54 protein-coding genes (2 of these 54 cut by a window edge) are annotated in these 57,671 nt (G+C 72.4%); 1 reads left to right on the top strand and 53 read right to left on the bottom strand.

Going from position 1 to position 57,671, the window contains the following annotated elements:
• The 40 genes from ACERUN_RS02220 to ACERUN_RS02025 all read right to left on the bottom strand — a co-directional run.
• Positions 1–1,321: the 5' portion of a primosomal protein N' gene (locus ACERUN_RS02220; protein WP_370288014.1), read on the bottom strand. Its footprint begins 728 nt before the window's first position; 1,321 of the gene's 2,049 nt are visible here — the first part of the coding sequence; its start codon is at positions 1,319–1,321; its stop codon lies beyond the left edge, outside the window.
• Between the two features lie 117 nt (positions 1,322–1,438).
• Complete coding sequence (metK, locus tag ACERUN_RS02215) at positions 1,439–2,638, bottom strand: methionine adenosyltransferase (protein WP_370288012.1); 1,200 nt, start codon at positions 2,636–2,638, stop codon at positions 1,439–1,441.
• A 229-nt stretch (positions 2,639–2,867) separates the two neighbouring features.
• Positions 2,868–4,160: a bifunctional phosphopantothenoylcysteine decarboxylase/phosphopantothenate--cysteine ligase CoaBC gene (coaBC, locus tag ACERUN_RS02210; protein WP_370288010.1), complete on the bottom strand. Its 1,293-nt coding sequence runs from the start codon at positions 4,158–4,160 to the stop codon at positions 2,868–2,870.
• Positions 4,157–4,471, bottom strand: coding sequence for a DNA-directed RNA polymerase subunit omega (rpoZ, locus tag ACERUN_RS02205; RefSeq protein WP_370288009.1), 315 nt, complete (start codon positions 4,469–4,471; stop codon positions 4,157–4,159). The genes coaBC and rpoZ overlap by 4 nt, the downstream gene beginning before the upstream one ends.
• Positions 4,472–4,474: 3 nt before the next feature.
• Positions 4,475–5,080 (bottom strand): guanylate kinase, encoded by a 606-nt coding sequence (gene gmk / locus ACERUN_RS02200; protein WP_370288008.1) that lies wholly within the window; start codon positions 5,078–5,080, stop codon positions 4,475–4,477.
• The gene (gene mihF, locus ACERUN_RS02195) at positions 5,080–5,403 is read right to left on the bottom strand and encodes an integration host factor, actinobacterial type (RefSeq protein WP_370288006.1); all 324 of its coding nucleotides are present in this window, start codon (positions 5,401–5,403) and stop codon (positions 5,080–5,082) included. Before mihF ends, gmk begins: the two co-directional genes overlap by 1 nt.
• A gap of 95 nt (positions 5,404–5,498) precedes the next feature.
• Positions 5,499–5,978, bottom strand: coding sequence for a hypothetical protein (locus ACERUN_RS02190; RefSeq protein ID WP_370288005.1), 480 nt, complete (start codon positions 5,976–5,978; stop codon positions 5,499–5,501).
• Complete coding sequence (gene pyrF, locus ACERUN_RS02185) at positions 5,975–6,853, bottom strand: orotidine-5'-phosphate decarboxylase (RefSeq protein WP_370288004.1); 879 nt, start codon at positions 6,851–6,853, stop codon at positions 5,975–5,977. Before pyrF ends, ACERUN_RS02190 begins: the two co-directional genes overlap by 4 nt.
• A gap of 35 nt (positions 6,854–6,888) precedes the next feature.
• On the bottom strand, positions 6,889–8,049 hold the full coding sequence (locus ACERUN_RS02180) for an alpha-hydroxy-acid oxidizing protein (protein WP_370288003.1): 1,161 nt from the start codon (positions 8,047–8,049) through the stop codon (positions 6,889–6,891).
• A gap of 32 nt (positions 8,050–8,081) precedes the next feature.
• Positions 8,082–9,128 carry a quinone-dependent dihydroorotate dehydrogenase gene (locus ACERUN_RS02175; protein WP_370288000.1) on the bottom strand — a complete coding sequence of 349 codons (1,047 nt, stop codon included), beginning with the start codon at positions 9,126–9,128 and terminating at the stop codon, positions 8,082–8,084.
• Positions 9,125–12,436: a carbamoyl-phosphate synthase large subunit gene (gene carB, locus ACERUN_RS02170; protein WP_370287999.1), complete on the bottom strand. Its 3,312-nt coding sequence runs from the start codon at positions 12,434–12,436 to the stop codon at positions 9,125–9,127. The genes ACERUN_RS02175 and carB overlap by 4 nt, the downstream gene beginning before the upstream one ends.
• Positions 12,436–13,566: a glutamine-hydrolyzing carbamoyl-phosphate synthase small subunit gene (gene carA, locus ACERUN_RS02165; RefSeq protein ID WP_370287998.1), complete on the bottom strand. Its 1,131-nt coding sequence runs from the start codon at positions 13,564–13,566 to the stop codon at positions 12,436–12,438. The genes carB and carA overlap by 1 nt, the downstream gene beginning before the upstream one ends.
• Positions 13,563–14,867 (bottom strand): dihydroorotase, encoded by a 1,305-nt coding sequence (locus ACERUN_RS02160; protein WP_370287996.1) that lies wholly within the window; start codon positions 14,865–14,867, stop codon positions 13,563–13,565. Before ACERUN_RS02160 ends, carA begins: the two co-directional genes overlap by 4 nt.
• Entirely contained in the window at positions 14,864–15,820 is a 957-nt protein-coding gene (locus ACERUN_RS02155; protein WP_370287994.1) for an aspartate carbamoyltransferase catalytic subunit, read from the bottom strand. The genes ACERUN_RS02160 and ACERUN_RS02155 overlap by 4 nt, the downstream gene beginning before the upstream one ends.
• Positions 15,820–16,407, bottom strand: a complete 588-nt coding sequence (gene pyrR / locus ACERUN_RS02150) for a bifunctional pyr operon transcriptional regulator/uracil phosphoribosyltransferase PyrR (protein WP_370287993.1) — start codon at positions 16,405–16,407, stop codon at positions 15,820–15,822. The genes ACERUN_RS02155 and pyrR overlap by 1 nt, the downstream gene beginning before the upstream one ends.
• Before the next feature lie 174 nt (positions 16,408–16,581).
• Positions 16,582–17,049, bottom strand: coding sequence for a ribosomal protein L7/L12 (locus tag ACERUN_RS02145; protein ID WP_370287992.1), 468 nt, complete (start codon positions 17,047–17,049; stop codon positions 16,582–16,584).
• Positions 17,050–17,136: 87 nt separating this feature from the next.
• Positions 17,137–18,366, bottom strand: a complete 1,230-nt coding sequence (locus tag ACERUN_RS02140) for a MinD/ParA family protein (RefSeq protein WP_370287991.1) — start codon at positions 18,364–18,366, stop codon at positions 17,137–17,139.
• A 108-nt stretch (positions 18,367–18,474) separates the two neighbouring features.
• A complete protein-coding gene (locus ACERUN_RS02135) occupies positions 18,475–19,902 on the bottom strand; it encodes an NAD(P)/FAD-dependent oxidoreductase (RefSeq protein ID WP_370287990.1) in 1,428 nt (475 codons plus the stop codon).
• 39 nt (positions 19,903–19,941) lie between these two features.
• Positions 19,942–20,379, bottom strand: a complete 438-nt coding sequence (gene nusB, locus ACERUN_RS02130) for a transcription antitermination factor NusB (RefSeq protein ID WP_370287989.1) — start codon at positions 20,377–20,379, stop codon at positions 19,942–19,944.
• A gap of 8 nt (positions 20,380–20,387) precedes the next feature.
• A complete protein-coding gene (gene efp, locus ACERUN_RS02125; protein ID WP_370287988.1) occupies positions 20,388–20,957 on the bottom strand; it encodes an elongation factor P in 570 nt (189 codons plus the stop codon).
• A gap of 131 nt (positions 20,958–21,088) precedes the next feature.
• Positions 21,089–21,553: a type II 3-dehydroquinate dehydratase gene (locus ACERUN_RS02120; protein ID WP_370287987.1), complete on the bottom strand. Its 465-nt coding sequence runs from the start codon at positions 21,551–21,553 to the stop codon at positions 21,089–21,091.
• Positions 21,550–22,668 carry a 3-dehydroquinate synthase gene (gene aroB / locus ACERUN_RS02115; protein WP_370287986.1) on the bottom strand — a complete coding sequence of 373 codons (1,119 nt, stop codon included), beginning with the start codon at positions 22,666–22,668 and terminating at the stop codon, positions 21,550–21,552. Before aroB ends, ACERUN_RS02120 begins: the two co-directional genes overlap by 4 nt.
• Entirely contained in the window at positions 22,665–23,195 is a 531-nt protein-coding gene (locus tag ACERUN_RS02110; protein ID WP_370287983.1) for a shikimate kinase, read from the bottom strand. Before ACERUN_RS02110 ends, aroB begins: the two co-directional genes overlap by 4 nt.
• A gap of 7 nt (positions 23,196–23,202) precedes the next feature.
• Complete coding sequence (aroC, locus tag ACERUN_RS02105) at positions 23,203–24,381, bottom strand: chorismate synthase (RefSeq protein WP_370287982.1); 1,179 nt, start codon at positions 24,379–24,381, stop codon at positions 23,203–23,205.
• 47 nt (positions 24,382–24,428) lie between these two features.
• The gene (locus tag ACERUN_RS02100; RefSeq protein WP_370287981.1) at positions 24,429–25,160 is read right to left on the bottom strand and encodes a hypothetical protein; all 732 of its coding nucleotides are present in this window, start codon (positions 25,158–25,160) and stop codon (positions 24,429–24,431) included.
• 2 nt (positions 25,161–25,162) lie between these two features.
• Positions 25,163–26,011, bottom strand: a complete 849-nt coding sequence (locus tag ACERUN_RS02095; RefSeq protein ID WP_370287980.1) for a shikimate dehydrogenase — start codon at positions 26,009–26,011, stop codon at positions 25,163–25,165.
• Complete coding sequence (gene mltG, locus ACERUN_RS02090) at positions 26,001–27,209, bottom strand: endolytic transglycosylase MltG (RefSeq protein ID WP_370287979.1); 1,209 nt, start codon at positions 27,207–27,209, stop codon at positions 26,001–26,003. Before mltG ends, ACERUN_RS02095 begins: the two co-directional genes overlap by 11 nt.
• On the bottom strand, positions 27,202–27,756 hold the full coding sequence (gene ruvX, locus ACERUN_RS02085; RefSeq protein ID WP_370287978.1) for a Holliday junction resolvase RuvX: 555 nt from the start codon (positions 27,754–27,756) through the stop codon (positions 27,202–27,204). The genes mltG and ruvX overlap by 8 nt, the downstream gene beginning before the upstream one ends.
• 3 nt (positions 27,757–27,759) lie before the next feature.
• Complete coding sequence (gene alaS / locus ACERUN_RS02080; RefSeq protein WP_370287977.1) at positions 27,760–30,456, bottom strand: alanine--tRNA ligase; 2,697 nt, start codon at positions 30,454–30,456, stop codon at positions 27,760–27,762.
• A gap of 2 nt (positions 30,457–30,458) precedes the next feature.
• On the bottom strand, positions 30,459–30,764 hold the full coding sequence (locus ACERUN_RS02075) for a DUF6167 family protein (RefSeq protein WP_370287976.1): 306 nt from the start codon (positions 30,762–30,764) through the stop codon (positions 30,459–30,461).
• Complete coding sequence (locus tag ACERUN_RS02070) at positions 30,761–31,300, bottom strand: hypothetical protein (protein ID WP_370287975.1); 540 nt, start codon at positions 31,298–31,300, stop codon at positions 30,761–30,763. Before ACERUN_RS02070 ends, ACERUN_RS02075 begins: the two co-directional genes overlap by 4 nt.
• An 11-nt stretch (positions 31,301–31,311) precedes the next feature.
• A complete protein-coding gene (locus ACERUN_RS02065; RefSeq protein WP_370287974.1) occupies positions 31,312–32,703 on the bottom strand; it encodes a replication-associated recombination protein A in 1,392 nt (463 codons plus the stop codon).
• Positions 32,704–32,738: 35 nt separating this feature from the next.
• Positions 32,739–33,935: an ABC transporter ATP-binding protein gene (locus tag ACERUN_RS02060; RefSeq protein ID WP_370287972.1), complete on the bottom strand. Its 1,197-nt coding sequence runs from the start codon at positions 33,933–33,935 to the stop codon at positions 32,739–32,741.
• Between the two features lie 50 nt (positions 33,936–33,985).
• Complete coding sequence (locus ACERUN_RS02055) at positions 33,986–35,086, bottom strand: ABC transporter ATP-binding protein (protein ID WP_370287971.1); 1,101 nt, start codon at positions 35,084–35,086, stop codon at positions 33,986–33,988.
• A 12-nt stretch (positions 35,087–35,098) separates the two neighbouring features.
• Complete coding sequence (locus tag ACERUN_RS02050) at positions 35,099–36,115, bottom strand: ABC transporter permease (RefSeq protein ID WP_370287970.1); 1,017 nt, start codon at positions 36,113–36,115, stop codon at positions 35,099–35,101.
• Positions 36,116–36,239: 124 nt separating this feature from the next.
• Positions 36,240–37,973, bottom strand: a complete 1,734-nt coding sequence (locus tag ACERUN_RS02045) for an ABC transporter substrate-binding protein (RefSeq protein WP_370287969.1) — start codon at positions 37,971–37,973, stop codon at positions 36,240–36,242.
• A 129-nt stretch (positions 37,974–38,102) separates the two neighbouring features.
• Positions 38,103–39,134: an ABC transporter permease gene (locus tag ACERUN_RS02040; protein WP_370287968.1), complete on the bottom strand. Its 1,032-nt coding sequence runs from the start codon at positions 39,132–39,134 to the stop codon at positions 38,103–38,105.
• Between the two features lie 295 nt (positions 39,135–39,429).
• A complete protein-coding gene (gene aspS / locus ACERUN_RS02035) occupies positions 39,430–41,214 on the bottom strand; it encodes an aspartate--tRNA ligase (RefSeq protein WP_370287967.1) in 1,785 nt (594 codons plus the stop codon).
• Complete coding sequence (gene hisS / locus ACERUN_RS02030) at positions 41,211–42,596, bottom strand: histidine--tRNA ligase (protein ID WP_370287966.1); 1,386 nt, start codon at positions 42,594–42,596, stop codon at positions 41,211–41,213. The genes aspS and hisS overlap by 4 nt, the downstream gene beginning before the upstream one ends.
• On the bottom strand, positions 42,596–43,321 hold the full coding sequence (locus ACERUN_RS02025; protein ID WP_370287965.1) for an MBL fold metallo-hydrolase: 726 nt from the start codon (positions 43,319–43,321) through the stop codon (positions 42,596–42,598). Before ACERUN_RS02025 ends, hisS begins: the two co-directional genes overlap by 1 nt.
• 133 nt (positions 43,322–43,454) lie before the next feature.
• On the opposite strand from ACERUN_RS02025, the gene ACERUN_RS02020 reads away from it, so the two are divergent.
• Positions 43,455–44,696 (top strand): DUF349 domain-containing protein, encoded by a 1,242-nt coding sequence (locus ACERUN_RS02020; RefSeq protein ID WP_370287964.1) that lies wholly within the window; start codon positions 43,455–43,457, stop codon positions 44,694–44,696.
• Between the two features lie 101 nt (positions 44,697–44,797).
• On the opposite strand, the gene ACERUN_RS02015 is transcribed toward ACERUN_RS02020, so the two are convergent.
• From ACERUN_RS02015 to ACERUN_RS01955, 13 genes are all read right to left on the bottom strand, one after another.
• Positions 44,798–45,760, bottom strand: a complete 963-nt coding sequence (locus tag ACERUN_RS02015) for a type IV toxin-antitoxin system AbiEi family antitoxin domain-containing protein (RefSeq protein ID WP_370287963.1) — start codon at positions 45,758–45,760, stop codon at positions 44,798–44,800.
• Positions 45,761–45,951: 191 nt separating this feature from the next.
• On the bottom strand, positions 45,952–48,186 hold the full coding sequence (locus ACERUN_RS02010; RefSeq protein WP_370288046.1) for a bifunctional (p)ppGpp synthetase/guanosine-3',5'-bis(diphosphate) 3'-pyrophosphohydrolase: 2,235 nt from the start codon (positions 48,184–48,186) through the stop codon (positions 45,952–45,954).
• 259 nt (positions 48,187–48,445) lie between these two features.
• On the bottom strand, positions 48,446–49,003 hold the full coding sequence (locus tag ACERUN_RS02005) for an adenine phosphoribosyltransferase (RefSeq protein WP_370287962.1): 558 nt from the start codon (positions 49,001–49,003) through the stop codon (positions 48,446–48,448).
• Positions 49,004–50,269, bottom strand: coding sequence for a protein translocase subunit SecF (gene secF, locus ACERUN_RS02000; RefSeq protein WP_370287961.1), 1,266 nt, complete (start codon positions 50,267–50,269; stop codon positions 49,004–49,006).
• Positions 50,269–52,077 carry a protein translocase subunit SecD gene (secD, locus tag ACERUN_RS01995; RefSeq protein ID WP_370287960.1) on the bottom strand — a complete coding sequence of 603 codons (1,809 nt, stop codon included), beginning with the start codon at positions 52,075–52,077 and terminating at the stop codon, positions 50,269–50,271. The genes secF and secD overlap by 1 nt, the downstream gene beginning before the upstream one ends.
• Position 52,078: 1 nt before the next feature.
• Positions 52,079–52,438, bottom strand: coding sequence for a preprotein translocase subunit YajC (gene yajC, locus ACERUN_RS01990; protein ID WP_370287959.1), 360 nt, complete (start codon positions 52,436–52,438; stop codon positions 52,079–52,081).
• A 140-nt stretch (positions 52,439–52,578) separates the two neighbouring features.
• Positions 52,579–53,679 (bottom strand): Holliday junction branch migration DNA helicase RuvB, encoded by a 1,101-nt coding sequence (ruvB, locus tag ACERUN_RS01985; RefSeq protein ID WP_370287958.1) that lies wholly within the window; start codon positions 53,677–53,679, stop codon positions 52,579–52,581.
• An 11-nt stretch (positions 53,680–53,690) separates the two neighbouring features.
• On the bottom strand, positions 53,691–54,287 hold the full coding sequence (gene ruvA / locus ACERUN_RS01980; RefSeq protein WP_370287957.1) for a Holliday junction branch migration protein RuvA: 597 nt from the start codon (positions 54,285–54,287) through the stop codon (positions 53,691–53,693).
• Entirely contained in the window at positions 54,284–54,871 is a 588-nt protein-coding gene (gene ruvC, locus ACERUN_RS01975; protein WP_370288045.1) for a crossover junction endodeoxyribonuclease RuvC, read from the bottom strand. The genes ruvA and ruvC overlap by 4 nt, the downstream gene beginning before the upstream one ends.
• A 100-nt stretch (positions 54,872–54,971) precedes the next feature.
• A complete protein-coding gene (locus tag ACERUN_RS01970) occupies positions 54,972–55,739 on the bottom strand; it encodes a YebC/PmpR family DNA-binding transcriptional regulator (protein WP_370287956.1) in 768 nt (255 codons plus the stop codon).
• 52 nt (positions 55,740–55,791) lie between these two features.
• A complete protein-coding gene (pdxT, locus tag ACERUN_RS01965; protein WP_370287954.1) occupies positions 55,792–56,367 on the bottom strand; it encodes a pyridoxal 5'-phosphate synthase glutaminase subunit PdxT in 576 nt (191 codons plus the stop codon).
• Between the two features lie 9 nt (positions 56,368–56,376).
• On the bottom strand, positions 56,377–57,354 hold the full coding sequence (locus tag ACERUN_RS01960; protein ID WP_370287952.1) for a S26 family signal peptidase: 978 nt from the start codon (positions 57,352–57,354) through the stop codon (positions 56,377–56,379).
• Positions 57,351–57,671, bottom strand: the end of a protein-coding gene (locus ACERUN_RS01955) for a hypothetical protein (RefSeq protein ID WP_370287951.1). 1,065 nt of this gene lie beyond the right edge of the window; only the last 321 of its 1,386 coding nucleotides appear in the window; the start codon falls outside the window, past its right edge — the gene reads right to left on this strand; it ends in the stop codon at positions 57,351–57,353. Before ACERUN_RS01955 ends, ACERUN_RS01960 begins: the two co-directional genes overlap by 4 nt.

The following is a 57,671-nucleotide window of genomic DNA, read 5'->3' as shown; positions in this document are numbered from 1 at the left end:
TGGGCGAGGTGAGCCGCAGCGGCCCGGAGCAGGCCGTGCAACGCGCCGGGGTACGGCACCGGTCGCAGGCCAGCCGCACGGCGTAGCCGGCGCGCGGGGTCTGCACGAGCACCGGGCCGCGCTCGAGGCCCCAGCGCACGGCATCGTGGGCCTCGCTCGGGATGCGTGCGGCGGCGCCGTGCGGGTCGCGCGCGATCGCGTGGTCGGACGCACCGGTGACACCGACGCGCACCCGCTCACGCAGCTGCTCGCGCGGCAGCACGATCTCGTGCGCCCAGCCCGTGCGCAGCAGCTGGTCGGCCTCCACCGATCGGGCGAAGCCGCCGACCAGCGCCGCCGCGCCCTCGAGCTCGGAGCGTAGGAGCAGCACGTCGCGCACGTGCGGGTAGGGCGCGCGCGGCTCGGCATGCAGGTCGTCGCCGTCGTCCCAGACGACGACGAGGCCGAGGTCGCGGACCGGCGCGAAGGCCGCCGACCGGGTGCCGACGACGATGCGCCGTGCCCCGCGGCTGACCGCCAGGAAGTCGCGGTAGCGGGCCGCGGGCCCGGGCTCGGCGCTGAGCGTGACGTGGTGGCCCGGGCCGAGCAGCGCGTCGAGGGCGGCATCGACCCGGGCGACGTCGCGGTGGTCGGGCAGGCAGATGACGCTGCCCCGCCCGGCAGCGAGCGCCGAGGCCGCGGCCTGCGCCAGCAGCAGCGGCCAGGGCTCGCCCGGCGCGGCGGACCACACGCCGCGCGGGCTGCCGCCGGCCCGCAGGTGCGCGAGGAAGGCCGCGGCCGCCGGGTAGGACGACCAGGCGGCGTCGGCGGCCGGATCGATCGACGAGGCTGCCGGCGCCGGAGCGGCGGGCGGTGTCGGCTCCTTCTCGACCCCGGCGTGCCGCGGTGGCACGGCGAGGCGACGCAGGTCGGCCGACGCACCGGCGTACCGCTGGGCCACACGCTGGCACAGCTCGGCCACGGCGGGGGTGAGGACGGGCTCGGCGCTGACGACGCGCCGCAGGGGCGTGAGGGCGCCCGGATGCGCGGAGGCCGCCGCCCGCGCGACGACGTAGCCGTCGACGTCCTGCCCGCCGAAGCGGACCTTGACCCGGGCCCCGGGCACCGCGCTCGCGGCCATGCCCGCGGGGACGGCGTAGTCGAACTCCCGGTCGAGGTGCACGAGGGGGACCTCGATCACGACGCGCGCCACGGGATCGACCTCGGCGACCTCGGCCTGCGCGGCCTTGCGCGCGCGGGTGGCCGCGGCTTTGGCGCGCCCCTCGGCCACCCGGTCGCGCACGAGCCCGGGCAGCTCCAGGGCGGGCTCGTCGGGACTCATGGCGGCATTCCTACCAGGGGCCTCCGATGCATCCCTCGCGCGGAGGGCGACGGCCGGGAAGCACGTCGTCCCGGCCCCCTCGCGGGGACCGGGACGACGGATGCGAACGGTGGCGGATCAGATGCCCGCAGCGGCCTTCAGCGCCTCGGCGCGGTCGGTCTTCTCCCAGGTGAACTCGGGCAGCTCGCGGCCGAAGTGACCGTAGGCGGCCGTCTTGGCGTAGATCGGACGACGCAGGTCGAGGTCGCGCAGGATCGCAGCCGGACGCAGGTCGAAGACCTCGAGCACGGCCTCCTGGATCTTCTCGTCCGGCACGACGCCGGTGCCGAAGGTCTCCACGAAGACGCCGACGGGCTTGGCCACGCCGATGGCGTAGGCGACCTGGACCTCGGCGCGACGGGCGAGGCCCGCGGCGACGATGTTCTTGGCGACCCAGCGCATGGCGTAGGCGGCCGAGCGGTCGACCTTCGACGGGTCCTTGCCCGAGAACGCGCCGCCACCGTGGCGGGCCATGCCGCCATAGGTGTCGACGATGATCTTGCGGCCGGTGAGGCCGGCGTCGCCCATCGGGCCACCGACGACGAAGCGGCCGGTGGGGTTGATGAAGAGGTTGTAGCCCTCGGAGGGCACCGAGCCCTTGAACTGCTCGAGCACGGGCTCGATCACCTGGGCGGTGATGTCCTTGGCCAGGGTGTCCTGGTCGACGTCCTCGGAGTGCTGGGTCGACAGCACGACGGTGTCGATGCGCAGCGGGCGGTCGTCCTCGTCGTACTCGATGGTGACCTGGGTCTTGCCGTCGGGACGCAGGTAGGGCAGCGTGCCGTCCTTGCGCACCGCGGTCAGCTTCTCGGCGAGCGTCTGCGCGATCTTGATCGGCAGCGGGAACAGCTCGGGGGTGTCGTCGCAGGCGTAGCCGAACATCAGGCCCTGGTCGCCGGCGCCCTGCTTGTCGAGCTCGTCGCCCGAGGACTCGACGCGGCCCTCGAAGGCGGTGTCGACGCCCTGGGCGATGTCGGCCGACTGCGCGCCGATGGCGACCTGCACGCCGCAGGAGTTGCCGTCGAAGCCCTTGTCGGAGGAGTCGTAGCCGATCTCGAGGATCTTCTTGCGCACCAGCTGGGCGACGGGGGCGTAGGCGTCGGTGGTGACCTCGCCGGCCACGACGACCAGGCCGGTGGTCAGCAGCGTCTCGACGGCGACGCGGCTCTTGGGGTCGTGCTCGAGGAGGTAGTCGAGCACGGTGTCGCTGATCTGGTCGGCGATCTTGTCCGGGTGACCCTCGGTCACCGACTCCGACGTGAACAGACGTCCGGTCATGGGCGTGGAGCTCCTGGTTCTCTCATCGGTGCGGCGCGAACGCCGCGCTGGGGGGCGGGAGGGCCCGATGAAGTATCGGCCCGGACGGCGTCGGCCCGGCGCGCGGGTCCCACCATACGGGTGACGACAGGGTCGTCGAGCCCATCTCATCGCACTCAACGCCGCCGGGGCTCCGGCGTCACGCGGTGCGAGCGATCACCTGCCGCAGCGCAAGGTGACCGGGGCCGGCTCAGGGAGCCGGGGAGGCGAGCAGGGCAGTCACCCGATCCCAGATGACGTGCGCCAGCGCGCCCTTGCTGCCGCGCGGGACCGGGCTGGTCGTGCCGTCGGCGCCGAGCAGCACCGCCTCGTTGTCGGCGCTGCCGAAGACCGCTCCCCCGCTCACGTCGTTGACGACGAGCAGGTCGCAGCCCTTGCGGGCCAGCTTGGCGCGCGCGAGGTCGAGCACGCTGCCCGTGGCGTCGCCCGTCTCGGCGGCGAAACCGACGATCACCTGGCCCGGCCGGGCGCGTTGCGCGCTGATCTCGGCGAGGATGTCGGGGTTCTGCTCGAGGGTGATCGTGGGCGCGGAGCCGTCGGCGGACTTCTTGATCTTGGTGTCCGACTCGGCGGTGGGCCGGAAGTCGGCGGGCGCCGCAGCCATCACCACGGCGTCCGCGGCACCGGCTGCGTCGACGATCGCCGCCCGCAGCTCGGCGGTGGTCTCCACGTGGACGACGCCCACGCCCGCCGGATCGGGCAGGTCGGTGTTGGCGGCCACGAGCGTGACCCGGGCGCCCCGGGCGGCCGCCGCGCGGGCCAGGGCGTAACCCTGGCGACCGGAGGAGCGGTTGCCCAGGAAGCGCACGGGGTCGAGGCGTTCGCGCGTGCCGCCCGCCGAGACCACGACGTGGCGCCCCGCGAGGTCGAGCAGCTCGCCCGCCGCGGCCCCGGCGCTGCTGCGCGCCAGGACGTCGCGCGCCAGCTCGAAGATCTCGACCGGGTCGGGCAGTCGGCCGCGCCCGGTGTCGGCGCCGGTGAGGCGACCCTCCGCCGGCTCGACCACGACGACGCCGCGCGAGCGGAGCGTCGCGACGTTGGCGGTGGTGGCGGCGTGCTCCCACATCTCGGTGTGCATCGCGGGAGCGAGCACCACCGGGCAGCGCGCGGTGAGCAGCGTGTTGGTCAGCAGGTCGTCGGCGAGCCCGTGGGCGGCCTTGGCCAGGAGGTCGGCGGTGGCCGGGGCCACCACCACGAGGTCGGCCTGCTGGCCGAGGCGCACGTGCGGCACCTCGTGCACAGCGTTCCACACGTCGGCGGCGACCGGCTTGCCCGACAGCGCCGCCCACGTGGGCGCGCCGACGAACTCCAGCGCGGCCGCGGTGGGGACGACCGTGACGTCGTGGCCGGACTCGGTGAAGCGCCGCAGGAGCTCGCACGCCTTGTAGGCGGCGATCCCGCCGGCCACCCCGACGACGACGCGAGGACGACGCTCGTCCACCCGATCGCCTGCTGCTGCGTCCGACCGGACCTCTGCGGTCACTCGGTCTCGGTGGCGGGAGCCTCGGCGGCGGCCTCGGCGGCGAGCTCGGCGGGGTCGATGTCCTCGCAGGTGAGGAGGTCGCCGTTGATCTCGCGCAGGGCGATCGAGAGCGGCTTCTCCTGCACGTGGGTGTCGACGAGCGGGCCGACGTACTCGAGCAGGCCCTCACCGAGCTGGGAGTAGTAGGCGTTGATCTGGCGGGCCCGCTTGGCGCTGTAGAGGACCAGCTTGTACTTGCTGTCGGTCTTCGTCAGCAGGTCGTCGATCGGGGGGTTGGTGACACCCTCGGCGGCGATGTTGGGGGCAGACACAGGTCAGGCCTCACTGTTCGTGGGATCGAAGTCGTGCGGGGAGGCCTCGCCGTCAGGCGGGCCAACCATCAAGGCTACCAACTCGGCCACCGCTTGAGGTACTTCGCGGTTGACGATGGTGACGTCGAACTCCGACTCGGCGGCCAGCTCGCGCCGGGCGGTGTCGAGGCGACGCTCGCGCTCCTCCTCGGTCTCGGTGCCGCGACCCACCAGGCGTCGGACGAGTTCCTCCCACGACGGCGGCTTGAGGAAGACGAACACCGCCTCGGGCATGGTCTCGCGCACCTGCCGAGCGCCCTGGAGGTCGATCTCGAGCAAGGCCGGGCGGTCGTCGTCCACCGCCTGCTGAACAGGCCCACGCGGCGTGCCGTAGCGGTGGACGCCGTGCACCACGGCCCACTCGAGCATCTGACCCTGCTCGACGAGACGGTCGAACTCCTCGACGGAGACGAAGTGGTAGTGCACGCCGTCGACCTCGCCGGGGCGCGGCGGCCGCGTCGTGGCCGAGACCGACAGGTAGACCTCGGGGTGCTGCTCGCGGATGCCCGCGGCGACGGTGCCCTTGCCGACGGCGGTCGGTCCGGCGAGAACGAAGAGCCGGCCGGGCACTACTCGGCGTCCGGCGCGAACTCGCGCTGGAGGGCGGCGACCTGCTTGGCGCCGAGCCCGCGGACGCGCCGCGACTCGGCGATGCCGAGGCGCTCCATGGTCTGACGTGCGCGCACCTTGCCGAAACCGGGCAGGGCCTGGAGGAGGTCGAGCACCTTCATCTTGCCGACGACCTCGTTGGTCTGCCCCTGGGCCAGGACGTCGCTGATGGAGGCTCCCGAGTTCTTCAGCCGGTTCTTCACCTCCGCCCGCTCGCGACGGGCGGCGGCCGCCTTCTCGAGCGCAGCCTGGCGCTGTTCGGGAGTGAGCGGGGGCAGAGCCACGGGGAGATCCTTCGTGATCGGACCGGCAAGGCGGGGGCGCGGTCAATGTAGCCAGAGACGACAGGAGGGGCAACGCGAGGTGGCCGCGGAGCGGCTCAGAGGCTGAGCGGCGTCTTGCACACGTCGCGCGCCTGCTGCTGCACCCCGGCGAGGGCGAGCGCGGTCTCCTGGTCGCCCAGGCGCACCGCGGCCGCCTGGATCGCCTGGCGCTGGGCGGCGGTCAGCCCCGAGGGCGGCTTCGCGGGGTCGTAGGACGACGGCTCGACGTCGGCCTCGCGCAGTGCGTCGCGCAGCTCGACGATGCGGGAGGTGACCACCTGCCATTCGTCGCGGATGTCGCGCGGCGCGTCGGCGCGGAGCTTCTCGAACGACGGCAGGGCGCGCAGCAACCCTGTCGTGGGGCCGGCGGCGAGCGCCGCGCCGAGGGCGTCGCGCTGCTCGCGCACCTGGTCGCAGTAGGCCGCGTAGGGGTCGTCGTCACCGCGCAGGGCGAGCGCGGCGAACGCTCCACCCACCACGAGGACGACGACCACCGCCGTCGCGACCAGACGGCGGGTGATCGCGGCCCCCCTCACCCGAGCCCCTCGGGCGAGGCCAGGGCGCGCAGCTCGTCGTTCGCCTGCTGCACGGCAGCGGTCATGGCGGCGGCGTCGGGGCCGCGGCGGAGGATCGCCCGCGAGGAGCTGGCGAGCACCGACGGTGCGGCGGCGCCGAAGATGCGCTGCAGATCGGCCACGGTGCCGCCCTGCTCGCCGTAGCCGGGCGCCAGCAGGGGGCCTCCGATCGCGAGCTCCAGACCGGCCGGGTCGACCGTGGCGCCGACGACGGCGCCGAAGGAGCCGAGCACGCCGGGATCGCTGCGGTCGGCGCGTCCGTCGGCGTTGAGTCGCGCGAGGTGGTCGAGCACCGTCTGCGCCACTTCGGCTCCCCCGAACACCGTGGTCGTCACGGCGCGCTGGAACTCCGGGCCCTCGGGATTGGAGGTGGCCGCCAGCACGAAGAGCCCGGCGCCGTAGGCACGGGCGGTCTCGACGAAGGGCGTGAGCGATCCGAAGCCGAGGTAGGGGCTCACGGTGATCGCGTCGGCCGCCAGCGGCGAGCGGGGCGCGAGGTAGGCGTCGGCGTAGGCCTGCGAGGTCGAGCCGATATCGCCGCGCTTGACGTCGAGGAGCACCAGGGCGCCGGCCGCCCGCGCGTCGGCGATGACGCGCTCGAGCACCGCCACACCGCGGCTGCCGTGGCGCTCGAAGAAGGCCGCCTGCGGCTTGACCACGCTGCAGTGGGGGGCGATCGCCTCGACCGCCCGCCGCGAGAAGCTCTCCAGGCCCGCGATGTCGTCCTCGAGCCCCCAGGCCTCGAGCAGCGAGGCGTGCGGGTCGATCCCGGCGCACAGGCGTCCGCGCTCGGCCATGGCGGCTGCCAGCCGCTGCCCGAAAGGGGCCGCGGGCATGAGATCGGTGCTCGGCCCGTTGGTCGACTCGGGGTTCACAGGTGCACACTCCGCAGGGCCTCGGGGCCGAGGTCGGCCAGGGTCGGGTAGCCGTCGACCGCCATCACGAGGTCCGCCTCGGCCAGCAGGCTCCGCACGAGGTGGACGCCGCCGGCGACGCCGCCCAGCGCGAGCGCGTAGGCGTAGGGGCGACCGATCGCCACGGCGTCAGCGCCCAGGGCGATCGCCTTGACGACGTCGGCGCCGGTGCGCACCCCGGAGTCGAAGATCACCGGGGCGCGGCCGTCGACGGCCGCGGCCACCTCGGGCAGCCAGGTCAGCGCCGCTCCCCCGCCGTTGGCCTGCCGGCCTCCGTGGTTGGAGCAGTAGATGCCGTCGACGCCCCCGTCGAGCGCCCGGCGGGCGTCGTCGGGGTGGCACACGCCCTTGACGATCAGTGGCAGGTCGGTGAGCGAGCGCAGCCAGGGCAGGTCTTCCCACGTGACCGGGTGCCCGAAGGTGCCCACCCAGGTCATCACGACCGTGCCGGGATCGGGATCGGGGCCGGTCATCTGCTGGAAGACCGGGTCGGAGGTGTAGTTGGCGAGCACCTTGCCGCGCAGCTGCGGGAAGTTGCCGGAGGCCAGGTCGCGCGGACGCCACCCCGGCACCCAGGTGTCGAGGGTGACCACGATCGCCTCGTACCCGGCCCGCTCGGCGCGCTGCACGAGCGAGGCCGCGAGGTCGCGGTTCTTCGGCGTGTAGAGCTGGAACCACTTCGAGGCCTCGGGCGCGGCCGCGGCGACGTCCTCGAGCGGGTCGCTCATCAGCGTCGAGCCGATGTAGGGAACCCCGGTGGCCGCGGCCACCTCCGCGGCGTGGATGTCGCCGTGCTGGTCGGGCGTGCACAGGCCCACCACGCCGACCGGGGCGAGCAGGAGCGGCGAGTCGTAACGGCGTCCGAAGAGCTCGACCGAGAGGTCGCGCTCGGCGCTCGCGCGGAACATCCGCGGGACGAGCGCGTGGCGCTCGAAGGCGGCGACGTTGGCCCGCTGGGTGGACTCGTCGCCGGCTCCCCCGGCCACGTAGGTCTGCAGCTCGGGCGGCAGCGCGGCCAGCGCCCGCTGCTCCAGGTCGGCCGCGTCGAAGGGATGGGCGGGCAGCACGCCGCCGAGGGCGCCGAGGGAGAGCTCGATCTGGTAGTCGCCGAAGGCCATGCAGGGGATCCCGTCTCGTCAGGCTGGGAGGCTCAGAGCTGCTGAGCCACGCGGCGCGGCCACGCGGGCCCACCGTAGATCAGGCCGCTGTAGACCTGGACGAGGTCGGCCCCGGCCTCCACCCGCTCCCGGGCGTCGTCGGGGGTGTCGATGCCGCCGACGCCGATGAGGGTGAGCTCGTCGCCCACCCGGGCCCGCAGCAGCCGCACGACCTCGGTGGCCCGCTCGCGCAGCGGGGCTCCGGAGAGGCCACCGGCGCCGCACCCCTCCACCGTGGACGACGGCGAGCGCAGGCCGTCGCGGGCGATGGTCGTGTTGGTGGCGATGATGCCGGCCAGGCCGAGGTCGAGCGCCATGTCGGCCACGGCCAGCACGTCGTCGTCGGCGAGGTCGGGGGCGATCTTGACCAGCAGCGGCACCGGGCCGCCGGGGCGGTCGGGGGCCGCGGCGTCCGCGACGCGCCGCACGTGGGCGAGCAGGGGCGCCAGGCGCTCCACCGCCTGCAGGTTGCGCAGGCCGGGGGTGTTGGGCGAGCTCACGTTGACGACCAGGTAGTCGGCGAGCGGGGCCAGCAGCTTGGCCGAGACCTCGTAGTCGGCCTCGACGGCAGCCTGGTCGTCGTCCGGGACGACCTTGGACTTGCCGATGTTGATGCCGAGCACCATCGCGCCCGGGCGGTGCCGGCGGGCGGCGAGACGCTCGGCCACCGCCACCGCGCCGTCGTTGTTGAAGCCCCTGCGGTTGACGATCGCGCGGTCGGCCGGGAGCCGGAACAGCCGCGGCTGCGGGTTGCCGGGCTGGGCCAGCGCGGTGACCGTGCCGATCTCGACGTGGCCGAAGCCGAAGGCGGGCATGCGGTCCCACACCTGGGCGGTCTTGTCGAAGCCGGCCGCGAGGCCGAGGCGGTTGGGGAAGCGCAGACCCATCGCGACCACCGGCGTGCCGGCGAGGCGGGCGGTGCGGGTGAGCACCGGTCCGCCCCGCTGGAGCGCCTGGTAGGTCAGGTGGTGGGCCTGCTCGGCGTCCATGCGCACCAGGACCTGCTCGAAGAGCCGGTCGTAGACGCGGGGACCCCTCAACGTGCGCTCCTGGAGGCGGCGTCGGCGTTCCACTCCTGCAGCGAGCGCACGCCGATCGCGCCGGCCCGGATCGCCGCGATGCCCTGCACCGCTGCCGCGAGACCCTGCACCGTGGTGATGCACGGGGTGCCGGTGAGCACCGCGGCGGAGCGGATCTCGTAGCCGTCGACGCGCGAGTCGCCGCCACCGGTGGCGCCGTGCGGGGTGTTGACGATGAGGTCGATCTCGCCGTCGAGGATCATCTGCACGGTCGTCTTCTCGCCGGCGGGACCCTCACCCTCGAAGTGCTTGCGCACGATCGTGGCGCTGATGCCGTTGCGGCGCAGCACCTCGGCGGTGCCCTGGGTGGCGAGGATCTCGAAGCCGTAGTCGGCCAGCACGCGTGCCGGGAAGACCATGGTGCGCTTGTCGCGGTTGGCGATCGAGATGAACACCTTGCCCTCGGTGGGCAGCGAGCCGTAGGCGGCGGCCTGCGACTTGCTGAACGCGGTGCCGAAGTCGGCGTCGAAGCCCATGACCTCGCCGGTCGACTTCATCTCCGGGCCGAGCACGGTGTCGACGAAGTTGCCCTCCTTGGTGCGGAAGCGGTTGAACGGCAGCACCGCCTCCGTCACCGCGATCGGGGCGTCGGCGGGCAGCGTGCCTCCGTCGCCCTGCGCGGGCAGCGCTCCGGCCGCGCGCAGCTCGGCGATGCTCTCGCCGAGCATCACGCGGGCGGCGGCCTTGGCCAGCTGGGTGCCGGTGGCCTTGGAGACGAACGGCACCGTGCGCGAGGCGCGCGGGTTGGCCTCCAACACGTAGAGGACGTCGGAACCCAGCGCGAACTGGATGTTGATGAGGCCGCGCACCCCCACGCCCTTGGCGATCGCCTCGGTGGCGGTGCGGATGCGGGTGATCTCGGCGGCACCGAGGGTGATCGGCGGCAGCGCGCAGGACGAGTCGCCCGAGTGGATGCCGGCCTCCTCGATGTGCTCCATCACGCCGCCGAGGAAGAGTTCCGTGCCGTCGTAGAGCGCGTCGACGTCGATCTCGACGGCGTCGTCGATGAAGCGGTCGACCAGCACGGGGCGGTCGGGGCTGATCTCGGTGGCGGCCTCGATGTAGGAGCGCAGGGCGTCGTCGCTGTAGACGATCTGCATGCCGCGCCCGCCGAGCACGTAGGAGGGACGCACGAGCACGGGGTAGCCGATCTCGTGGGCGATGGCCTGGGCGTCGTCGTAGGAGACGGCCGTGCCGTGCTTGGGCGCCACCAGGCCGGCCTCGGCAAGCACCCGGCCGAAGGCACCGCGCTCCTCGGCGAGGTCGATCGCCTCGGGGCTGGTGCCCACGATCGGCACGCCGGCGTCCTGCAGGCCCTGGGCAAGCCCCAGCGGCGTCTGGCCGCCGAGCGTGGCGATGACGCCGGCGATCGGACCGGCGGCGCTCTCGGCCTCGTAGATCTCGAGCACGTCCTCGAGGGTGAGCGGCTCGAAGTACAGCCGGTCGGAGGTGTCGTAGTCGGTGGAGACGGTCTCAGGGTTGCAGTTGACCATGATCGTCTCGTAGCCGGCCTCGGCCAGTGCGAGCGAGGCGTGCACGCAGGAGTAGTCGAACTCGATGCCCTGACCGATGCGGTTGGGGCCCGAGCCGAGGATGATCACGGCCTCCTTGCCCTCCGCGCGCGGCTGCACCTCGGTCTCCTCGTCGTAGGAGGAGTAGTAGTACGGCGTCGCGGCGGCGAACTCCGCGGCGCAGGTGTCGACGGTCTTGTAGACCGGACGCACACCGGCGTCGCGGCGGGCGGCGCGCACCTCGGCCTCGGTGATGCCGCGGATGCCGGCGACCTGTGCGTCGGAGAAGCCGTGGCGCTTCGCACGACCCAGCACCGCGGCGTCCAGCTGCTCGGCAGCAGCGACCTGGCGCGCGACCTCGTCGATGAGGAAGAGCTGGTCGACGAACCACGGGTCGATGCGGGTGGCCTCGAAGACCTGCTCCTGGGTGGCTCCGGCACGGATCGCCTGCATCACCTTCTGCACGCGGCCGTCGTGGGCCACGCGGGCGGCCTCGAGCAGCGCGTCGACGTCGCCCAGGGGCCCGGTCCAGTGGAACGGCGCGGCCTTGTTCTCCAGCGAGCGCAGCGCCTTGTTGAAGGCCTCGGTGAAGTTGCGCCCGATCGCCATCGCCTCGCCGACCGACTTCATGTGCGTGGTGAGCGTCGGGTCGGCCGTGGGGAACTTCTCGAACGCGAAGCGCGGCACCTTGACCACCACGTAGTCGAGCGTGGGCTCGAAGGAGGCCGGGGTCTCGCGGGTGATGTCGTTGGGGATCTCGTCGAGGGTGTAGCCCACGGCGACCTTCGCGGCGATCTTCGCGATCGGGAAACCGGTGGCCTTCGAGGCCAGGGCCGAGGAGCGCGAGACGCGGGGGTTCATCTCGATCACGATGACGCGGCCGTCGGCGGGGTTGACGGCGTACTGGATGTTGCAGCCGCCCGTGTCGACGCCGACCTCGCGGATGATGACGATCGCGAGATCGCGCAGGTGCTGGTACTCGCGATCGGTCAGCGTCATGGCCGGCGCCACGGTGATCGAGTCGCCGGTGTGCACGCCCATGGGGTCGAAGTTCTCGATCGAGCAGATGATCACCACGTTGTCGGCGCGGTCGCGCATCACCTCCAGCTCGTACTCCTTCCACCCGATGATCGACTCCTCGATCAGCACCTCGGTGGTGGGGCTGGCCGCGAGGCCGGCGCCGGCGATGCGGTGGAGGTCGTCGACGTCGTCGGCGATGCCCGAGCCCAGGCCGCCCATGGTGAACGACGGGCGGACGACGACCGGGTAGCCGAGCTGCTCGACGGCGGCCTCGACGTCGTCCATCGAGTGGCACACGACGCTGCGGGCGACCTCGCCGCCGACCTTGTGCACGATGGCGTTGAAGAGCTCGCGGTTCTCGCCGCGGTGGATGGCCTCGAAGCTGGCGCCGATCATCTCCACGCCGTACTTCTCCAGCACGCCGCTCTCGTGGGCGGCGATGGCGGCGTTGAGCGCGGTCTGGCCGCCCAGGGTCGGGAGGATCGCGTCGGGGCGCTCCTTGGCGATCACCTTCTCGACGAAGTCAGGGGTGATCGGCTCGACGTAGGTGGCGTCGGCGAACTCCGGGTCGGTCATGATCGTGGCCGGGTTGGAGTTGATGAGGATGACCCGCAGGCCCTCCTCCTTGAGCACCCGGCACGCCTGGGTGCCGGAGTAGTCGAACTCGCAGGCCTGGCCGATGACGATCGGCCCGGAGCCGATGACCAGGACCGACGTGATGTCGTCGCGCTTCGGCATCAGTTGCCTTCCAGGAGGGTGACGAAACGGTCGAAGAGGTAGGCGGCGTCGTGCGGACCGGCCGCGGCCTCGGGGTGGTACTGCACCGAGAAGGCCTTGAGGGCGCCGTCGGCCCCGCGCAGCTCGAGCCCCTCGACGACGTCGTCGTTGAGGCACACGTGGCTCACGCTCGCCGCACCGAAAGGCGTCTCGGTGGCGGTGTCGCGGGGCGCGTCGACGGCGAAGCCGTGGTTGTGCGCGGTGACCTCGACCTTGCGGGTGGTCAGGTCCATCACCGGCTGGTTGATGCCGCGGTGGCCGTACTTGAGCTTGTAGGTGTCGAAGCCGAGGGCGCGGCCGAAGAGCTGGTTGCCGAAGCAGATGCCGAAGTAGGGCAGGTCGCGCCCGAGCGCCTCGCGCAGCAGCTCGACCTGGCCGGTGGTGGCGGCGGGGTCGCCGGGGCCGTTGGAGAAGAACAGGCCGTCGGGCCCGCCCTCGCCGATCGCCAGCACGTCGTCGATCGAGGACGTCGCGGGCAGCACGTGCACCTCGATGCCGCGCTCGGCCATGCGGTGCGGCGTCATGTCCTTGATGCCGAGGTCGAGGGCGGCCACGGTGAAGCGCTTCTCCCCCACCGCGGGCACCACGTACGCCTCGTCGACCGACACCGCCTCCGAGAGGTTCGCGCCGCTCATCTGGGCGCTCGCGCGCACCTTCTCGAGGAGCACGTCGGCGTCGGTGTCGATCGTGGAGATGCCCACCCGCATCGCCCCGGCCTCGCGCAGGTGGCGGGTGAGCGCGCGGGTGTCGACGCCCGAGATGCCGACGACGCCCTGGGCGCGCAGCTCGTCCTCCAGGGTGCGCTGCGAGCGCCAGTTGCTCGGCACGCGCGCAGGGTCGCGGACGACGTAGCCGGCCACCCAGATGCGACGCGACTCGGGGTCCTCGTCGTTCATGCCGGTGTTGCCGATGTGCGGCGCCGTCATCACCACCACCTGGCGGTGGTAGGAGGGGTCGGTGAGCGTCTCCTGGTAGCCGGTCATGCCGGTGTTGAAGACCGCCTCGCCGAAGGTCTCGCCCTCGGCTCCGTAGGACTCCCCGTGGAAGGCACGACCGTCCTCGAGGACGAGCAGGGCCGGGATGGGATTCATGCGAGGGCTCCTTCCAGCACCGTGGGCTCGCCGCGCAGGAGCGTGGCGATCACCCGTCCGGTGAGCGTGCGGTCGTGCCAGGGGTTGTTGCGGCTCAGCGAGACGCTGGCCGCGCGGTCGACCCGCACGGTGGCGGCGGGGTCGACGAGCGTGAGGTTGGCGGGCTCGCCCGCGGAGATCGGGCGCCCCTGCGGCAGGTCCACGCCGGCGTCGAGGCCGGCGATGGCGGCCGGGGCGTGGCTCATCCGCTGCGCGACCCCGGCCCAGTCGAGCAGACCCGACTCGACCATCACGGTGGTGACCACCGGCAGCGCCGTCTCGAGGCCGAGCATGCCGAAGGCGGCATCGACGAAGGCGTGCTCCTTGTCGTGGCGCGCGTGGGGCGCGTGGTCGGTGGCGACGGCGTCGATCGTGCCGTCGGCCAGGGCCTCGCGCAGGGCGACGACGTCCTCGTCGGGGCGCAGCGGCGGGTTGACCTTGAAGGTGGGGTCGTAGCCGGCGAGGAGGTCGGTGGTGAGCAGCAGGTGGTGGGGCGTGACCTCGGCGGTCACGGCGATGCCCTGCGCCTTGGCCCAGCGGATCACCTCCACGCTGCCGGCGGTCGACACGTGGGCGACGTGCACGCGGCTGCCCGTGTGGCGCGCGAGCATCACGTCGCGGGCCACGATCACCTCCTCGGCCACCCCGGGCCAGCCCGGCAGGCCGAGGCGACCCGACAGCTCCCCCTCGTGGCAGCACGCGGTGGGCCCGGCGAGGGCGGGGTCCTGGCTGTGCTGGCTGACCACGCCGCCGAACGCCTTCACGTACTCCAGCGCGCGGCGCATGATGCGCGGGTCGTGCACGCAGCGGCCGTCGTCGCTGAAGACGCGCACCCGGGCCCGCGAGCGGGCCATCAGGCCGAGCTCGGCGAGCTCCTCGCCGGCGAGACCCTTGGTGACCGCGCCCACCGGGTGGACGTCGACCAGGCCGGCCGCGCGGCCGAGGTCGAGCACCCGCTCGGCGGCCTCGGCGGTGTCGGTGACCGGGCTGGTGTTGGCCATCGCGAGCACCGCGGTGAAGCCGCCCACCGCTGCGGCGCGCGAGCCGGTGAGCACCGTCTCGGCGTCCTCGCGGCCGGGCTCGCGCAGGTGCGTGTGAAGGTCGACGAGGCCGGGCAGCAGGCGCAGGCCGTCGGCGTCCAGCGTGCGGTCGGCCTTGGCCCCTCCGAGCGACCCGATCTCGCGGATCGTGCCCTCGGCGACGAGGACGTCGGCGCGGGTGTCGTCGGGCAGCGTCGCGCCCTTGATCAGCGTGCTGCTCATGCGCTCGCTCCGTTCTTCTCGGTGACCGCGTCGGGTTCGCCCGCGAGCAGGTCGTAGAGCACCGCCATCCGCACCGCGACGCCGGCCGAGACCTGGTCGAGCACGGCGGAGTCGACGGCGTCGGCGGCGTCGGCCGAGATCTCGAGACCGCGGTTCATCGGGCCCGGGTGCAGGATCGGCGTGCCGGGGCGCAGCAGCTCGAGGCGCGGGCGGGTGAGGCCGTAGCCGACGGTGTACTCGCGTGCGGTGGGGAAGAAGCCGCCGCTCATGCGCTCGCGCTGCACCCGCAGCATCATCACCGCGTCGGCCGTGGGCAGCACGGCGTCGAGGTCGTAGGACGTCGCGAAGCCATCGGCCTGCGCCCAGGCGGCGACTCCCGAGGGCATCAGCGTCGGCGGCGCGACGGCGGTGACCTCGGCGCCGAGCTTGCGCAGGCTCTTGACGTTGCTGCGGAAGACCCGGCTGTGGGTCAGGTCGCCCACGATCACGACGTGGCGGCCGGCGAGGTCCCCGAGTCGGCGGGTGAGGGTGTAGCCGTCGAGCAGCGCCTGGGTCGGGTGCTCGTGGGTGCCGTCGCCGGCGTTGATCACCGGCACGTCGATCCACCGGCTGATCTGCTCCGCGGCCCCGCTCGCCGCGTGCCGCACGACGAGGCCGTCGATCCCCATGGCGGTCACGGTGAGCACCGTGTCGCGCAGGGACTCCCCCTTGCTGGCGCTGCTGCCCTTCGCCGAGAGGTTGATGACGTCGGCGGAGAGCCACTTGCCGGCGATCTCGAAGCTCGACCGGGTGCGGGTGGAGTCCTCGAAGAAGAGGTTGATCACGGTGCGACCGCGCAGGGCGGGCAGCTTCTTGACCTCGCGGCGCTGCACGTCGTGCATCTCGGCCGCGGTGGCGAAGATCCGCGCGATGTCGTCGGCGCTGACGTCGTCGATGCTCAGCAGGTGGCGCATCAGGAACCCGCCTCCGCCGACTCGGGATGGGCGGCGGCATCGACGATGCGCACCTCGTCCTCGCCGTCGGTCTCGACCAGGCGCAGGCTCACCCGCTCGCTGCGCGCGGTGGGCAGGTTCTTGCCCACGTGGTCGGCGCGGATCGGCAGCTCGCGGTGACCGCGGTCGACCAGCACCGCGAGCCGCACGGCCGCCGGGCGCCCCAGGTCGTTCAGTGCGTCGAGGGCGGCGCGGATGGTGCGGCCGGAGTACAGGACGTCGTCCACGAGGACGACGGTCTTGGCATCGATGCCGCTGGCCGGGAGCTCCGTGCGGTGCGGCGCCCGGGTGGGCTGGCTGCGCAGGTCGTCGCGGTACATCGTCACGTCGAGCGACCCGGTGGCCACGGCGGTGCCCTCGACACGCTCGATGTTGGCGGCGATGCGCTGGGCGAGGGGGACGCCGCGGGTCTGCAGCCCCAGCAGCAGGAGGTCGTCGGCACCGCGGTTGCGCTCGAGGATCTCGTGGGCGATGCGGACCAGGGCCCGGGAGATGTCGCCGGCGTCGAGGACGACGCGTCCAGCGGGTGGGTGCGCAGGGGTGACCATCCGCGCGGCCTCCTTCTCCGCCTCACGGGACGGTTCGTTAAAGGATGTCCGAACAGGCACCACCCTAGCCGCTGGGCACCGGCGATGGCACGCCGGGCGACCGGCGTGGACAGGCCGGTGCCGGGCGCAGCGTCGCGCGGCACCTCCGGCGCAGCGGTCGCGGTCGTTCCTCCCTCAGGCCGGCCCACCGGTGACGACGGATGCGCTCGCGCCGGCTCGCTCGACGAGGTCCCGGACCTTGCGGGCACTCTCCTCGCTCACCTGGTCCACCACCGTGACGGGCGCGCTCCGCATCAGCGTCCGAGCCTCGTCGAGCGACATCCCGGTCGACTGCCGGAGCGCCGCGATGACGTGGAGCGAGCGGGCATCGGGACCCGGCGCCTGCAGCTCGACGCCGAACGAACCCGGCTCGGTGAGCTCCGCGGCGATCGTCGGCTGCGGCTTCATCCCGGTCCCGACGTAGTGCGCCCAACGATCCCAGTCCGTCGCGAAGAGGATCGCGAAGAACATGAGCCCGCCCAGTCCGATGAGCACGGCACTACCGGACCACGTGAGCACCGCCCCCAGCGCCAGCACACCGATCCGCGGGAGAGCGCGCCCGACAGCCGAACTGATCCGGCGTACTCGTCGCTGCGTGGTCATCGCCTCGCGCTCCCTCCGCATGCGTGGTGAGCGCAGAGCATGCCAGCCGCGCCGAGCGGTGTCACCGACGCCCGGCCGAAGGATGCCTCAGAGCGCCGACGCCATCGCCGCACAGGCCCGCAGCCACGACCGGCGCGTGGCGGACGACAGCTGCCCGTACGGCACCACGGACCCGGCCACGAGCGCAGGGTCGTAGGGCACCCGGTAGACGCCGCGGGTGCGCTGCTCGTACACCGACACCAGATCACGGGCCAGGCCCTCGTCGACCTTCGGGCTCGGGTCGGACAGCACGGTGATCGTCTTGTACTTCAGGTTCTGGTAGCCGGCGTCCTGCAGGGCGTCGAGCATCCAGAGCCCGGAGTAGCCGGTGTCCTCACGCACGGTGCTGGTGACCACCAGCAGGTCGGCGGCCTCGGCCGAGGCCAGCCAGTTCTCGGCCCGCAGGTTGTTGCCGGTGTCGACGAGGATGATCCGGTAGAAGCGCTCGAGCAGCGCGTGCACCTCCTTGAAGTCCTGCGCGTGGATCACCCCGGTGACGTCGGGGCGCTCGTCGGAGGCCAGCACGTCGAAGTGGGCGTCACCCTGCGAGCGCACGAAGGCTCCGAGGTCGCCGATGCGGGCCTGGTAGACGTCGGAGAAGCGCCCGAGGTCCTCGAGCAGCTCGCGCGTGGTGTTGCGGTGGGCGCCGCGAGCGCCGCGGATGCCGAGGGTCCCCCGGGTCTCGTTGTTGTCCCACGCCACCACGCCGCCGCCGCGCACGGTGCCGAAGGTGTAGCCGGCGGCGAGCACCCCGGTGGTCTTGGCGGCACCGCCCTTCGGGTTCACGAAGGCGATGGTGCGCGGGCCGTCGAAGTCCTTCTGCACCGCCGCGCGGTCGCTCTCGTAGGCCCGCTCGGCCGCGCCCATGGTGGGCTTGACGAGGCCGCCGCTCCACCGCCGCACGCGTCCTCGCCAGCCCCAGGTGGCTGGGCCGAGCTGCTGCTCGCCGTCGCGCCGGTCGAGGAAGTCCGTGGCGCTCATGAAGCGGCGGGGCTCGACGCGCTCCCCCGGCGGCGGGGACGGCGGGGGCGCGGCCGGCGGCGCGGACGGCGGGGGTCCGATCGTGGGCGGTGCGGACGGCGGAGGCCCGATCGGCGGCGGAGCAGTCGGCGGCGGACCGGTGGGCCGCGCACCGATCGGGTCGGTGAGCGGGTCGGCGTCCGCACCGTTGCGCGAGGCCTCGAGCTGGCGGCGGGCGAAGTCCTCCAGCTCCCCCGGGGTGTAGAGACGGTCCGAGGTGCTGTCGCGCCCGTCGGGCGCGGAGGGGTGCTGGCTCACAGGTGACCTCCCGAGTCGGTGTGCGAGCGCCCGGGTGCTCCGGGCTCCCCGCCCGTGTGCCCGGGGCGTGCTCCCGACAAACCCGGCAGGGCTCGCCTCCGCGGCGCGTCAGCCGATGTCGCCCAGGGCCGTCTCGATGGCGCGGTGGAAGGTGGGATAGGCGAAGTGCTGGGTGCGCAGGGTGGCGATGGGCACGCGCGCGTGGATGGCCGTGACGAGCATGCCGAGGATCTCGCCGCCCGATGGCCCGACCGTGGTCGCGCCGACCAGGACGCCGGCGTCGAGGTCGGCCACGAGCTTGATCACGCCCTCGTTGCCGGCCTTGTGCAGCCAGCCGCGGCTCGACTCGGGCAGCTTCGCGACACCCACGCCGACGGTGAGCCCGGCCTCGCGGGCCTGCTTCTCGGTCTGCCCCACCGAGCCGACCTCCGGATCGGTGAAGGTGGCCCGCGAGACGGCGTGGTAGGTGGCCCAGGGGCCGTCCTGCCCGGTGAGGTCGCGGATCGCGACGTCGGCCTGGTACATCGACATGTGGGTGAAGGCGCCCTTGCCGGTGATGTCGCCGATCGCCCACAGGCCGTCGGCGCCCACGACGCGGAGGTGGTCGTCGACGTCGAGCGAGCGTGCGGTCTCGTCCACGCCGACGGTGTCGAGCCCGATGCCGCGCAGGTTCGGACGACGCCCCGCCGCGACGAGCAGCCGCTCGGCGCCCAGCGTGCTGCCGTCGGCCAGGGTGAGGGTGAAGGCCGACCCGTCGTGGGCCACCTTCTCGATGCCGACGCCGGCGCGCACCGTGATGCCGTCGGCCTCGAAGGCGGCCGCCACGACCTCGCTGGCCTCGGGCTCCTCGGGGCCGAGGATGCGCGGACCCGCCTCGACGACGGTGACCTCGACGCCGAAGCGAGCGAAGGCCTGCGCCATCTCGGCTCCGATGGGGCCGCCGCCCATGACCACGAGGCTGGCGGGCAGCTCGCGCACGGCCACGATGTCGCGGTTGGTCCAGAACGGGGTGTCGGCGAGCCCGTCAACCGGCGGCACGGCGGGCTCGGTGCCGGTGTTGAGGACGACGCCCCGCCGCGCCCGCACGGTGCGCTCCCCGTCCTCGGTGTCGACGACGACCGTGCGTGCGCCGTCGAGGCGACCGGTGCCGCGCAGGAAGGTGACGCCGGCGTCCTCGACCCGCTTGACGGCCACGGCGTCGTCCCAGTCGTCGGTGGCCTCGTCGCGGATGCGGTCGGCCACGACCGTCCAGTCGGGCTGCACGCTGGCCGTGCCGGCGAGCCCCTCGACCCGACGCGCCTCGGCGAGGGTATGCGCGGCGCGGATCATCATCTTCGTCGGGATGCACCCGAAGTAGGGGCACTCGCCGCCGACGAGGCGCCGGTCGACTCCGACGACGCTGAGACCCTCGCCCGCCAGGGTGCTGGCCAGGTGCTCGCCGCCCGGACCGAGCCCGACGACGATCACGTCGACCTCGAGGTCACCCCCCTGGTCGCCGTCGACGGAACCGGATGCGGGGGTGCCCTCAGCGCTCATGCGACCACCCTGACACAGGGCCGGGCGCCGCCGCGCGGATCAGCTGGCGGCGGAGCCGCGCACCTCACCCAGGCCGTCGGCCTCGACGCGACGCTGGATCGCGCCCAGCACGCCGTTGACGAACGTGGGCGAGGAGTCGGTGGAGAGCTCGCGCACGAGACCGGTGGCCTCGGTGACCGCGACGGCCGGCGGCACGTCGTCGGCCCAGAGCAGCTCCCAGACGCCGATGCGCAGCACGTTGCGGTCGACCGCGGGCATCCGGGCGAGGGTCCAGTCGGTCGACTGGGCGGTGAGCACCTCGTCGATGCGCTCGACGTGCTCGCTGACCCCCCGCACGATCACAGCCGTGTAGGGGTTGGCGAGCTCCTCGCCGTCGGCGATCACGCGCTCGAGGGCCTCGACGCCGCTCTCGCCGCGCAGGTCGGCGGCGTAGAGGACGTCGCGCGCGCGCTTGCGCGCCTTGGTGCGGGCACCCACGAAGCGACTCAGCCCTTCACGCGGGAGAGGTAGGAGCCGCCGTCGCGGGTGTCGACCTTGATCTTCTCGCCCTGCTCGATGAACAGCGGCACCTGGATCTCGGCGCCGGTCTCGAGGGTGGCGGGCTTGGTGCGGCCGGTGGCGGAGTCGCCGACGACGCCGGGCTCGGTGTAGCTGACGACGAGCTCGACCGAGGCGGGCATCTCGATGAAGAGCACGCGACCCTCGTTGGTGGCCACGATGACCTCCTGGTTCTCCAGGAGGAAGCCGGCCGCAGTGCCCACGATCGCGGGGTCGACCTCGATCTGGTCGTAGTCCTGGACGTCCATGAACACGAAGTTCGAGCCGTCGTTGTAGAGGTACTGGAACGAGCGGCGGTCGACCGTGGCGGTCTCGACCTTGGTGCCGGCGTTGAAGGTCTTGTCGACGTTCTTGCCCGACTCGACGTGGCGCAGCTTGGTGCGCACGAACGCGGGGCCCTTGCCCGGCTTCACGTGCTGGAACTCGACGACCTGCCAGAGCTGGCCGCCCTCCAGCTTCAGCACCATGCCGTTCTTCAGGTCGTTCGTGGTTGCCATGCGTCAGCCTTCTTCGTGCTTGGTCGTGGGTGGACCCCGTGAGCACGGGGCGGGATGCGTCGGGGCCGGAACCGGGCCGGGGGCCGCGGCCGGCGGGCGCGGGGCGCAACGGCCCCGGCCGACGACGGAGTCTAGTGCGCCGACTGCGCGGCGATGAATTCGAGTGCCCGCCGGTAGCCGTCGAGTCCCTCCCCCTCGATGACCAGGGCGGCGTGCGGGGTCACGACCGAGGTGTGGCGGAACTCCTCGGGCCGCTTCGACGGGGCGCTGATGTGCACCTCCACCAGGGGCGCCTCGAGCTGGGCGCAGGCGTCGAACAGGGCGTAGGAGTAGTGGGTCCACGCGGCCGCGTTGAGCACCACGGGGACGGCGCGGTCGGCCGCCTCGTTGAGCAGGTCGAGCAGCACGCCCTCGTGGTTGGTCTGCTCCACCCGCACGGCGAGGCCGAGATCGCGACCCCAATCGCGCGCGAGGTCCGCGAGCTCGGCGAAGGTGGTGGTGCCGTAGATCTCGGGCTGGCGTCGTCCGAGGCGCCCGAGGTTGGGGCCGTTGAGCACCCAGACCTCGCGCTGGTCCGCCGCGGGCCCGAGGCTCACGCCGTGCCCCCGATGGCCGCGTACGCCTCGCGCAGGGCCTCCTCGGGCGGGCCGGCGAGCACCGTCGGCTGCGCGAGGTCGCTGAGCACGAGGAAGCGCAGCTGGTTGCCGCGCGCCTTCTTGTCGACGCGCATGGTGGCGAGCAGGGTGTCGAAGTCGGCGTCGGCGTAGGTGGTCGGCAGGCCGACCCGCTGCAGCACCGCGCGGTGGCGCTCGACCACCTCACGCGACAGACCGCCCGTGCGGGCAGCCAGCTCGGCCACGTAGACGCAGCCGATCGCCACGGCCTCACCGTGGCGGATGCCGTAGTCGCTGGCCTTCTCGATGGCGTGGGCCAGGGTGTGGCCGTAGTTGAGCACCTCGCGCCCGGGATGCCCTCCGGAGCCGCCGGTCTCCTTGAGGTCGCCGGCCACGACCTCGGCCTTCACGCGCACCGCGCGCTCCACCAGCTCGCGCAGCACCGGCGAGTCGGCGTCCAGCGAGGCGGGGTCGTGGGTCTCGACCAGGTCGAGGATGGCGGGGTCGGCGATGAAGCCGCACTTGACGACCTCACCCAGCCCCGCCACGAGCTCCTCGCGCGGCAGGGTGCGCAGCAGCGAGAGGTCGCACAGCACGCCGGCGGGCTCGTGGAAGGAACCCACGAGGTTCTTGCCGGCGGGGGTGTTGATGCCCGTCTTGCCGCCCACGGCGGCGTCCACCATGGCGAGCAGCGTGGTCGGCACGTGGACGACGGCCACCCCGCGCAGCCAGGTGGCCGCCACGAAGCCGCCGAGGTCGGTGGTCGCGCCGCCGCCGAGGGTGACCACGGCGTCCGAGCGGGTGAAGCCCTCCTCGCCGAGCCCCTCCCAGCAGGCCGCGGCGACCTCCCAGTTCTTCGACTCCTCGCCGTCGGGCACCTGGAGCACGACGACGTCGAGGCCCTCGAGCTCGTCGGCGAGCGGTTCGAGCACGTGCTCCAGCGCCTCGGGGCTGATGATCGCGACGCGCTGCACCCCGGCGGGCAGCAGAGCGCGCAGGCGATCGAGCACCCCGTGGCCGACGACCACGTCGTAGGGCTGCGCGGTCGCGACGCGGATGGTGGTCGGCTCTGCGTGGGCCTCGTGCTGGGTGCTCATCGCTCTCCCCCGGTGACGGCGGTCAGGACCTCGGCGGCCACCTCGGCCGGTGTGCGGTCGTCGGTGTCGACGACGACGCGCGCGACGCCCTCGTAGACGGGGGCGCGCTCGTCGAGCAGCTGCTTGACGCGGGCGCGCACGTTGCCGAGCAGGAGTGGGCGGCCGGTGCCGAGGCCGACCCGCTTGACCGCGTCGGTGAGCCCGACGCGCAGGAACACCACGAGGTGGGGGGCGAGATCGGCCTGGGTGGCCGGATCGAGCACGGCCCCGCCGCCCAGCGACAGCACGCCGCGGTGCTCGGCGAGCGCCGCCTCCACGGTGGCCCGCTCGAGCCGACGGAAGTGGGCCTCGCCCTCCTCGACGAACAGGTCGGAGACCGTGCGCCCTGCGGCCTCCTCGACGAGCACGTCGGTGTCGGCGAACGCGACGCCCAGCTGCTCGGCGACGAGGCGTCCGACGGTCGTCTTGCCCGCACCCATCGGGCCGACGAGCACGACGCGGGGCCCGACGGCCGGCGCGGGGATCACGGTCGGGTCACCGGTAGCGCAGGGCGTCGAGATAGCTGGTGACGTTGCGGCGGGTCTCGCCCACCGAGTCGCCGCCGAACTTCTCGAGCACGGCGTCGGCCAGCACCAGCGCCACCATCGCCTCGGCGACGATGCCGGAGGCCGGCACCGCGCACACGTCGGAGCGCTGGTGGTGGGCCACGGTCTGCTCGCCCGTGGCGACGTCGACGGTGCGCAGCGCCCGCGGGACGGTGGCGATGGGCTTCATCGCGGCGCGCACGCGCAGCACCTCGCCGGTGGTCATGCCGCCCTCCGTGCCCCCGGAGCGGTGGGAGGTGCGGCGCAACCGGCCGTCCTCGGTGACGATCTCGTCGTGGGCCAGCGAGCCCGGGGTCGCGGCCAGCTCGAAGCCGTCGCCGACCTCCACGCCCTTGATCGCCTGGATCCCCATGAGCGCACCGGCCAGGCGGGCGTCGAGGCGACGGTCCCAGTGCACGTGCGAGCCGAGGCCCGGCGGCAGCCCGTGGACGACGACCTCCACGACGCCGCCGAGGGTGTCGCCGTCCTTGTGGGCGGCGTCGATGCGCTCGACCATCAGCTTCGAGCCGTCGGCGTCGAGGCAGCGCACGGGGTCGGCGTCGAGTCGCTCGAGGTCGGCGAAGGTCGGCAGCTCGTCGGAGGGGGTGCGCACACCGCCGATCTCGACGACGTGGCTGACGATGCGCGCGCCGGTGGCCTGCTCGAGGAAGTTGCTGGCCACGCGGCCGAGCGCCACGCGGGCGGCCGTCTCACGGGCCGAAGCGCGCTCGAGGATCGGGCGGGCGTCGTCGAAGTCGTACTTCTGCATGCCCGCGAGGTCGGCGTGGCCGGGTCGCGGACGGGTGAGCGGGGCGTTGCGGGCCTGTCCGGCGAGCACCTCGGGGTCGACCGGGTCGGCCGCCATCACGGTCTCCCACTTCGGCCACTCGGTGTTGCCCACCTCGACGGCCACCGGGCCGCCCTGCGTGCGGCCGTGGCGCACGCCGCCGATGACGGTGACGGCGTCGGCCTCGAACTTCATGCGGGCGCCGCGGCCGTAGCCGAGGCGTCGGCGCGCGAGCGCGTCGGCGAGATCGTCGGTCGTGACCTCCACGTGGGCCGGCAGGCCCTCCAGGATCGCGACCAGGGACGGGCCGTGGGACTCCCCCGCGGTCAACCAGCGCAACATGGCGCCATTCTCCCACGCGCCCACGCCGCGACCGGCACGTGTCCGGGTCAGCCCGACGCGCCGAGCAGCGCCGCCGCACCCGGCGCGAGGACGACGGCCGCCCACGCCCCGAGCACGAGGAACGGCCCGAAGGGCTGGCGTCGCCGGATCACGCCGCCGCGTCGGCGCAGCGGCACGTGGGAGATGCCGAGCAGCACGGCGGCGAGGACCACCGACAGCGCGAGCACACCGAGCCCCAGGGGGCCCAGCGCCAGACCGAGGAGCGCACCCAGGCGCACGTCGCCGAAAGCCATCGAGCGGGGGCTCACGAACCAGATCAAGCCGTAGTAGAGCCCGAGCGCCGCCGCCCCGACGGCTGCGGCGAGCAGCACCCGCGGCTCACGCAGGGCCGCAGCGGCGACCACCTCCACCGCGAGCACTGCGAGGGCACCACGGGCGACGAGCCAGGTGGGCAGGAACCAGGTGACCTGGTCGATGACGGCGAGCGCGACGGCGAACGGCAGGAGTGCCAGCGACCAGACCAGTGCCCAGTCGAGGCCCAGAGCCGCACCGAGGGCGGCACCGGCGAGGCCGCCGACCGCCGCGCAGCGGGCCACCAGGCCGGGGCGTGCGCCCAGGACCGCGAACGGCACGTGGTCGGGGAAGTCGTCGGGGTCCTCGTCGGGATCGGGGACCGGGTCGGGGCAGCCCGCGACGAGTCGCGGTGCCAGCGCTCCCCCACCCGCGCCGAGCAGCGCGGCGCCGAGCGCGGCCGCGGCGGTGAGCAGGGCGTCGTCCACGCTCAGGCCCCGGCGCGGCGGGCGAGCTCGGCCTCGCCGGCGGCCCGCAGTGCGGCCACCAGGCGCAGATCCTGCTCGGGATCGGCGGCGACCTCGGCGAACGCGTGCTGCTGCAGCACACCCTGGTGCACCAGCAGGTCGAGACCCGAGACGACCACCTGACCGCGGGCGGCGGCGGCCGCGGCGAGCGGGGTGGGCCAGGGGTCGTAGACGACCTCGAACACCACCGCCGCCGAGGCCGCGGACCGCACGACGTCGGGCGTCTGGGCGGCGGCCGGGACGGTGGAGACGACCACCTCGCCGATCGTCTCGTCGCCGAGCAGGCCCACCTCCACCTCGAGGTGCGCGTGCGCGCGCAGCGCCGCTGCCGTGTCGTCGGCACGTGCGACCTCGCGCACTAGCAGCCGCACCCGTCGGGCACCCAGCCTCGCCAGCGCCAGCGCCGTGGACGACGCCGTCGCCCCCCCGCCCAGGATCGTCACCGCGTGGACGTCGCCCGCGTAGCGCTCGCGCACCGCCGCCACCGCACCGGGAAGGTCGGTGTTGTCGGCCGACCAGCCGTGCCCGCCGGGCAGCCGGACCAGAGTGTTGGCTCCCCCCGCGATCCGCGCGGTGTCGGTGACCTCGGCCGCCAGCGCCATCGCCTCGCGCTTCAGCGGTGCGGTGACCGAGAGCCCGCGCCACTGCGGCCCGAGCTGCGCGACGTGCTCGGCGAGACCGCCCGCCTCCACCCGCGTGGCGTCGTAGCTGGCGACGACGCCGAGCTCGGAGAAGCCAGCCCGGTGCAGGGCCGGTGAGAGCGAGTGGGCGATGGGGTCGCCCACCACGCCGCAGCGGATCTCAGCAGGCATCGCTCTTGCGGCAGAAGGCCTTCGCCCTCTCGGCGTTGCGCAGGTGCTGCTGGTAGTCGTCGGTGAAGAGCGTGGTGCCCTTCTCGAAGTCGGGCACGAAGTAGAGCCACGGTCCGTCGGCCGGGTTGAGCGCGGCCTCGATGGTCTCCTTGCCGGGCGAGCCGATCGGCCCCGGCGGCAGGCCCGTGTAGCGGTAGGTGTTGTAGCGCGACTCGCTGTCGCGCTCGGCGGCCGTCGTCCACACGTCGCCCTTGCGCTTGCTGACGTACGACACCGTCGAGTCGAGCTGCAGCGCCATGCCGTCGTCCAGGCGGTTGTAGAGCACGCGCGCGACCTTCGGGTAGTCCTCGCCGCGGTTGGCCTCGTACTCCAGGATGCTGGCCACGGTGATGATCTCGTGCGGCGTGAGGCCGAGGCGCTTGGCCTTGGCGGCGATGTCGAGGTCGGCCTCGGCCTTCTCGGTCTGCTCCACCATCTGGCGCAGGAGGCTCTCGGGGGTGGTGGCGTCGGTGATCTGGTAGGTGGCCGGGAAGAGGTAGCCCTCGGGGTTGCCCTGCGCCTCCGCGGGCAGCCCGATCGACTCCGGCTTCTCGAGCAGCGCGGTGATCTGCCGCTCCGGGAACCCGGTGGCCTTCTCGATGGCCGCCACGACCTGGCCCACCCGGGCACCCTCGGGCACCGTCACGGTGCGCCCGGAGCCGGCGTTGGCCGGGTCGGCGAGCAGCTCGACGGCGTCGGTGGCCGCCATCTGCGTGCGCATCTCGTAGGTCGCGGCCTGGATGCGGGAGGAGTCGGCGTTGCCGCGGGCGGCGTCGATGAAGGCGTCGGCGGAGGCCACGACGTCGAGGCTCTCCAGCTCCTCGCCCATGGAGGCGATGCTCTGACCGGGATCGATGGTCACCGACACCGACCCGCTGCCGGGGCCCGGGTAGTCCTCGGGCCCGGCGAGGGCGTCGCGGATGTCGCTCACCGCGCCGCGGGCGAACCACGCGAGCACGCCGACGAGCAGGACGCCGATGAGCAGCACGGGCAGGCAGCCGGAGCGACGCTTGCGACCGCGTCGGCTCCCGCCGGAACGGTCGGCGCGGCGTCCGGGACTGCTGGGCCGCTGCTCGACGTAGGTGTCGGGGGCCTGGCCCGAGGGGGCGGAAGGGGTCGGCCGGTCGTCGCCGCCTCCGGGCAGGACGGACTCAGTCATGGGACTCCTCGGGCTCGATCGACGAAGGGCTCGGGGGTTCGGGCGGGAGCTCCGGCGCTCCCGAGACGCCGACCTCCGCCTCCACCGTAGCCGCAGCAGCCGTGACGACCGTCTCACCGGGCGGCGCGCCGCTGCCCCGTTCGGTGTCGAGGGCCTGCTGGAGGATCACCACCGCGGCGACCTGGTCGACCACGGCCCGCTGGCTCGCGCCGCGGCGCTGACCGCGCAGCATCTCGTGGGCGGTGACCGTGGTCAGCCGTTCGTCGACCAGCCGCACCGGCACCGGCGCGACGCGCTCGGCCAGGCGGGCCGCGAACTCGCGCGACTTGGCCGCGGCTGGCCCCTCACCGCCGGCGAGCGACCGCGGCAGCCCGACGACGACCTCGATCGCCTCGGCCTCGCGCACGATGCGCGCCAGTCGGCGCAGGTCGCCCTGGCCGCGGCGCACGGTCTCGACGGGAGTCGCCAGCATCCCCGAGGGGTCGCTGCGAGCCACCCCGATGCGGGCGTCGCCGGGATCGATCCCGATCCGCACGCCGCGACGCACGCGTCAGGCCCCGGCCACCGCGGCCGTGACGGCGGCCAGCGCCTCGTCGATGCGCGAGGAGTCGGTGCCGCCGCCCTGGGCGACGTCGGCCTTGCCACCGCCCTTGCCGCCCACGAACGGCGCGACGGTGCGCACGAGGTCACCCGCCGCGAGACCGCGGTCCACGGCGGCCTCGTTGAGCGCCGCGACAACGGCGACCTTGCCCTCGCTCGTGCCCACCACGACCACGACGCCCGGCACGTCGACACCGAGGCGCCCGCGCACGTCGAGGGCGAGGGTGCGCACGTCGCCGGCGCCCGCGCCGTCCACGCGGTGGGCGACCAGGCGCACACCGCCGACGTCCTGGGCCCCGGCGGCGAGGTCACCGCCGGCGGCGAGCAGCTGCGCCACGCGGATGCGCTCGATCTCCTTCTCGGTCTGCTTGAGCCGGTCGAGCAGGTCGCCGACGCGGCCGACGAGGTCGTCGGGCTGCGCCTTCAGCAGGGTGGAGAGCTGACCGACCACGTCGCGCTCGCGGGCGAGGTAGCCGAAGCCCTCGACGCCCGTGAGCGCCTCGATGCGGCGGTTGCCCGAGCCGACGCTCGACTCGCCGGTGACGACGATCGTGCCGACCTGGCTGGAGTGGTCGACGTGCGTGCCGCCGCAGAGCTCGCGCGACCAGGGGCCGCCGATCTCGACCACGCGCACCTTGGAGTCGTCGTAGGTCTCGCCGAAGAGCGCGAGGGCGCCCCAGTCGCGCGCCTGGCCGAGCGTCATGTACTGCCAGCCGACGGGCAGGTCGGCGCGCAGGGCGTTGTTGGCGACGAGCTCGACCTGGCGCACCTGGTCGGGGTCGAGGGCGTTGAGCCAGCCGAAGTCGAGGCGCAGGTAGCCCGGGCGGTTGTAGGAGCCCGACTGCAGGGCGGTGGGGCCGAGGACGTCGCGCAGCGCCGCGTGGATGATGTGCGTGCCCGAGTGCGCCTGGCGGGCACCGATGCGCCACTCGGGGTCGACCTGCGCGTGCAGGCCGGCGGCGTCGGCGGGCAGCTCGCCCTCCAGCACCCGCACCTGGTGGACGACGAGTCCGCGCACCGGGCGCTGCACGTCGAGCACCTCGAGCCGGCCGCCGTCGAACTCGATGACGCCGGCGTCGGCCACCTGGCCGCCGGACTCGGCGTAGAACGGCGTGCGGTCGAGCACGACCTCGCCGACCTCGCCCTCCCCGAGCGCCGGCACGGCCGCGCCCTCCTTGAGGAGCGCGAGGGTGCGCGACTCGGTGGTGAGGGTCTCGTAGGCGAGCCACTCGGTGGGGCCGTGGGCGTCGAGGATGCCGCGGTAGACGCCGGTGTCGGCGTGCTGGCCCTTCTTCGCCCGGGCGTCGGCCTTGGCGCGCTCGCGCTGCTCGGTCATCAGCTGGCGGAAGCCGGTCTCGTCGACGCTCAGCCCGGCCTCGGCGGCCATCTCGAGGGTGAGGTCGATCGGGAAGCCGTAGGTGTCGTGCAGCGCGAACGCGCGCTCGCCCGGGATCGTGGAGCCCCCGCCGGAGCGGACCTCGCCGGCGGCGAGGTCGAAGATCTGGGTGCCGGCCTGCAGCGTCTTGCGGAAGGCCTCCTCCTCGGCGTTCGCCACTTGGGCGATGCGGTCGAAGTCGGTGATGAGCTCGGGGTAGCTCTCGCCCATGCGGTCGCGCGAGATCGGCAGCAGCTCGGGCAGGGCGGGGTCCTCGTAGCCCAGCAGGCGCACGTTGCGCACCGCGCGGCGTAGCAGCCGGCGCAGCACGTAGCCGCGGCCCTCGTTGCCCGGGGTCACGCCGTCGCCGATGAGCATCAGCGAGCTGCGCACGTGGTCGGCGATGACGCGGAAGCGGACGTCGCTGACGGGGTCGGCGCCGTAGCGCTTGCCCGTGAGGGCCTCCGCACGCTCGATGACCGGGAACACCACGTCGGTCTCGTACATGTTGTTCTTGCCCTGGAGCAGGTAGGCGACGCGCTCGAGACCCATGCCGGTGTCGATGTTCCTGCTCGGCAGGGGCCCGGCGATGTCGAAGTCGTCCTTGGCCCGGACGGCGCTGAGCTCCTCCTGCATGAACACGAGGTTCCAGATCTCCAGGAAGCGGTCCTCGTCGGCCTCGGGGCCGCCGTCGGGGCCGAACTGCGGGCCGCGGTCGATGTAGATCTCGCTGCAGGGCCCGCCGGGGCCGGGCACGCCCATGTTCCAGTAGTTGTCCTTGAGGCCGCGCGGCTGGATGCGCGACTCCGGGATGCCGGCGATCTCGCGCCAGGCGGCGCGCGCCTCGTCGTCCTCGGGGAGCACGGTGACCCAGATGCGCTCGGGGTCGAAGCCGAAGCCGCCGGATGCCTGGTCGCCCGTGATGAGCTCCCAGGCGAACTGGATCGCCCCCTCCTTGAAGTAGTCGCCGAAGGAGAAGTTGCCGTTCATCTGGAAGAACGTGCCGTGGCGGGTGGTCTTGCCGACCTCCTCGATGTCGAGGGTGCGCACGCACTTCTGCACGCTCGTGGCCCGCGCGAACGGCGGGGTCTCCTGGCCCAGGAAGTAGGGCTTGAAGGGCACCATGCCGGCGTTGACGAACAGCAGGTTGGGGTCGTCGAGCAGCAGGGACGCCGACGGCACGACCGTGTGACCGCGAGCCTCGAAGTGCGCGAGGAACCGGCTGCGAATCTCGGCGCTGCTGAGGTAGGTGTCGGTGGGCTCGCTCGCCATCGTCAGTGGCCTTCCTGGTGGGAGGTGGGGGCGGGGCGTCCCGCCGTGGTCGTGCGTCCCTCGAGGGCCGCGGGGCCGATGTCGCCGCGGGCGGCGTCCTGCATCGAGCGGTACTGCTCGCGCAGGCGCACCTCGGCCTCGGCCTGGCCCTGGGCGACCTCCTCGGCGAGGAGCCGGGCGCCGAGCACCACGGCGCCGAGACGGTCGCGCATGCCGTCGGGTGTGAACGCCTCCGCCAGGCGTCGCACCCGCACCACGCCGTAGACACCGGCCGCGGCGCCGGCGGCGAACCACACGCCGGCCTTCACGAGGCGGCCTCCGTGCGGGCCTGCACGCGCGGGTTCTCGCGGGCGGCGAGCTCGCGCCGGGCCTCGCGGACGGCGACCTTGCGGGCCTTGCGCGAGCGCTTGACCTCGCGCTTCATCTCGAAGCGGATGCGGTGGCGCACCTCGGGCGCGAGCGCGCGACGCAGTCCCGCGGCGAGCGCTGCGGTGCGGATGACCGACTCGCGCAGCACGATGTCGGCGAAGAGCGGAGCGGGGACGATCGCCGCGGGTGTGCGCGGCCCCCGCTCGGGAGCCAGGTCGGTGATGAGGTACTCGCGCTCGTCGACCACCGCCACCGGCACCGGGCGGGCCGCGGAGTCGTCGATGCGGCGCTGGAGACGACCGACCTCGGCGCGCAGCGCGTCGGCGTCCTCGAGGGCGGCCGCGACCAGGTGGTCGGACTGCTCGCGCGCCTCGCGCAGCCGCACGCGGGTGCGCACCAGGACGACGAGCAGCGCGCCGACCCCGAGCAGGATCGCCGCTGCCAGCCACACGGGGACGGCGATCGCGGTGGTCACGGGAGACAACCCTATCGGTCCCCGCTGCCGCGGCCCGCACCGCGGATGATGCCGCGGATACGCTCCCACCGCTGCTTGACCCCGGCCTCGGCACCGAGCTCGGTGGGCCGGTAGTAGCGGGCATCGGCGACCACGTCAGGGGCGTACTGCTGCTCGGCCACCCCGAACGGCGCGTCGTGGCTGTAGACGTAGCCCTGGCCGTGGCCCAGCCGCTCGGCGCCCGGGTAGTGGGCGTCGCGCAGGTGCGGCGGCACCGTGCCGATGCGCCCCGCGCGCACGTCGGAGATCGCCGCTCCGATGGCGGTGGTGACCGCGTTCGACTTCGGGGCCACCGCGAGGGCGATCGTGGCGTGGGCGAGGGTGAGCTTGGCCTCGGGCATGCCGATCAGCTGCACGGTCTGCGCCGCGGCCACCGCCAGCGGCAGGGCCGCGGGGTCGGCGAGCCCGATGTCCTCGCTCGCCAGGATCATCAGCCTGCGCGCCACGAAGCGCGGGTCCTCCCCGGCCTCGAGCATCCGCGCCAGGTAGTGCAGCGCGGCATCGGCGTCGGAGCCGCGCACCGACTTGATGAACGCGCTGACGACGTCGTAGTGCTGGTCGCCGTCGCGGTCGTAGCGCACCGCCGCCTGGTCGGCCGCCGTCTCCGCGGTGGCGAGGTCGATCACCGAGCTGCCCTGCGCCCGTGCGGCGCCGGCCGCGGCCTCCAGATAGGTAAGGGAGCGACGCGCGTCGCCACCGGCGAGCCGCACGAGGTGGGCGCGGGCGTCGTCCTCGAGGTCGAACTCGGCGCCGAGGCCCCGCTCGTCGGCGACCGCGTGGTCGAGCACCGCGGCGATGTCGGCGTCGGTGAGCGGCTGCAGCCGCAGCAGCAGGCTGCGCGAGAGCAGCGGCGAGACCACGCTGAACGAGGGGTTCTCGGTGGTGGCGGCCACCAGCGAGACCCATCGGTTCTCGACGCCCGGCAGCAGAGCGTCCTGCTGGGCCTTGCTGAAGCGGTGGACCTCGTCGACGAAGAGCACCGTCTCGTTGCCGGTGGCCACGAGCTCGCGGCGGGCCGCGTCGATGGCCGCGCGCACCTCCTTGACGCCGGCCGACACCGCCGACACCTCGACGAACCGGCGACCGGTCTGGCGGCTGACGATCGAGGCGATCGTGGTCTTGCCCGTGCCGGGCGGACCCCAGAGCAGGATCGACAGCGAGCGACCGCCGTCGACGAGCTGGCGCAGTGGCGACCCCGGAGCGCGCAGGTGCTCCTGACCGACGAGCTCGTCGAGGTCGCGCGGGCGCATCCGCACCGCCAGCGGGGCGGAGGCGTGGACGGCGTCGCTCAGCGACCCCGGGCCGCCGGCACGCGCGGTGCCGGCGGGACCCGGGGTGTCGAAGAGCTGCGGTTCGTCGTCCACGGGGGCGACTGTAGGCGCCGGCCCCGACGGGCCGGTCAGGCCCGCCCGATCGACTTCGAGTCGAGGTCGAACCAGGTGTCGGCGTAGCCCGGCTGCTCCACCAGGTCGGTGGTCGGGCTGGCCCCGGCGTCGGGCTGGCCCTCGCGGTCGACGCCGAGGAGACCCGAGGTGAAGGGCTCGCGCGGCGCCTCGCCCAGGCGGCCCGGGAAGTGGCAGGCGACCTTGTGCTTGCGTCCGATCTGCACGAGCGGCGGCTCGTGGCGCGCGCAGATCTCCTGCGCGATCGGGCAGCGGGTGCGGAAGCGGCACCCCGAGGGCGGGTCGATCGGGCTCGGGACGTCGCCCTGCAGCCGGATGCGCTCACGGCGACCGCCGGTGGCGGCCTGGCGCACGTCGGGCACAGCCGAGAGCAGCGCCTGGGTGTAGGGATGGTGCGCGTTGGTGTAGATCGAGTCGCGGTCGCCGATCTCGACGATCTTGCCGAGGTACATCACCGCGACCTCGGGGCAGAAGTGGCGCACGATCGCCAGGTCGTGGGCGATGAACAGGAACGCCACGTTGAACTCGCGCTGGATGTCCTGGAGCAGGTTGATGACCTGCGCCTGGATCGAGACGTCGAGGGCCGAGACCGGCTCGTCGGCCACCAGCAGCTTCGGCTGCAGGGTCAGCGCGCGGGCGATGCCGATGCGCTGACGCTGACCGCCGGAGAACTCGTGCGGGTAGCGGTTGTAGTGCTCGGGGTTGAGCCCCACGATCTCGAGGAGCTCCTGGACGCGGCTGAGCACCTTGTCCTTCGGCACGATCTTGTGGATCTCCAGCGGCGCACCCACGATCGAACCCACGGTCTGGCGGGGGTTCAGCGAGGTGTAGGGGTCCTGGAAGATCATCTGGATCTCGCGACGCAGCGGCTTGAGGTCGCGCGCGCTCGCCTTGGCGATGTCATCGCCCTCGAAGCGGATGGCGCCCGCCGTCGGCTCGTAGAGGCGCGTGATGAGGCGACCGGTGGTCGACTTGCCGCAACCCGACTCCCCCACCAGACCGAGCGAGGACCCCTCGGTCACCTGGAAGGAGACGCCGTCGACGGCCTGCACGTGCCCCACCGTGCGGCGGATCAGCCCCGGCGCCTTCACCGGGAAGTGCATGCGCAGCTGCTCGACCTCGAGCAGCACCTTGGCGTCGGTCGAGGCGCGGTGGGCCGGGCCGCCGGCCTGCTCGCTGCTGGTGGCGCTCATGGACGTCGCGTCCTCCGGACTCTCGTGGGTGGGTGTCGTGTCGTCGAGCGTCACCGGTCGTCCTCCGCGCGCTCCGGGGCGAGGTCGGGTGCGATCTCGGGCAGCACCTCGGTGGCGTAGATGGTGTCGGAGTCGGCGAGGTGGCAGCGCTTGAGGTGGCCGGCGCCGCGGTTGCCCGGCACCAGCTCGGGCAGCGTGGTGCGGCACAGGTCGCCGGGCACCTTGTCGCGGTGCGCGCAGCGGGGGTGGAAGGAGCATCCGCTCGGCGGGTTGAGCAGGCTCGGCGGGCTGCCGGGGATCGGCATCAGGCGGGCATCGGTGTCGCCGGTGACGTCGGGGACGCTCGAGAGCAGGCCCCACGTGTAGGGCATCTCCGGGTGCGTGAGCACCTCCTGGCACGGGCCGTGCTCGACCGCGCGACCGGCGTACATCACCAGCACGTCGTCGGCCATCTCGGCTACGACACCGAGGTCGTGGGTGATGATCACGATGGCCGAGTTGAACTCACGCTGGAGGTCCTGCAAGAGGTCGAGGATCTGCGCCTGGACGGTCACGTCCAGCGCGGTCGTGGGCTCGTCGGCGATGAGCAGGCTGGGGTCGTTGATCAGGCCCATCGCGATCATCGCGCGCTGGCGCATGCCGCCCGAGAACTGATGCGGGTAGTCGTCCACGCGCCGGTCGGGGGTGGGGATGCCGACACGGTCGAGCATCTCGATGGCGCGGGTGCGCGCGGCCTTCTTCGACACGTCGTGGTGCACCCGGTACGCCTCGGCGATCTGGTTGCCCACGGTGTAGTAGGGGTGCATCGCCGAGAGCGGGTCCTGGAAGATCATCGCCACGTCGCGACCGCGGCGGCGGCGCATCTCGTCGACGCTGAGCTGCAGCAGGTTCGTGTCGCCGAGCATGATCTCGCCGGACAGCTGCGCGGAGGTGCCGTGGTGCAGGCCCATGATCGCCATGCTCGAGACCGACTTGCCCGAGCCGGACTCACCGACGATGCCGAGCGTGCGCCCGGCCTGGAGGTCGAAGCTGAGACCGTTGACGGCCTTCACGACGCCGTCGGCGGTCGGGAAGTGCACCATCAGGTCGCGCACCGACAGCAGCGGGGCGGCCGTGGGCGCGCCGGCAGAGGTGAGGGAGGTGGTCGTCATCTGGAGGTCCTCTCAGTCCAGCCGGACGCGCGGGTCGATGACGGCGTACAGCAGGTCGACCACGATGTTGGCCAGGATGACGAAGGCCGCGAGCAGCAGGACGATGCCCACCAGCGTCGGCAGGTCGTAGTCGGAGTTGGCCAGCACGGCGAGCTTGCCGAGACCGGGGTAGTTGAACACCTGCTCGGTGATGATCGCGCCGCCGAGCAGGCCGGCGAGGTCGAGGCCCGCCATGGTGACGATGGGCGTCAGCGCAGCGCGCAGCGCGTGCTTGAACGTCACCGTGCGTTCGGAGAGCCCCTTGGCGCGGGCGGTGCGCACGTAGTCCTCACCGAAGGACTCGATCACGTAGGAGCGCGTCATCCGCACGTAGGCGGCCATGAAGAAGATGGCGAGCGTCACGGCGGGCAGCAGCAGGCCGGTGAGCCAGCCGCCCAGTCCGCCGTCGGCGATGGTCTGGTACTTCGGAATCGGCACCCAGCCCCAGTCGATGGCCACGAACTTGTAGAGCAGCAGGCCGACGAAGAAGGTGGGCAGCGCGTAGCCGACCAGCGAGAGGCCCACGAGGCCGCGGTCGATGAAGGTGCCCTTGCGGAGGGCGGCGATGACGCCGAAGAGGATGCCGCCGATCATCCAGATCACGAAGGCCGCGATGGCCAGCGAGAAGGAGACGGGCAGGGTGTCCTTGATCAGGTTGACGACCGTGTCACCGCGGCGGGTGGAGTAGCCCAGGCAGGGCGCCGGGCAGTCCGAGACGAGCTGCGGCGCGCTCTCGCGCAGGGCGGGGTCGTCGGGGAACTGGCGACCCGCGACGACGCCCTTGGCGAACTTGCCCCACTGGGTGACGAAGCTGTCGTCGTAGCCGAGGGCCCGGTTGACCTGCTCGATCTGGGCCGGCGTGCAGTTCTTGCCGCAGGCGAACCGGCCGACGTCGACCGGGGAGGCGAAGAACAGCGCGAAGGTGATGAAGCTCATCACGATCAGCATGACCACACCGGTGAAGAGCCGGCGGATGGTGTAGGCGAGCACAGGTGGGACCTCGGAAGACGTCTGGGAGTGGCCGGATCACGGCCGGGTGGGCACCCCGGACCGGGGGCCGCCGCAGGTGCGACGGCCCCCGACCGGGTGGTAGTTCAGCGCAGGTGCGCGAACGTCACTTCTGGACGCCGACCACGGCGAGGTCGGCGTAGCCGTTGACCGCGACGTTGTTGACGTAACCGGTGACCTTGCCGCCGTGCACGAAGTTGAAGATCGTGATCTCCAGCGGGATGTAGGCGACGTCCTCGCCCAGCTTCGCGTCGACCGCGGCCCACTTGTCGGCAGCAGCGTCGAGGTCGGACTCGGCGTAGGCGTCGTCGATCATCTTGTCGACCTCGGCTCCACCGGCGTACTGACCGTAGTCGTTGCCGTTGGAGGACTTGGTGAGGTTGATCCGGCTGTCGAAGAGCGGCGGGATCACGGTGCCGACCGACGGCCAGTCCGCGCCCCATCCGCCCCAGGTGACGTCGAAGGTCGCGCCGGGCTTCTGGATGATCGAGTAGTAGGTGTCGACCTGCGGGTCGAGCTCGGTCTGGAAGCCCGCGGCGTCCCAGCTCTCCTTCAGCGCGGAGGCCTGGTTGTCCGACGTCGGCGAGCCGCCGTTGTAGGTGAACTTGATCTTCACCGGCTTCGGGGCCGAGCACTTGGCCAGCGCGGCCTTGGCACCGTCGATGTCACCGGCGGCCGGGAGGTCCTTGAAGGCCGGGTTCGGCTGGTAGCCGGGGACGCCGGGGTTCACGATCGAGTCGGCCGGCTTGTAGAACTGGTCGCCACCGCCCGCCTTGATCCAGGCCTCACGGTTGGTCGCCAGCTTCAGCGCCTCACGGCAGTTGGCGTCGCTGAAGACCTTCGACTTGAAGTTCGGCACGACGTAGTCGACGTAGGGCGACTCGACCTGGGTGTAGCGGTCGCCGGCCTCGTCCTTGCGGCCGAAGAGGGCCGGCGGGATGCGACGCTCGGTGACGGCGTACTGGGCGTCGCCCGAGTCGTTGAGCAGCTGCTCGTAGATCGTCTCGTCGGTGTCGCCCTCGCGGAAGTCCCACGTGTCGGGGTAGGCCTTGCGGATCGGGTCCGTGCTGGCGTCCCAGTTCTCGTTGCGCACGAACTTGCCGCCGGTGCCCTCCTTCCAGTCGCCCTCGAGCTTGTAGGGGCCGTTGGAGATGACCTTGAAGTTGTTCGCGTCGCCCTTGTCGAGGTCGGCGCGGTACGGGTCGAGGTAGCGCAGCGAGGCGATCGACTGCGGGAAGTCCGGCCACGCCTTCTTCATCTTGTAGGTGATCGTCTGCCCGTCGCAGCTGACCGCCTGGTCGAAGAGGTCCTGGCCGACCTTGGTGTAGGGACCCTTGTACTTCGGGGTGCCGTCGGTGTCGGTGGGGATATCGAAGTACGTGAAGACGTAGTTCGCCGGGCCGCCGATGATGACGTCGGTGGCGAAGTTGCGCGACGCGCCGTAGGCGAAGTCCTCGCAGGTGATGGCCTTGCCATCCTCCCACTTGACGTCGTCGCGGACGGTGAACTTCCAGGTCTTGCCGCCGTCGGGCGTGGTGCCGGTGTCGGTGGCGAGGTCGGCGACGGGGGTCGTGCCCTCCTTCGGGTCGTTCGAGGCCGGGTAGGCCACGAGACCGCGGTAGAAGAGGCGGCCCGAGTTGTTCAGGTCGCGACCGATGTACATGCGCTGGGGGTCCCAGTGCTCGACGTTGCGCTTGCCGATGAAGAAGACGGCGTCGCCGCCCTTCTCCGCCTTGGCACCGCTGCCGCTGTCACCGCTGCCGCCACCGCCGCAGGCGGCCAGCGCGCCGGCGAGCGCGGTGACCATCACCGCAGCCAGGGGCTTCCTACTGAAGGCCATCCAAGTGTCTCCTTTTCGATGAGTGACGCCCCTGGGGGCGTCGCGGTCCTCGACAGCCCGGAATGTCGCCGTGGACCGGATCGTGGGGTGTCTCGCTGCGTCGGCGCGGCTCGACACGGGTGGGTGGGGTCAGCGGTTCGACTTCGGGTCGAGGGCGTCGCGGGCGCCGTCGCCGACGAGGTTGAACATCACGACGATCACGACCAGCAGGAAGCCGGGGAGGAAGAAGTACATCGGGTCGGCGCTCGTGTAGTCCTTCGACTCCTGGAGGATGTTGCCGATCGTCGGGGTCGGCGGCTTGATGCCGACGCCGAGGAAGTTGAACGCCGCCTCGGCGGAGATGTAGGCGGGCAGCAGCAGCGTGGTGTAGACGAGCACCGGCGCCCACACGTTCGGCAGGACCTCCTTGAAGTACAGGCGGCGACGCGAGGCCCCGAGCAGCTTGGCCGCCTCGATGAACTCGCGCTGGCGGATCGAGAGCACCTGGCCGCGCACGACGCGCGCCACCGGCGGCCAGCCGAAGACGGCGAGGATCACGATCACGTAGAAGCCGTTGGCGAGGTCGCGCTCCCCCAGGAAGCCCAGGCCCGGCACCGACGAGATGTCGTCGCGGATGAGCAGCACGGTGGGGCCGGCGAGGGCCAGCAGCATCATCGTCTGCGGGAACGAGAGCGTGAGGTCGATGAAGCGACCCACGGTGGCGTCGATGAAGCCGCCCGAGAATCCGCTCACGATGCCGAGGACCACGCCGATGAGGACCGTGATGATGGTGGCGCTCACGGCGATCCCGAGCGACCAGGTGAGCGCGAGCATCAGGCGCGAGAGCAGGTCGCGGCCGACCGCGGGCGTGACGCCGAGCGGGTGGTCCCAGCTGATGCCGCCGAAGGCGCCGGCGGGCGCGATGCCGTCGTCGGCGAGCAGGTCCTGGTTCTGGCCGTTGGGGTCGAGCACCCCGAACTTGACCAGGAACGGCGCTGCGATCGCGGCGATGATGACGACGGCCGAGAAGACCAGCGCGATCATCGAGAGCCTGTCGGCCTTGAACCGGGCCAGTGCCAGCTGCGTCGGCGAACGTCCGGCGACGGTCTTGTTGCCGTCGGAGACCTCCACCTCCGCGGCCACCGAGTCAGCGACCTCGATCTCGGGTCCCGGGAGCGTCATCTTCACCTCTTGCCTGGGCGTTCACGGTCGCGTCACGGGGTATTCGCCCCGAGGCGCCGTCGGTGACACTAGGACGACGCGCAGCGCCAAAGCGATAGCGGCGCGGTAACGGTTTGGTCTCGACACCCCGGTAAGGCGTCCGGCAGGCGGGGGCGTGCGCCGCATTTTCCTCGGCCGTTACCCGCCCGTGACCGATGTCCTTGCGCAGTGGCAGGCAGGACGACGCACGTGCACACCGCCGAACGCCCGCCCCGCAGCAGCGGGACGGGCGTTCCGGCGGCGTGACGGGCCGGGCTCAGCTCGAGGCGGGCGCGGCGTCGTCCTCGGGCTTGGGGGCGGGCGCGTCGACGCCGGCCTCCTTGCGCTGCTCCGGGGTGATCGCGGCCGGTGCGGCGGTGAGGGGGTCGAAGCCCCCGCCGGTCTTCGGGAAGGCGATGACGTCGCGGATCGAGTCGGTGCCCGCGAGCAGCGCGGTCACGCGGTCCCAGCCGAAGGCGATGCCGCCGTGGGGCGGTGCGCCGTACTTGAAGGCGTTCAGCAGGAAGCCGAACTTCTCCTCGGCCTCGGCCTCGGTGATGCCCATGATCTCGAAGACGCGCTTCTGGACGTCCTCGCGGTGGATACGGATCGACCCGCCGCCGATCTCGTTGCCGTTGCAGACGATGTCGTAGGCCCAGGCGAGCGCCTCTCCGGGTGCGGAGTCGAAGTTCTCGAGGTCCTGCGGGCTGGTGAAGGCGTGGTGCACCGCCGTCCATGCACCGGCGCCGACGGCGACGTCACCGGCGGCCGTGGCCTCGTCGGCCGGCTCGAAGAGCGGGGCGTCGACGACCCACAGGAAGCTCCAGGCGTTCTCGTCGAGCAGACCGGTGCGGCGTCCGATCTCGAGGCGGGCGGCGCCGAGCAGGGCGCGGCTCGAGCGCGCCGCGCCGGCACCGAAGAAGATGCAGTCGCCGGGCTTCGCGCCGACGTGCGCGGCCAGGCCGGCCTTCTCCTCGTCGGTGATGTTCTTGGCCACCGGGCCGGTGAGCTCGCCGTCGTCCTGCACGAGCACGTAGGCCAGGCCCTTGGCGCCGCGCTGCTTGGCCCACTCCTGCCAGGCGTCGAGCTGCTTGCGCGGCTGCGAGGCGCCGCCGGGCATCACAACCGCGCCCACGTAGGGCGCCTGGAAGACCCGGAAGGGGGTGTCCTTGAAGTACTCGGTGCACTCGACGAGCTCGAGGTCCATGCGCAGGTCGGGCTTGTCGGAGCCGTAGCGGGCCATCGCCTCCGCGTAGGTCATGCGCGGCAGCGGCAGCGGGACGTCGTAGCCGATGAGCTTCCACAGCGCGACGACGATCTCCTCGCCGAGCGCGATCACGTCGTCCTGCTCGACGAAGCTCATCTCGATGTCGAGCTGGGTGAACTCGGGCTGGCGGTCGGCGCGGAAGTCCTCGTCGCGGTAGCAGCGCGCGATCTGGTAGTAGCGCTCGAGGCCGCCGACCATGAGCAGCTGCTTGAACAGCTGCGGGCTCTGCGGCAGGGCGTACCAGTTGCCGGGCGAGAGGCGGGCCGGCACGAGGAAGTCGCGGGCGCCCTCGGGAGTGGAACGCGTGAGGGTGGGCGTCTCGACCTCGACGAAGTCGTGGGCGGCGAGCACGTCGCGGGCCGCCTTGTTGACCTTGCTGCGCAAGCGGATGGCGTTGCCGGGCGCGCTGCGGCGCAGGTCGAGGTAGCGGTGGCGCAGGCGCACCTCCTCCCCCACCTCGACGTGGTCGCTGATCGGGAACGGCAGCGGAGCCGCGGCGCTGAGCACCTCGACCTCGCTCGCCACGACCTCGATGCCACCCGTGGGCAGGTTGGGGTTCTCGTTGCCCTCCAGGCGCGCGGCGACCTCACCGGTGACCTTGAGGCAGTACTCCGAGCGGAGGCTGTGGGCCACGGCCTCGTCGCGGACGACGACCTGGACGACGCCGCTGGCCTCGCGCAGGTCGATGAAGGCGACGCCGCCGTGATCGCGCCGATTGGCCACCCACCCGGCGAGGGTGACGGTCTGGCCGACGTGCTCGGCGCGCAGGGCGCCGGCGTCATGGGTGCGGATCACGAGGAGGGCCTTTCGGTGGAGGTGGTGGTGGTCGCGACGATCACCCGCGGCGCGAGGTCGTCGCTCGGAGGCTGCCAGGTGTCGGGGTCGGCCGCCACCTGCTCGCCGGAGCGGATGTCCTTGACCTCGTGCCGCGGCGGCTGGCCGACGGTGCGGGTGGTGAACCAGACGTAGGGGATGCCGCGGCGCTCGGCGTGACGGATCTGCTTGCCGAACTTGGCTGCCGTCGGCGCGACCTCGCAGGCGATGCCGCGGGCGCGCAGCGCGGTGGCGGTGGCGTCGGCCTCGGCCCGGTCTCCCTCGGCCGCCAGCGCCACGAGGACGACGCTCGGCACCGAGCGGTCGGCGACCAGCGCGCCGCGCTGCAGCAGCGGCACGAGCACGCGGCTGACGCCGAGCGAGATGCCGACGCCGGGGTACGTCGTCCGGCCGTCGGAGGCGAGGGCGTCGTAGCGGCCCCCGGAGCAGATCGAACCCAGCGACTCGTAGCCGTCGAGCCGGGTCTCGAACACGGTGCCGGTGTAGTAGTCGAGACCGCGCGCGATCGACAGGTCGGCCTCGACCCGCACCGACGCGGTGGCGAGCGTCGAGCAGGAGCGCACGAGGGTGGCCAGCTCGTCGAGGCCCTCCTCGAGCAGCGGGTGGGCGACGCCGAGGGCACGCACCTGCTCCACGAAGGAGTCGTCGCTGGAGCGGATCGTGGCGAGCGCGAGGCACCGGTCGGCCTGCTCGGCGGTGAGGCCGGCGTCGTCCACGAGGAGGCCGCGGACGGTGGCGGCGTCGAGCTTGTCGAGCTTGTCGACCAGCCGCATGGTCTCGTCGATCGCGTCGGAGGACAGACCGAGGCCGCCGTAGAAACCCTGGATGAGCTTGCGGTTGTTGACCTGCAGGCGGAAGCCGGGGAGGAAGTCGAGACCGGCGAGGGCCTCGAGCATCACCCGCGCCACCTCGACGTCGTGGTGGAAGGGGAGGACGTCGCGCCCGACGATGTCGATGTCGGCCTGGGTGAACTCGCGGAAGCGGCCCTCCTGCGGGCGCTCCCCGCGCCACACCTTCTGCACCTGGTAGCGGCGGAAGGGGAACTCGAGGCGTCCGGCGTTCTCGAGCACGTAGCGCGCGAAGGGCACCGTGAGGTCGAAGTGCAGACCGATGCCGGAGTCCTTGCCGCCGTCCTCCTCCTGGAGCCGGCGCAGGACGTAGACCTCCTTGGAGGTATCGCCCTTGCGGAGCAGCTGCTCGAGGGGCTCGACGGCTCGCGTCTCGACACCAGCGAAGCCGTGCAGCTCGAAGGTGCGGGTGAGGCGTGCGATCACCTGCTGCTCGACGTAGCGCTGAGCGGGCAGCAGCTCGGGGAAGCCGCTGAGCGGCGCGATGCGTGCCATCACAGCCCCCGGGTCACGCGGTCGGCGGTGCCGGAGTCGAGGAGGTCCTGCAGGAACGGGTTGGTGGCGCGCTCGCGACCGATCGAGGTCTGCTCGCCGTGGCCCGGCAGGACGACGATGTCGTCAGCGAGCGGCAGCACCTTGGTGGCCAGGGACCGCAGCATCGTGGGGTGGTCGCCCCCTGGAAGGTCGGTGCGGCCGATCGAGCCGGCGAAGAGCAGGTCGCCCGAGAACATCACCTCGGAGATGTCCGGGCCGCCCTCGGCGGGGGCCTGCCAGGGGGTGCGGAAGGTGACCGATCCGGCGGTGTGGCCGGGCGTGTGGTCGACGACGAAGGTCAGACCGGCGAGCTCGAGGCTCGCGCCGTCGGCCAGCTCCGCGACGTCGTCGGGCTCGGTGAACGTGTAGTCGCCGCCGAGCAGCATGCTCGCGCTCTCGCGGGAGATGCCGGCCATCGGATCGGCCAGGAGGTGGCGGTCGCCGGGGTGGATCCAGGCGGTGGCGTCGTAGGTGCCCGCCACCGGCGTCACCGACCACATGTGGTCGATGTGGCCGTGGGTGAGCAGCACCGCGACCGGCTTGAGGCGGTGCTCGCGCACGACGTCGGCGACGCCGGAGGCGGCGTCCTTGCCGGGGTCGATCACCACGCACTCGGCCCCGGGGCCGGTGGCCGCGACGTAGCAGTTGGTCCCCCAGGGACCTGCGGGGAAAGCGGCGATCAGCACCGCGACAGACTATCGGCAGCATCCCGCGCACCGCCCAGTCGGGCGTGGCCGACGGACCGTGGCAGGAGCGAGGTAGCGCGCGTTCGTGGCGGCCTCGAGGACCGCGAGGACCCTGCCTCTACCATTGGTTTCCGTGACTACCTCCGACTGGGGCCGCGTCGGCGACGACGGCACCGTCTATGTGAAGACAGCCGACGGCGAGCGTGCGGTCGGGCAGATGCCCGATGCCAGCGCGGAGGAGGCGCTGGCGTTCTACACCAAGCGCTTCGACAACCTCGCCCTCGAGGTCGACCTGCTCTACAAGCGGGTCCAGAGCGGTGTGCTGTCACCGGAGGAGGCCGCCTCGTCGGTCAAGCTCGTGCGCGACCAGCTGGTCGACGTCAACGCCGTGGGCGACCTCGCCTCGCTCACCCGCCGCCTCGACGAGCTCGGCCCCGTCATCGCCACGCAGCGCGAGGCCCGCAAGCTCGCCCGCGCCGCCCGCAGCGCCGAGGCGCGCGAGAAGAAGGAGGCGCTGGCCGACGAGGCCGAGCGCATCGCCGCCGGCCGCGACTGGCGCAACGGCGCCAACCGGCTCCGCGAGCTCCTGGAGGAGTGGAAGCAGCTCCCCCGCATCGACAAGGCCGCCGACGACGCGCTGTGGAAGCGCTTCTCCTCGGCCCGATCCGCCTACACCAAGGCCCGCAAGGCGCACTTCGCCGAGCAGGACGAGCGCCGTGAGAGCGCACGGGTGATCAAGGAACGTCTCGTGGCCGAGGCCGAGTCGCTGTCGTCGTCCACCGACTGGGGGGCCACGGCCGGCCGCTACCGCGACCTCATGCGCGACTGGAAGGCCGCCGGGCCCGCTCCCCGCACCGTCGACGACGCGCTCTGGCAGCGCTTCCGCGGCGCGCAGGACGTCTTCTTCGGAGCGCGCGACGCCGCCAACGCAGCGCTCGACACCGAGTTCGCCGCCAACGCCGAGGTCAAGGAGAAGCTGATCGTCGAGGCCGAGGCGATCCTCGGCCCGCTCGCCGAGAACGGCGACGTCGCCGCCGCCAAGGCCGCCTTCCGCCTCGTCGCCGACAAGTGGGACGAGGCCGGCAAGGTCCCCCGCGACCGCATCCGCGATCTCGAGGGCCGCATGCGCGCCGTCGAGCAGGCGATCCGCAAGGCCGAGGACGACCAGTGGCGTCGCTCCGACCCGGAGAAGTCCGCCCGCGCCGACGACATGATCTCCAAGCTCGAGGCCGCCATCACCGAGGCCGAGGCCAAACTGGAGGCCGCCCGTGCGCGCGGTGACGAGAAGAAGGTCCGCGACCTGGAGGAGAACCTCGAGGGCCGCCGCTCCTTCCTCGAGATGGCCCGCCGCGCCTCCGCCGACTTCTCCAGCTGAGGCTCGCGCGGAGTGCAGGAATCGCCGGTCGACCGGCGGTTCCTGCACTTGGCGCACGTTGCAACACGTGCCAAGTGACAGGAACGCGTGCCAAGTGACGGTCAAGAGGCTGCGGCAGACGGTCGCGCGCCGCTGTCGATGAACGCGCGGATCCGGGCGGCCAGCCGCACGGGGTCACCGAGGTCCGCCCAGGTGATCCGCATGCAACGCCATCCGGTGAGTTCGCGGACCATGTCCTCACGAGCCTTCTCACGCAGGACGGCGTCCGCCGGCGTCTCGCCCGGCCGAAGATGAGCGGTGTACTTGGCTCGCCCGTCGAACTCGAACCAGACGCCGAGCTCGGGAATCGCGAAGTCGAGCAGAGCGAGGAAGCCCGCCCCATCGGAAACCTCGAACTGCGGTATCGGGCGCGGGAGCGACTGGGAGTAGAACACGTACGAGAGCCGGCTCTCTCCGACGGAGGCGATGCGGCCGTCGGCCAAGCCCAGCAGAACATGGACCCGCAGCGTCCCTGGCCATCGCTCCATGTCGTCATTCGCACGGGCGCTGAGCTGCTCCAGCGTTGTCTGGCCCGCGTGCAGGAAGTGGTTGACGACCGTGAGAGCGGCCTCGGTCGACGACACCGTGGCGCACTCGAGCGCAGCGCGCGTCGGCGTGGTGGCAAGGACGCCGTGGACATCGGTGACGTCCGTGTCGAGGAGGATCCCTCGATGCTGCCGGACGCCGCGCTCGCGTCGTCCACTGCGCGCGTCGGGTCGTGTCACATGCACCTCGGAGAGATCGTGGCCGAAGAGGGGCGCCCCGAGGAAGGGGAGCGCTGACACATGGCTGAGCACCGTGTCGGCGTTGGCCTGACGTTGAACGGCCCGCGCGCGGATGGCGTACTTCTCGTCGGCCGTCATGTCGCGCCACGCGCCTGCATCGACGTAGGCGCCACGACGCGGTCGTGCCAGGTGGCCCGACTTCAGCGCTCGAGCGATGGCACGGTCGTCGTAGCCAGCCTCGATGAGTTCGCGCCGTAGCGCTATGGCGAGTAGCCGAGGGTCGTCCGAGCGGATCTGCATAGAACTCGGGATTCCCGGTGAGGGCAACCTCGAATCGCCGAGACCGTGGCCTGTGGAAAGCCATCACGTCGCGAAGGACTAAGCCCTCGGCGATGGCGCCACCTGGCACGCGTTTCTTGCACTTGGCACGCGTTGCAACACGTGCCAAGTGCAGGAACCGCCGGTCGACCGGCGATTCCTGCGCCCCGCCGTCAGTGCGTGACGCGGTAGGCGTCGAAGACGCCGGGCACGCTGCGCACCGCCTTGAGCACAGTGTCGAGGTGCTTCGCGTCGGCCATCTCGAACGAGAACCGCGACTTCGCCACGCGATCGCGGGTGGTGGTGAGGTTGGCCGACAGGATGTTCACGTGGGCGTCCGAGAGCACCATGGTGATGTCGGAGAGCAGGCGTGAACGGTCCAGCGCCTCGACCTGGATGTTGACCAGGAAGGTCGACTGCCCGGTGGGCGCCCACTCGACGTCCACGAGCTTCTCGGGCTGGGCGAGCAGGCTCTCGGCGTTGGTGCAGTCGCGCCGGTGCACGGACACTCCCCCACCCTTGGTCACGAATCCGAGGACGGCGTCCGGCGGCACGGGCGTGCAGCACTTGGCGAGCTTCACCCACACGTCGGGGGCACCGGTGACGACGACGCCGGCGTCGCCGCCGGGGGTCGGGCGCCCACCGCGGCGCGGGCGACCGGTGATCGTGACGGCCTCGGCGAGGTCCTCCTGCGCCCCCTGGTCGCCGCCGTGCAGCTCGATGACCTTGCGGACCACCGACTGCGCGCCCAGGTTGCCCTCGCCGACCGCCGCGTAGAGGGCGGAGACGTCGGCGAGGCGGAAGGCGGTGGCCACGATCGTGAGCGAGTCGTGGCTGAGCAGGCGCTTGAGGGGCAGGCCCTCCTTGCGCATCAGCTTGGCGATCTCGTCCTTGCCGCGCTCGATGGCCTCCTCGCGCCGCTCCTTCGTGAACCACTGACGGATCTTGGAGCGCGCGCGCTGGGACTTGACGAAGTTCAGCCAGTCGCGCGAGGGACCTGCCCCCTCGGCCTTCGAGGTGAACACCTCGATGACGTCGCCGTTCTCGAGAGTCGACTCCAGAGGCACGAGGCGACCGTTCACGCGGGCGCCGATGGTGCGGTTGCCGACCTCGGTGTGCACGGCGTAGGCGAAGTCGACGGGTGTGGAGCCGGACGGCAGCGCGATGACGTCGCCGCGCGGAGTGAAGACGTAGGTCTCGGTCTGGTTGATCTCGAAGCGCAGCGACTCGAGGAACTCGCCCGGGTCCTCGACCTCGCTCTGCCAGTCGAGCAGCTGGCGGACCCAGGTCATGTCGTCGAGGTCGCCGCGCCGTTCGGTGTCGTTGCCGGTGCGCCCGTCCTCCTTGTACTTCCAGTGGGCGGCGACGCCGTACTCCGCGCGACGGTGCATGCCGAAGGTGCGGATCTGCATCTCCACCGGCTTGCCCTGGGGGCCGATGACGGTGGTGTGCAGCGACTGGTACATGTTGAACTTCGGCATCGCGACGTAGTCCTTGAACCGGCCGAGCACGGGGTTCCATCGCGAGTGCAGCACTCCGAGGACGCCGTAGCAGTCGCGGTCCTCCTCGACGAGGATGCGGATGCCGACGAGGTCGTAGATGTCGGAGAAGTCGCGGCCGCCGACGATCATCTTCTGGTAGATCGAGTAGTAGTGCTTCGGCCGCCCGGTCACCGTGGCGCGGATCTTGGCCTCGCGCAGGTCCTTCTCGACCTGGCTGATCACCTCGGCCAGGAAGGAGTCGCGCGACGGCGCCCGCTCGGCCACCAGCCGCACGATCTCGTCGTAGATCTTGGGGTGGAGGGTGGCGAAGGCCAGATCCTCGAGCTCCCACTTGATCGTGTTCATGCCCAGGCGGTGGGCCAGCGGCGCGTAGATGTCGAGTGTCTCGCGGGCGATGCGCTCCTGGCTGCGCTGCGGCACGAAGCGCAGGGTGCGCATGTTGTGCAGCCGGTCGGCGAGCTTGATGACGAGCACCCGGATGTCGCGCGACATCGCGACGATCATCTTGCGGATCGTCTCGGCCTTGGCGTTGTCGCCGTAGACGACCTTGTCGAGCTTCGTGACGCCGTCGACGAGCTGGGCCACCTCGTCGCCGAAGTCGCGGCGACACTCCTCCAGCGTGTACGGGGTGTCCTCGACCGTGTCGTGCAGGAGCGCGGCGACCAAGGTGGCCTCGGTCATGCCGATGCCCGCGAGGATCGTGGTGACGGCCAGCGGGTGGGTGATGTAGAGGTCGCCGCTCTTGCGCTTCTGCTCGCCGTGCAGACGCTCGGCGGTGAGGTAGGCGCGCTCGAGCAGCGCGAGGTCGGCCTTGGGGTGGCTGGCACGCACGGAGCGGAACAGCGGCTCCAGCACCGGGTTCGCCGGCTGGCTGCGCGACCCGACGCGGGCGAGACGAGCGCGCATGCTGCGGCCGGTGTTGCGGTCTCCCCCGGTGGACGACGCATCGCCCGCTGCCGGCGCGGCTCCGCGCGCCCCCGGCGCCTGGACGACGGCGGGTTCAGGCGCAGCCGCCACGCGTGGTCCGCCTGGGGTGCTGCTCCGCTCCTCCGTCACACCACCAGTCTAGTGCGCGACCTGACCGCCGGTTCGCGCCCTCTCGACGCACCATCCGCGCCCTCTCGACGCACCATCCTCGCCCTCTCGGCGGAGAGGGAGGTGGGGGTCAGAGGACCTGGAGGGAGGTGAGAGGGAGGTCGCCGATCGTGGCGCGACCGGGAAGGAAGGAGAGCTCCATCAGCACCGCGAGGCCGATCGGCTCGGCGCCGCAGCGGCGGACGAGCTCGGCGGTGGCGGCGGCCGTGCCGCCGGTGGCGAGCACGTCGTCGATCAGGAGCACCCGGTCACCCGGGGCCAGGGCGTCGCGGTGCAGCTCGAGCTCGGCCTCGCCGTACTCGAGTGCGTAGGCCACGTTGTGCACCTCGTGCGGCAGCTTGCCGGCCTTGCGCACCGGCACGAAGCCGACGCCCAGCGCCAGCGCCACGGGGGCGGCGAGGATGAAGCCGCGCGCCTCCATGCCGAGCACCTTGTCGACCGCCGGCGCACCCGAGGCGTCGCGGCCGGCCGAGGCGAGCGCCTCGACCACGGCCGCGAAACCGGCGTGGTCGGCCAGCAGCGGGGTGATGTCCTTGAACACCACTCCCGGCTCGGGGAAGTCGGGGATGTCGCGGACCAGCCGGCCCAGCGCGTCCGCCGCCTCAGCGAGCACGGAGTCGGCGTCCACCTACTTCTTGCCCCGCTTCGAGCGCGCCTGGCGCACCGGCTGGCTGCGGCCGTTGCCGCGGTCCGCCGTCGGGCGGGTGGCGGTGGGAGCGGTGCGACCGCGACCCATCGCACCGGCCGAGGGGCGGGTGACGGGGCCGGCCGCGCCGAGCGGCTCGTCGTCGTCCTCGCGCAGCTCGTAGGGGATCTCCTCGTCGCCGTCGAGCACCGCGGCGCCGCGACGGGTCGGTGCGGCCTCCTCGACTCCGCTCGGCACCGAGGCGTAGCGGTCGGCGAGGGCACGCTGCTTGGCCTTGGCGCGCTTGGCCTGCAGCTGGACGTCGGACTCCTGCATCTTCAGCTGCACGAGCACACGCGGGGCGAGCATCACCGAGGAGTACACGCCCACACCCATGCCGACGAACTGCGCGAGCGCGAGGTCCTGCAGCGAGCTGGCGCCGAGCTGGGTGCTGCTGACCAGCAGGATCGCGCCGATGGGCAGCAGCGCCACGATGGCGGTGTTGATCGAGCGCACCAGGGTCTGGTTGACCGCGAGGTTCGCCGCGTCGGCGTAGCTCTGGGTGTTCTTGCGCAGCTGGGTGGTGTTCTCCTTGATCTTGTCGAACACCACGACCGTGTCGTAGAGCGAGAAGCCGAGGATCGCGAGCAGACCGGTGACGGCCGCCGGCGTCACCTGGAAGCCAGACAGGGCGTAGACGCCGACGGTGAGCATCACGTCGTGGATCAGCGCGATGAGCGCGGCCACCGACATGCGCCACTCGCGGAAGTAGGCCCAGATGAAGAGCACGACGAGCACGAGGAAGATGAGGACGCCGATGATCGCCCGCTTGGCGATCTCCTGCCCCCAGCTCGGGCCGATGTCGGTGATCGAGATGTCGCCGGCCTGGACCTGGGCGAACTCGCCCTGGATCACGTCCTGGATCTGCTGGCGCTCACCCTGGGTGAGGTTCTCCACGACGACCGTGAGGTTGCGGTTGCCCTCAGTGGTGACCGTCGGGCTGCTGGCGTTCTCGATGTTCGCCTCGCGGATCGTGGCGCCGAGCTTGTCGGCGTTGTCCTGCGTGGCATTGCCGGCGCCGACGCTCACGTTCAGCGAGGTGCCGCCCACGAACTCCACGCCCATGTTGAGCGGCCTGACGAAGAGCATCAGCACCGCGAGACCGACCAGCACGCCGGAGACGAGGTACCACCGCAGCGGGTGGCCGACGAAATCGATCGACTTGCGACCCTGGTAGAGATCGTTGCCGAGCCGCGACATCTTGCCCATCAGGCCTTACCTCCGGCGGTCACGGGGCGCGCGGCGGGTGCGTCCATGCCGAGCGTCTCCTTGCTGAGGCCCGACAAGCGGTGCCCCGAGTTGAAGAACTTGAACTGGGCCAGCCACGACACGGCGGGCTTGGTGAACCAGAAGAGCACAGCGAGGTCGATGAGCGTCGTGAGTCCGAGCGCGAAGCCGAAGCCCTTCACCGCGCCGGTGGCGAAGATGTAGAGCACGGCGGCGGAGAGCAGCTGAACCGTGTTGGCCGCGACGCGGGTGACGCGGGCTCGCGCCCAGCCGGTCTCGACGGCGACCCGCATCGACTTGCCCTCGCGCATCTCATCGCGGATGCGCTCGAAGAAGATGATGAAGGAGTCGGCCGTGACACCGACGGCGATGATGAGGCCCGCGATGCCGGGCAACGTGAGCGTGAAGCCGGCGGTCTCGCTGAGCAGCAGCACCAGCGCGTAGGTGATCGCAGCTGCCACGAACAGCGAGCTGACCACGACCATGCCGAGGCCGCGGTAGTAGAGCAGGCAGGCGATCATCACCGCGAGCAGGCCGATCGCACCGGCGGCGAGGCCCGCCTGCAACTGGTTGCCGGCGAGCGAGGGGCCGATCTCCTCGACCGAGGTGTTCTTGTCGTCGAACTTGATGGGCAGGGCACCGAACTTGAGGCTGTTGGCCAGGTCGATCGCCTGCGTCTCGCTGAAGTCGCCGGTGATGCTCGACCGACCGTCGGTGATGGTCGCCGTGAAGCGCGGGTAGGAGATCACCACGCCGTCGAGCACGATGGCGAACTGGCGATCGGAGCCGGAGAACGCTCGGGAGACCGTCTCGAAGTCGGTGGCCGCGCCGGGAGTTCCCCGGGGAGAGGCCTTCGCCTTGCTGTCGCCCATGTCGATCGTCACCTGCCAGCCGACGCCCTGGTCGTTGGGACGAGCCGAGGCTCCGTCCAGCTCGGTGCCCTCGATGATCGCGCGGCTCATGAGGAACTTGTAGGCCGAGTTCTGCCGGTCGGGGGTCGAGCAGGCGACCAACGGCTTGTTGGGGTTGTCATCGATCGCGGCGGGCTGACCGTCGGCGGCGTTGAGCAGCTCGCCCGTCGGGCTGCAGGTGTACTTGGCGAACTCCGCGACCGACTCGGCATCGGGCGCGGCCGACCACGTGATCGCCTCATCGGCGCTGAAGTAGTTCGAGGACGACGGTCCCTCCGCCGGAGCGGAGCTGCTCGACGACGGCGACGCGGTGTCGGACGCTGCCCCGGACGGGTCGCTCGAGCTCGCCGACGCCGCACCGGAGGGCGTGGCGGCCGGGGTCGGCGCGGGCGCCGTCCCGGTCTGGGAGAGGTCGAGACCCGGCCGGTTCAATCCACCGGGGGCGGCACCGCCCGGCGCGACCCCACCGGGCAGCGCGCCGCCGGGGGCCTGCTGCGCGCAGGGTCCGGGGGCGACGTCGGAGCACGCGACGAGCCGGAAGCGCAGCTGGGCGGTCCGCTTGACCGTCTCCTCGAGCTGGTCGCGATCGGTCTTGTCGCCGGGAACCTCGACGATGATGTTCCTGTTGCCCTGCGTGGTGACGGCCGCCTCGGCGATACCGGAGCCGTTGACACGCTGGTCGATGATGCGGCGGGCCTCCTCGAGGTTCTCCGAGGACGGCGAGTCGGCTGCGGTCAAGATGATGCGGGTGCCGCCCTGCAGATCGAGGCCGAGGGTGGGCTTCCAGCTGCCGGCGAGGCCGACCAGGCCGAAGAGCACGCCGATGCCCAGGAAGAAGACGACGAGGTTGCGTCCCGGGCGGGGACGTCGGGCTGCCATGTCAGCGCTCCTCGGAAGGATCGTGGGTGGGTTCGGGGCCGCGGTCGTCGGCCTTCGCGAACGGGTCGGTGGTGCCGTCGGCACCGGGCTCGTCGAGCGCGTCGTCGCGGCGGATCGATGACACCGCTCCGCGCACCACGCTGATGACGACGCCGGGGGCGATCTCGAGGCGCAGGAAGTCGCCGTCTGCCTCGACGATGGTGCCGAGCACGCCGGAGGTGAGCATCACGTCGTCACCGACGGCGAGAGCGGCTTGGAGGGCCTGGACCTCCTTCTGCCGACGGGCCGCAGGGCGGATGATCAGAAGCCAGAACACCACCGCGATCGCAGCGATGAACAGCCAGGAAGTGAGACCTTCCACCGACAAACCCCTCAACACGTCCGGTCCGCGGCGCAGGACTGCGCCGACCGAGCGGCAAGTCTAATCACGGCCGTCGCCAAGGCTGGCAACGGCGGTGGCCGCTGCGAGGGGTAACGAACCGGCGCGGCGCGGAGTTCGCCTCAGGCCTGGTCGAAAAGCGTCGGGGGTGCGGGGTCGACCGCCGTCTCCTGCGCAGGCGGGGCGCTGAGGCCGAGGTGGGCCCACGCGGCTGGGGTGGCGACGCGGCCGCGCGGGGTGCGCGCGAGGAAGCCGTTGCGCACCAGGAAGGGCTCGGCGACCTCCTCGACGGTCTCGCGCTCCTCCCCCACCGCGACGGCGAGCGTCGAGACGCCCACGGGGCCGCCGCCGAAGCGCCGGCACAGGACGTCGAGCACGGCCCGGTCGAGACGGTCGAGGCCGAGGCCGTCGACCTCGTAGAGGTCGAGCGCGGCCTGCGCGACCCCGCGCGTGACCAGGCCGTCGGCGCGCACCTGGGCGTAGTCGCGCACGCGGCGCAGGAGCCGGTTGGCGATGCGCGGCGTGCCTCGGGAGCGGCCCGCGATCTCGGCGGATCCCTCGGGCGTGAGCTCGACACCGAGCAGGCCGGCAGAGCGGTGCACGATGCGGTCGAGCTCCTCGGGCTCGTAGAACTCGAGGTGCGCGGTGAAGCCGAAGCGGTCGCGCAGCGGGCCGGGCAGCAGGCCGGCGCGGGTGGTGGCGCCGACGAGGGTGAAGGGCGGGATCTCGAGCGGGATGGCGGTGGCTCCCGGCCCCTTGCCGATGACGACGTCGACCCGGAAGTCCTCCATGGCCAGGTAGAGCATCTCCTCGGCCGGGCGCGACATCCGGTGGATCTCGTCGACGAAGAGCACCTCGCCCTCGTTGAGCCCCGACAAGATGGCGGCCAGATCGCCGGCGTGGGTGATCGCAGGGCCCGAGGTGAGCCGCAGCGGTGCGGTCATCTCGTGGGCGATGATCATGGCCAGCGTGGTCTTGCCGAGTCCCGGCGGTCCGCTCAGCAGCACGTGGTCGGGTGTGCGCCCGCGCTGACGCGCCGCTTCGAGCACGAGACCGAGCTGGTCGCGCACTCGCGCCTGCCCGACGACCTCGTCGAGGCTGCGCGGGCGCAGAGCCGCCTCGACGGCCCGCTCGTCGCCGTCGGCCTCCGCCGCTGTGAGCGAGCGCAGGTGGGCCTCCTCGGCGGCGGTGAGCTCGCCGAGCTCGTCCTCGTGGAAGGGCACGCCCGATCCTCTCAGGCCTTCGACAGCGAGCGGAGCGCCGCACGCAGCAGCGCACCGACATCGGGGCTGGCGCCCGCCTGGTCGGCGACGGCGTCGAGCGCCTTCTCGGCATCGCGGGTGTTGTACCCGAGTCCGACGAGGCCCTGGTGAACCTGGTCGCGCCACGCGGCGGCCGGTGTCGGTGCGCCGGGCAGGGCCGTACCGGTGGGGGCGCCGATGCGGTCCTTGAGCTCGAGAATGATGCGTTGCGCGCCCTTCTGCCCGATGCCGGGCACCTTGGTGAGCGTCTTGACGTCGTCGGAGGCGATCGCGGTGCGCACGCCGTCGGGCGAGAGGACGGCGACGATCGCCTGGGCGAGCTTCGGGCCGACGCCGGAGGCGGTCTGCACGAGCTCGAAGAGCACCTTCTCGTCCTCGTCGGCGAAGCCGTAGAGGGTGAGGGAGTCCTCGCGCACGATCATCGAGGTCGGCAGCGTGGCAGTGTGGCCGGGGCGCAGCGTGGCCAGCGTGGCCGGGGTGCACATGAGCTCGAGACCCACTCCCCCGACCTCGACGACGGCGCTGGACAGGCTGACGGCGGCCACCTGGCCGCGGACGAAGGCGATCATCGGGCTCCTCCGGGAGTGCGGTCGGGAGTGCGGTCGGGAGTGCGGTCGGGGGTACGGGCGGGCGCGCGGGACGGCGTGCGACGTGAGGCGGCCGCGAGGGCGGCGTCGATCCGCGCCTGGCTGCCGCCGCGCCAGATGTGGGTGATCGCGAGCGCCAGGGCGTCGGCGGCGTCCGCGGGCTTCGGCGGGGCGTCGAGCCGCAGGATGCGGGTGACCATGGCGCCCACCTGGGCCTTGTCGGCGCGACCGTTGCCCGACACCGCGGCCTTGACCTCGCTCGGCGTGTGCAGGGCCACCGGCAGCCCGCGACGGGCCGCGCACACCATGGCGATCCCGGCCGCCTGGGCGGTGCCCATGATCGTGGAGACGTCGGAGCGGGCGAAGATCCGCTCGATCGCCACGGCGTCGGGGCGGTGCTCGTCGATCCACGCGTCGACGCCGCGCTCGATCGTGACGAGACGCTCCGGCACCGCGAGGTGGGAAGAGGTGCGCACGACACCGACGTCGACGAGGCTCACCGGGCGACCGAGGGAGCCCTCGACCACGCCGAGGCCGCACCGGGTCAAGCCCGGGTCGATGCCCAACACCCGCACAGCACGCCTCCGCTCATCGAACACCTGTTCGGAGGAACCGTATCCCGCGCGCACCGCCCAGCCGTCGGCGACACGCGCGGGCCGCGCCGACTCAGGCGTCGATGGCCTCGAGGACCTCGTCCGGGATGTCGGCGTTGACGAAGACGTTCTGCACGTCGTCGCAGTCGTCGACCGCGTCGACGAGGCGGAAGACCTTGCCGGCGGCCTCGGGGTCGGCGACGGGGATGTCGAGGGAGGCGACGAACTGCACCTCGGCGGAGTCATAGTCGATGCCGGCCTCCTGCAGCGCGGTGCGCACCGCGACCACGTCGGTGGCCTCGGACTGCACCTCGAAGCTCTCCCCGAGGTCCTTGACCTCCTCGGCACCGGCGTCGAGCGTGGCCTCGAGGACGTCGTCCTCGGCGATCTCGCGCCCCTCCTGCTGCTTCGGGACGACGACCACGCCCTTGCGGTCGAAGAGTCGCGAGACCGAGCCGGGGTCGGCCATGGTGCCGCCGTTGCGGGTGACCGCGGTGCGCACCTCCATGGCGGCACGGTTGCGGTTGTCGGTGAGGCACTCCACCAGCAGCGCGACGCCCTGGGGGCCGTAGACCTCGTACATGATGGTCTCGTAGTCGACGCCGCCGCCCTCGAGGCCGCCGCCGCGCTTGACCGCGGAGTCGATGTTCTTGTTGGGCACCGACTGCTTCTTGGCCTTCTGGATGGCGTCGAAGAGGGTGGGGTTGCCGGCAGGGTCGGGGCCGCCCATCTTGGCGGCGATCTCGATGTTCTTGATCAGCTTCGCGAAGAGCTTGCCCCGCTTGGCGTCGATCGCGGCCTTCTTGTGCTTCGTGGTCGCCCACTTGGAGTGGCCGGACATGAGGACTCCTTACCCTGCGTCTGCTTACCCTGCGCTGCGTCAGCGCTCGAGTCTAGTGGCCCACCAGATCGAGGAAGATCCGGTGCACCCGTCCGTCGCCGTCGACCTCGGGATGGAAGGACGTCGCGAGCAGGTGGCCCTGCCGTACGGCCACGGGGTGCCCCTCGGCGGCGGCGAGCACCTCGACCTCCGGGCCGGTCTCCTCCACCCAGGGCGCGCGGATGAACACCGCGTGCACGGGCTCGTCGAGACCGACGAAGTCGAGGTGCGCCTCGAAGGAGTCGACCTGGCGACCGAAGGCGTTGCGGCGCACGGTGACGTCGAGACCGCCGATCGTCTCCTGGTCGGCCGTCCCGCCCTCGATGCGGTCGGCGAGCAGGATCATGCCGGCGCAGGTGCCGAAGGTCGGCATGCCGCCGCGCACCCGCTCGCGGAGCGGGTCGAGCAGCTCGAAGGCGCGGGCGAGCTTGACCATCGTCGTCGACTCCCCACCCGGCAGCACGAGGCCGTCGCACCTCGCCAGCTCGGCGGGACGCCGCACCGCGAACGCCTCGACCCCCAGCGCCTCGAGGGTGTGCAGGTGTTCGCGAACGTCGCCCTGCAGGGCGAAGACTCCGATGGCGGGCACGCGGCGAGGCTAGCGGGCGGCCTCCAGCGCCCGCTCCGGGGCGTGGACGACGGACGCCGGGGCCGGGCTGGCCGACGGGATCGAGGTCGCGGCGGGGAGGCGGCGAGCGGCGCGGTGAGCGCGGCGTCGACCGCGGGCGGCGAGCGCGCGTCGTCCGCGCTGGCGGGCGAGCGCGATGAGGCCGGGCAGCAGGCAGCTGGCGGCGACGAGCATCCAGACCCACCAGGCGACCGCCTGGCGCACCTGCAGGGGCACCCGGCCTCCGGAGTCGCCGACGAGGCGCACGGTGCCCACCTCCCCCGCGTGGACGACGGTCGATCGGCCCGGCGCGAACGCCCCGGGATCGGTGGGGTCGGGGGCGCCGACGCGCACCGGCAGCAGACCGGTGCCGACGAAGGAGACCTCCGAGCCGCCCGGCACGTCGCGCTGCCCGATCCGTTCGACGCCCACGAGCGGGCGGTGGACCACGACGGCCGTCGCCGCGACACCGGCCGCCAGCACCAGGGCCGCCGCACGGCGCCGCCGCAGCGGCAGCAGCCGGGTGAGGGCCAGCGTGAGCAGGCCCCCCGGGATCAGCACGGGCGCGCACACCACGAGCCAACCGACGCCGCGCCAGGTCATCCGCACCTCGCCGACGATGTCCTCGGGGGCGACGACCCACGGGTCGGGCGAGGTCAGGTCACCCCGGGTGCGCAGCCCGGCGGCGGTGCGCTCGACGACGCGGTGGGTGTAGACGCCCTCGCGACTCCCCGGGGCGCGGAAGGTGATGACGTCCCCGGGCTCGAGGCGGTCGTAGTCGCTCGGTACGACCCACAGCAGCGAGCCGACCGGGGCCGCGGTGCCCATCGAGGGCGAGTCGACGTGCAGCCAGCGCCCACCGTGCACCCACCACATCGCGAGCGCCACGAGCGTGATCACCGCAGCCTCCAGCACCAGCCTGCGCAGCCGCTGTGCGCGCCGAGGCGTCGACGCGGTCGGACCGTTCATCCCAGCACCACCCCCGCGGGCCAGTCGAAGCGCAGCGCCCAGCTGCTGCCGGTGAGCTGGAGCCGGTGGGCCAGCACCACCACGAGCTCGAGGCCGGTGACGTCGGTGTCGTAGCCCGAGGCGATGCGGGCGTACCCGGTGCTCAGCGTCTGCGACGAACCGCTGCCCGATGCCGCCGCCGGCGTCACCGGTCGCCATCCGACGCCGGCGAGCTGGTCGAGCGGGGTCAGCGCGAAGGCCGCGGTGCCGCCGAGGGTCCAGCTCAACCGCACCTGCGAGCAGGCGAGCCCGTTGCCCCCCAGGTAGGGCAGCGTGCC

Origin of the sequence: Nocardioides sp. (assembly GCF_964229035.1) — a bacterium.
Lineage (GTDB): Bacteria > Actinomycetota > Actinomycetes > Propionibacteriales > Nocardioidaceae > Nocardioides.
Note: the sequence above shows the minus strand (reverse complement) of the source record. Positions and strands in the feature narration are given on the sequence as shown.

Coding starts and splice junctions, on each gene's coding strand:
- ACERUN_RS01960 (WP_370287952.1), bottom strand. CDS start 57,354: ATGAACGGTCCGACCGCGTCGACGCCTCGGCGCGCACAGCGGCTGCGC.
- ruvA (WP_370287957.1), bottom strand. CDS start 54,287: ATGATCGCCTTCGTCCGCGGCCAGGTGGCCGCCGTCAGCCTGTCCAGC.
- efp (WP_370287988.1), bottom strand. CDS start 20,957: ATGGCAACCACGAACGACCTGAAGAACGGCATGGTGCTGAAGCTGGAG.
- aroC (WP_370287982.1), bottom strand. CDS start 24,381: ATGTTGCGCTGGTTGACCGCGGGGGAGTCCCACGGCCCGTCCCTGGTC.
- aroB (WP_370287986.1), bottom strand. CDS start 22,668: ATGAGCACCCAGCACGAGGCCCACGCAGAGCCGACCACCATCCGCGTC.
- ACERUN_RS02040 (WP_370287968.1), bottom strand. CDS start 39,134: ATGACGCTCCCGGGACCCGAGATCGAGGTCGCTGACTCGGTGGCCGCG.
- mltG (WP_370287979.1), bottom strand. CDS start 27,209: ATGACTGAGTCCGTCCTGCCCGGAGGCGGCGACGACCGGCCGACCCCT.
- ACERUN_RS02160 (WP_370287996.1), bottom strand. CDS start 14,867: ATGAGCAGCACGCTGATCAAGGGCGCGACGCTGCCCGACGACACCCGC.
- hisS (WP_370287966.1), bottom strand. CDS start 42,596: ATGGCACGCATCGCGCCGCTCAGCGGCTTCCCCGAGCTGCTGCCCGCT.
- ACERUN_RS02015 (WP_370287963.1), bottom strand. CDS start 45,760: ATGCAGATCCGCTCGGACGACCCTCGGCTACTCGCCATAGCGCTACGG.
- ACERUN_RS02095 (WP_370287980.1), bottom strand. CDS start 26,011: ATGCCTGCTGAGATCCGCTGCGGCGTGGTGGGCGACCCCATCGCCCAC.
- alaS (WP_370287977.1), bottom strand. CDS start 30,456: ATGGCGAGCGAGCCCACCGACACCTACCTCAGCAGCGCCGAGATTCGC.
- ACERUN_RS02045 (WP_370287969.1), bottom strand. CDS start 37,973: ATGGCCTTCAGTAGGAAGCCCCTGGCTGCGGTGATGGTCACCGCGCTC.
- ACERUN_RS02155 (WP_370287994.1), bottom strand. CDS start 15,820: ATGCGCCACCTGCTGAGCATCGACGACGTCAGCGCCGACGACATCGCG.
- ACERUN_RS01970 (WP_370287956.1), bottom strand. CDS start 55,739: ATGTCCGGCCACTCCAAGTGGGCGACCACGAAGCACAAGAAGGCCGCG.
- secD (WP_370287960.1), bottom strand. CDS start 52,077: ATGGCAGCCCGACGTCCCCGCCCGGGACGCAACCTCGTCGTCTTCTTC.
- ACERUN_RS02055 (WP_370287971.1), bottom strand. CDS start 35,086: ATGACGACCACCTCCCTCACCTCTGCCGGCGCGCCCACGGCCGCCCCG.
- carB (WP_370287999.1), bottom strand. CDS start 12,436: ATGCCGAAGCGCGACGACATCACGTCGGTCCTGGTCATCGGCTCCGGG.
- carA (WP_370287998.1), bottom strand. CDS start 13,566: ATGAATCCCATCCCGGCCCTGCTCGTCCTCGAGGACGGTCGTGCCTTC.
- ACERUN_RS02135 (WP_370287990.1), bottom strand. CDS start 19,902: ATGAGCGCTGAGGGCACCCCCGCATCCGGTTCCGTCGACGGCGACCAG.
- ACERUN_RS02180 (WP_370288003.1), bottom strand. CDS start 8,049: ATGGCCTTCGGCGACTACCAGATCGAGCTCTCCCTCGGCGCCCTCGGC.
- ACERUN_RS02060 (WP_370287972.1), bottom strand. CDS start 33,935: ATGAGCGCCACCAGCAGCGAGCAGGCCGGCGGCCCGGCCCACCGCGCC.
- ACERUN_RS02010 (WP_370288046.1), bottom strand. CDS start 48,186: ATGCGCGCTCGTCTCGCCCGCGTCGGGTCGCGCAGCCAGCCGGCGAAC.
- metK (WP_370288012.1), bottom strand. CDS start 2,638: ATGACCGGACGTCTGTTCACGTCGGAGTCGGTGACCGAGGGTCACCCG.
- ACERUN_RS02145 (WP_370287992.1), bottom strand. CDS start 17,049: ATGACCACGCAGCGACGAGTACGCCGGATCAGTTCGGCTGTCGGGCGC.
- pyrR (WP_370287993.1), bottom strand. CDS start 16,407: ATGGTCACCCCTGCGCACCCACCCGCTGGACGCGTCGTCCTCGACGCC.
- secF (WP_370287961.1), bottom strand. CDS start 50,269: ATGGGCAAGATGTCGCGGCTCGGCAACGATCTCTACCAGGGTCGCAAG.
- pyrF (WP_370288004.1), bottom strand. CDS start 6,853: ATGCCCGCGGCCCCTTTCGGGCAGCGGCTGGCAGCCGCCATGGCCGAG.